Origin of the sequence: Streptomyces sp. NPDC006314 (assembly GCF_040613075.1) — a bacterium.
Classification (GTDB): Bacteria; Actinomycetota; Actinomycetes; order Streptomycetales; family Streptomycetaceae; genus Streptomyces.
This window is the reverse complement of record NZ_JBEXRL010000009.1, coordinates 1-55245: the sequence shown is the minus strand read 5'-3', so window position 1 is coordinate 55245 and position 55245 is coordinate 1. Positions and strand designations below refer to the sequence as shown.

The following is a 55245-nucleotide window of genomic DNA, read 5'->3' as shown; positions in this document are numbered from 1 at the left end:
TGATCCCCGCGATGGTGTTCAACGTCCGCCGTTTCCGAAGGAGTCAGCGATGAACGCGATCAGGCGGGGCCTGGGCAACGGCCTGGTGCAGGCCATCCTGGTGGTGATCGGCCTGGTCTGGCTGACCCCGCTGGCGGGCCTGTTCCTGTCCTCTCTCCGCTCCGCGCAGGACACCGCGAAGGGCGGCTGGTGGACGGCCCTGGCCAGTCCCGGGCAGCTGTCCTTCGACAACTACTCCGCGCTGCTGAAGAACTCGGGCATCACGCAGGCCTTCTGGAACACCGTGCTGATCTCGGTGCCGGCGACCACCCTCGTCGTCGTCATCGCGGCGCTCGCCGGATACGCCTTCGCCTGGCTGGACTTCCCGTTCCGCGAGCCCCTCTTCCTGCTGGTGGTCGCCCTGTTGGTGGTGCCGGTGCAGATCGGCCTGCTGCCGGTGGCCAAACTCTTCGGCCAGCTGGGCCTGTTCGGCACGATCCCCGGGGTCGTCCTCTTCCACGTGGCGTACGGGCTGCCGTTCGCGGTGTTCCTGCTCCGCAACTACTTCGCGGAGATGCCGAAGGAGATGCTGGAAGCGGCGCGGATGGACGGCGGCAGTGAGTGGCGCATCTTCACGAGGCTGGTCCTGCCGGTGGGCCGTCCGGCCATCGCCTCGCTCGCCATCTTCCAGTTCCTGTGGGTCTGGAACGACATGCTGGTCGCCCTGCTCTTCGCCGACAGCTCATCACAGCCGCTGACCGTGCAACTCCAGTCCCAGATCCGCCAGTTCGGCAGCAACATCGACGTCCTGGCGCCGGGCGCCTTCCTGTCCCTGATCGTGCCGGTCGTCGTGTTCTTCGCGTTCCAACGGCACTTCGTCCAGGGCGTGATGGCCGGCTCGGTGAAGTGACCGGCCCCGCCCGCAGCGAGTCGTACGGAGGCGGCCGAGGAGACGGCCGCCTCCGGTCACGCGTACGTCCAGCGCCAGGCGTCGGCGCTGTAGGCGCACTCGATCCGCGCACCGCTCGCGGTGGGGGTCAGCGCCCCGTGGTCGCTGTTCCGGCAGAACTGGCCCGCCTGGCAGCAGTTGCCCGCGCTGGAGAGGCGATGGAGCAGGTACCGCCACCGGTGTCGTCACCGCGCATCGCGCCGGGAGCGGCCTTCGCGACGGTGGCGGTGACGGTCGGTCCGGGCCTTTCGACGGTCCTGCACCCTCCCCGGACGGCGTGGCGTCAGCCGTGGAAGGTGATGTAACCGTTGCCGTCCCCGTCGTCACGGGACTTGGTGTAGGCGTGGGTGTCCGCGTGGGTGCCGGACGGCTTGTACAGGTAGATGGTGTCCTTGTCGTTGTTCCAGATGAAGTTGCAGTTCTGGCGGTAGACGACGTTCTTGGCGTCCGAGTCGGTGCCGTTGCCCCCGCGCAGGCTCACGTGGTCCCCGGGCTGGAGGTAGTGGTTGGCGGTGAAGCTGAACCGGTTGCCGGTGGCGTCCTTGACGACGTAGCCCTTGAGGTTGACGGTGGTGCTGCGCGAGTAGTTCCTGATCGTGAGGTACTCGCTCCCGGTGTTGCCCGTACGGCAGTTGTTGGAGTCCCGCCCCGGTGCGTCGTACTGGACGCCCTTGATCTTCAGGGCGGAGGAGTACTCGGTGGCCTGGGCCGGGCCGGCGATGGCGACGGCGAGTGTTCCGGCCGCGGCGGCGGCAGCCAGCGCGAAGCGTATGCGCATGAGGTCCCCCCTCAATGGTGCGAATGGTGCGCCAGGAGCTTACACAAAAGATGGCCAGTACATGTCTGTTAGGTGCAGAAAATGTGAAGGGCCTGGGTGAGGGGGAGTCAGTGAGGCGACGGGGGCGGCAGGGGAGTCATCCCCTGCCGCCCCCGTTCCTCACGGCGAAGCCGGCGGATACAGCGAGCGTGGCAGCTGCGAGGCCGCTGCCGTGTCCAGCAGCCACAGGGTGCGGGAGCGGCCGCGCGCGCCCGCCGCAGGCGCCTGGATCTCGCCCGCACCCGACAGGGCGATGGCCGCTGCCCGTGCCTTGTCCTCACCGGCCGCGAGGAGCCAGACCTCGCGGGCCGAGCGGATCGCCGGGAGGGTGAGGGAGATCCGGATCGGCGGGGGCTTGGGGGCGCCGTGGACGCCGACCACCGTGCGCTCGGTCTCCCGCACGGCCGGCAACTCCGGGAAGAGCGAGGCCACATGGGTGTCCGGGCCGACACCCAGCATCAGGACGTCGAAGGTCGGCACCGGGCCGTGGTTCTCCGGCCCGGCCGCCTTCGCCAGCTCCGCCGCGTATGCCTCGGCCGCGGCCTCGACATCAGCGCCGTACGGGCCGTCGGAGGCGGGCATGGCGTGCACCCGCTCCGGGTCCAGCGGTACGGAGTCCAGCAGGGCCTCGCGGGCCTGCGTCACATTGCGCTCGGGGTCGCCCTCGGGAAGGTAGCGCTCGTCGCCCCACCACAGGTCGAGGCGGCCCCAGTCGATGGCGTCCCGGGCGGGGGCCGCCGCCAGCGCGGCCAGCAGGCCGTTGCCGTTGCGGCCGCCGGTGAGGACCACGGACGCGGTGCCACGGGAGGCCTGCGCGTCCACGATCTTCGTGATCAGGCGGGCCGCGGCGGCCTGCGCCATCAGGTCCTTGTCACGGTGGACGACCAGCTGCGGAGTGCTCACTTCGCCGCCGCCTTCCTCGACGGTGCCTTCTTGGCGGTCTTGGCCGCGGCCTTCTTCGCGGGTGCCTTCGCGGCCTCCTCGACCGGCTCCGGCTCCGCCACCGGCTCGGCCTCGGCGACCGCGGGCTGCTGCTCGGGAACCGTGTTCAGCCGCTCCACGCCGTAGCGCAGCGCCGACGCGTAGGTGTCGTCCGGGTCGAGCCGGCGCAGCTCCTCCGCGATCAGCTCGGCGGTGTCCCGCCGCTTGAGCGCCACCGCGCGGGCCGGCTGGCCCTCGATCGACAGCGTGGCCAGCGAGCCGTCCGCCCGGTCGAGGGTGATCGGGCCGCAACTGGTGTTCATGCGGACGGCGGTGAGACCCGGGCCGGAGGACAGGGAGCGCTTGACGGGGACGTCCAACCGGTCCGCGAGCCACATCGCCAGCAGCTCGCAGCTCGGGTTGAACTCCTCGCCCTCCACCTCAACGGCCTGCACCTGGCAGGTGACCTGGTCCAGGGCCGCCGCGAGCATCGAGCGCCACGGCGTGATCCGGGTCCAGGACAGGTCGGTGTCGCCGGGCGTGTAGGCCTCGGCACGGGCGGACAGCTCCCGCACCGGCTGCTCGGCGGCATAGCTGTCGGTGACCCGGCGCTGGGCGAGCGCGCCCAGCGGGTCCTTCGCCGGATCCAGCGGGGCGTTCACCGGCCACCACACGACGACCGGCGCGTCCGGCAGCAGCAGCGGCAGAACGACCGAGTCGGCGTGGTCGACGACCTCGCCGTACATCCGCAGCACGACCGTCTCACCGGTGCCCGCGTCCGCGCCCACCCGCACCTCGGCGTCAAGACGCGAGGACGTACGGTCGCGCGGGGTGCGCGAGACCCGCTTGATGACCACCAGCGTGCGCGAGGGGTGCTCGCGCGAGGCGTCGTTGGCGGCCTTCAGGGAGTCGTAGGCGTTCTCCTCGTCGGTGACGATGACGAGGGTCAGGACCATGCCGACGGCGGGGGTGCCGATGGCACGGCGACCCTTGACGAGCGCCTTGTTGATCGCTCCGGCGGTGGTGTCGGTCAGGTCTATCTTCATGGCCGGCGCCAGCTCCGTCCGTCTCGTGCGAGCATCTCGTCCGCCTCGGCCGGTCCCCAGGTGCCCGACGGGTACTGCGCGGGCCTGCCGTGCTTGTCCCAGTACTCCTCGATCGGGTCGAGGATCTCCCAGGACAGCTCGACCTCCTCCGTGCGCGGGAAGAGGTTGGCATCGCCCAGCAGCACGTCCAGGATCAGCCGCTCGTACGCCTCCGGGCTGGACTCGGTGAAGGACTCGCCGTAGGCGAAGTCCATCGAGACGTCCCGGATCTCCATCGAGGTGCCCGGCACCTTCGAGCCGAAGCGGACCGTGATGCCCTCGTCCGGCTGGACGCGGATGACGATCGCGTTCTGGCCCAGCTCCTCCGTCGCCGTGTGGTCGAAGGGGGAGTGCGGGGCCCGCTGGAAGACGACCGCGATCTCCGTCACGCGACGGCCGAGGCGCTTGCCGGTGCGCAGATAGAACGGCACACCCGCCCAGCGGCGGTTGTCGATCTCCAGCTTGACCGCCGCGTAGGTGTCGGTCTTCGACTGCGGGTCGATGCCCTCCTCTTCGAGGTAGCCGATGACCTTCTCGCCGCCCTGCCAGCCGGCCGCGTACTGACCGCGCACGGTGTTGCGGCCCAGGTCCCTCGGCAGCCGGACGGCGCCGAGCACCTTGGTCTTCTCCGCGGCCAGCGCGTCCGCGCCGAAGGAGGCGGGCTCCTCCATCGCGGTCAGCGCGAGCAGCTGGAGGAGATGGTTCTGGATGACGTCACGGGCGGCGCCGATGCCGTCGTAGTAGCCGGCACGGCCGCCGATGCCGATGTCCTCGGCCATGGTGATCTGCACGTGGTCCACGAAGGACCGGTTCCAGATCGGTTCGAACATCGTGTTGGCGAAGCGCAGCGCCAGGATGTTCTGGACGGTCTCCTTGCCGAGGTAGTGGTCGATGCGGAACACCTGGTCCGGCTCGAACACCTCGTGCACGACCTTGTTCAGCTCCTCGGCCGACTTCAGGTCGTGGCCGAAGGGCTTCTCGATGACCGCGCGCCGCCACGAACCGCCCGACTGGTCGGCGAGACCGTGCTTCTTCAGCTGCTGGATGACGACGGGGAAGGAGCGCGGCGGCACCGAGAGGTAGAAGGCGAAGTTGCCGCCCGTGCCCTGGGCCTTGTCCAGCTCCTCGATGGTGGCGCGCAGCCGCTCGAAGGCCTCGTCGTCGTCGAAGGTGCCCTGGACGAAGCGCATCCCCTGGATGAGCTGCTGCCAGACCTCCTCGCGGAACGGCGTGCGCGAGTGCTCCTTGACCGCGTCGTGCACGACCTCGGCGAAGTCCTCGTGCTCCCAGTCGCGGCGGGCGAAGCCCACCAGCGAGAAGCCCGGCGGCAGCAGACCACGGTTGGCGAGGTCGTACACCGCGGGCATCAGCTTCTTGCGTGACAGGTCGCCCGTGACCCCGAAGATGACCAGGCCCGACGGCCCCGCGATACGCGGGAGCCGTCGGTCGGCCGGGTCACGAAGCGGGTTCGCTCCGGAACCGGAAACGGGTGACAACTCAGCCCTCCGAGGGGGCAAGGCGCTCGAGCTCCGCCTGGGTCGACTTCAGCAGGTCGTTCCAGGACGCCTCGAACTTCTCGACGCCCTCTTCCTCCAGCACCTGGACCACGTCGTCGTACGAGATCCCGAGCTTCTCCAGCGCGTCGAGGTCGGCGCGGGCCTGCTCGTAGGTCCCGGTGACGGTGTCACCGGTGATCTCACCGTGGTCCTCGGTGGCCTCCAGGGTGGCCTCCGGCATGGTGTTGACCGTGTTCGGCGCGACCAGCTCGGTGACGTACAGGGTGTCCTGGTACGCCGGGTCCTTCACACCGGTCGACGCCCACAGCGGACGCTGCCTGTTGGCGCCCGCGTTCTCCAGCGCGCTCCAGCGGTCGGAGGAGAAGACCTCCTCGTACGCCTGGTAGGCGAGGCGCGCGTTGGCGACCGCGGCCTTGCCGCGCAGCGCCTTGGCCTCGTCGGTGCCGATCCCGTCCAGGCGCTTGTCGATCTCGGTGTCCACGCGGGACACGAAGAAGGACGCCACCGAGTGGATCTTGGAGAGGTCCAGGCCGCGCTCCTTGGCCTTCTCCAGGCCGGAGAGGTAGGCGTCCATGACCGCCCGGTAGCGCTCGAGCGAGAAGATCAGCGTGACGTTGACGCTGATGCCGAGGCCGATGACCTCGGTGATCGCCGGGACGCCCGCCATCGTGGCCGGGATCTTGATGAGGGTGTTCGGCCGGTCCACCAGCCAGGCCAGCTGCTTGGCCTCGGCGACGGTCGCGTGCTCGTTGTGGGCCAGGCGCGGGTCGACCTCGATGGAGACCCGGCCGTCCTGGCCGTTCGTGGCGTCGAAGACCGGGCGCAGGATGTCGGCGGCGTCGCGGACGTCCGCCGTCGTGATCATGCGGATGGCCTCTTCGACGGTGACCTTGCGGGCGGCCAGGTCCGACAGCTGCTGGTCGTAGCCGTCGCCCTGGGAGATCGCCTTCTGGAAGATCGTCGGGTTGGTGGTGACGCCCACGACGTGCTGCTGGTCGATCAGCTCGGCGAGGTTGCCGGACGTGATCCGCTTGCGCGACAGGTCGTCCAGCCAGATCGCGACGCCTTCTTCGGAGAGGCGCTTGAGTGCGTCTGTCATGGAATTACATCTCCTACGTGTCGTATGTGAGCGTCAGCGCTGGGCGTCGGCGAGGGATTCCCGCGCCTTCGCGGCCACGTTCTCGGCGGTGAAACCGAACTCCCGGAAGAGCACCTTGCCGTCCGCGGAAGCACCGAAGTGCTCCAGCGACACGATGCGGCCGGCGTCCCCCACGTACTTGTGCCAGGTCAGGCCGACGCCCGCCTCCACGGCGACACGGGCCTTGACGGACGGCGGCAGCACGGTCTCCCGGTACCCCTGGTCCTGCTGCTCGAACCACTCCACGCACGGCATCGACACGACGCGGGTGGGCACGCCCTCGGCCTGGAGCCGCTCACGCGCCTCGACGGCCACGTGCACCTCGGAACCGGTGGCGATCAGGACGACCTGCGGCTCTCCGCCCTCGGCCTCGAACAGCACATAGCCGCCGCGGGCCGCCTCCTCGTTGGGCTCGTAGGCCGGCACACCCTGGCGGGTGAGCGCGAGGCCGTGCGGCTGGCCCTTGCCGAACTCCTTGGTCCAGCGCTTGAGGATCTCGCGCCAGGCGATCGCGGTCTCGTTGGCGTCGGCCGGGCGGACGATGTTCAGGCCCGGGATGGCGCGCAGCGAGGCCAGGTGCTCGACCGGCTGGTGGGTCGGGCCGTCCTCGCCGAGGCCGATGGAGTCGTGCGTCCACACGTACGTCACCGGCAGGTGCATCAGGGCCGACAGGCGCACCGCGTTGCGCATGTAGTCGGAGAAGACGAGGAAGGTACCGCCGTACACGCGGGTGTTGCCGTGCAGCGTGATGCCGTTCAGCTCCGCGCCCATGGAGTGCTCGCGGATGCCGAAGTGGATGGTGCGGCCGTACGGGTTGGCCTCGGGCAGCGGGTTGCCCTCGGGGAGGAACGAGCTGTCCTTGTCGATCGTGGTGTTGTTCGACCCGGCGAGGTCGGCGGAGCCGCCCCACAGCTCGGGGATGACCGCACCCAGCGCCTGCAGCACCTTGCCGGAGGCGGCACGCGTGGCGACGGCCTTTCCGGGCTCGAAGACCGGGAGCTTCTCCTCCCAGCCGGTGGGCAGCTCGCCCTTCCTGATGCGGTCGAAGTCGGAGGCACGCTCGGCGTTGTTGTTCCGCCACTCCTGGAAGGACTTCTCCCACTCCGCCTTGAACTGGCGGCCCCGGTCGAGCGCCTGCCGGGTGTGGGCGATGACCTCGTCGGAGACCTCGAAGGTCCGCTCCGGATCGAAGCCGAGGACGCGCTTGGTGGCCGCGACCTCCTCGTCACCCAGCGCGGAGCCGTGCGCGGCCTCGGTGTTCTGCGCGTTCGGGGCGGGCCAGGCGATGATCGAGCGCATCGCGATGAAGGACGGCCGGTCGGTGACCCGCTTGGCCTCCTGGATCGCGGCGAAGATCGCCTCCGGGTCCAGGTCGCCGTTCTCCTTGGCCTCCACGCGCTGGACGTGCCAGCCGTAGGCCTCGTAACGCTTGACGGTGTCCTCGGAGACGGCCGTCTCGGTGTCGCCCTCGATCGAGATGTGGTTGTCGTCCCACAGCAGGACCAGGTTGCCGAGCTTCTGGTGGCCGGCCATCGAGGACGCCTCGGCGGAGATGCCCTCCTGCAGACAGCCGTCACCGGCGATGCAGTAGATGAAGTGGTCGAAGGGGGACTCGCCCTGCGGGGCGTCCGGGTCGAACAGGCCGCGCTCGTAACGGGCGGCCATCGCCATGCCCACCGCGTTGGCCACACCCTGGCCCAGCGGGCCGGTGGTGGTCTCGACGCCCCTGGTGTGCCCGTACTCCGGGTGACCCGGGGTCTTCGAACCCCACGTCCGGAAGGCCTTCAGGTCGTCCAGCTCCAGGCCGAAACCGGCCAGGTAGAGCTGCGTGTAGAGGGTCAGGGAGGAGTGGCCGGCGGACAGCACGAAGCGGTCGCGCCCGGCCCACTCCGGGTCGGCCGGGTCGTGCCTCATCACCTTCTGGAAGAGGGTGTAGGCGGCCGGGGCCAGGCTCATCGCCGTACCGGGATGGCCGTTGCCGACCTTCTGTACGGCGTCGGCGGCCAGGACGCGGGCGGTGTCCACGGCCCGCTGGTCCAGGTCGGTCCACTCAAGGTCTGTGGTGGTCGGCTTGGTGCTCACCCTGGGTCAGGGCTCCTCTCCACATGTCGGTCGCCGGTCTTCGGGGCATGCGCCCACCCGGCCGCCGGCGTGCTTCTGCCCGCCGGCCGCTGTCGAGCCTACCCCCGTAAGGACGTGCGTTTTTTCGAGTGTTTCCAGACTGCCGGGACTCCGTGCGATCCGCCTGCCGACTGGGCCGACAAGGCATTTGGCACATGAATACGGAGGCGCTCATCTGACCGCTCAATCGAGTGCTATGGCACCTCGAATGGGACGTGCGCCAACACGACCCCACCCCCGCGAAGGCCGGGGTATGGGCAGCGTCTAAAGTGGCGTGGTACGCGCGAGCCTTTACCCCGACCTCACACGGGGGGCTTGCTGGGATGTCTCTGTCAGGGGTGTGCGTGACGGCCGTCGAATCCCGTCCTGGGGGCACCTCCCAGGCCCTTAAGGCCCTGGGGGAGGGTGTGCTCGGTGCGAGCCAGGGCCCGGTTCATCGGCCGTTCGGGGCCCGTGTCAAGGCGTTCGTGGCGCTGACCAAGCCCCGGATCATCGAGCTGCTGCTCATCACCACCGTTCCGGTGATGTTCCTGGCACAGCAGGGTGTGCCCGACCTGAAGCTGGTCCTGCTCACCTGCGTCGGCGGCTACCTCTCCGCGGGCGGCGCCAACGCGCTGAACATGTACATCGACCGGGACATCGACGCCCTGATGGACCGCACCTCGCAGCGGCCGCTGGTGACCGGCATGGTCAGCCCGCGCGAGTGCCTGACGTTCGGCATCACCCTGGCGGTCGTCTCGACCCTGCTGTTCGGCTTCACCGTCAACTGGCTGAGCGCCTGGCTGTCACTCGGAGCGCTCCTCTTCTACGTCGTCGTCTACACGATGATCCTCAAGCGGCGTACGTCACAGAACATCGTGTGGGGCGGCATCGCGGGCTGCCTCCCGGTGCTGATCGGCTGGTCCTCCGTCACGAACTCGATGGCATGGGCGCCGATCGTCCTCTTCCTCGTCATGTTCTTCTGGACCCCGCCGCACTACTGGCCGCTGTCCATGAAGGTCAGGGAGGACTACGCGCGCGTGGGCGTGCCGATGCTGCCGGTCATCGCCTCCAACAAGGTGGTCGCCCGGCAGATCGTCATCTACAGCTGGGTGATGGTCGCCGTCTCCCTGCTGCTGACCCCGCTCGGCTACACCGGCTGGTTCTACACGGTGGTCGCGCTCGCGGCCGGCGGCTTCTGGCTCTGGGAGGCGCACGGGCTGCAGAACCGGGCGAAGGCCGAGGTGACCGGGGTCAAGCTGAAGGAGATGCGCCTTTTCCACTGGTCGATCACCTACGTGTCGATCCTCTTCGTCGCCGTCGCGGTGGATCCGTTCCTCCGCTAGCCTCCTCTGTTCTCCGGTACGGGAGGGGTGCGTGGCCAAGGCCACGCACCCCTCCCGTCGCCGTTTGATCTACCCGTCGGTAGCATCCTGGCCATGGCAGACACGCAGCAGGTTGACCCGAAGGCCGGCGCCAGGACCGAGCGCAAGGTGGCGAAGCTCGTCCGGCAGATCAGCGCCTTCTCCAAGGCCCACGGCGGTGCCGAGGGCCAGGTGTCCCACATCGGCGAACGCGGTGCCCGCATCGTGCTCGTCGGCGAGGACGGCGGCTGGGGCGACCTGGTGGCGCCCAGCACGGAGATCGCCGAGCAGGCGGTGGAGAAGTCCGGCATCACCGTCCACGAGTCCTTCGACGGCGAGTTCGCGGCGAAGGTGACGACGGGGCCGTACGAGTGGAAGAGGATGGCCGGCATGCAGATCGGCGGCTGAGCAGTCACCCCCAAGGGGCGCGGGGAACCGCGCGGAGAACCCGACGAACCGGCACCCGCCAGGCCACCCGCAGTCCCGGGCTGAGCCGCGACCTCGAACCCCGTTCACCCGTTAGGACGGGTAAGACCACGTCCTGCGGGGAGCCGGAATGATCGAGACGCCGTCCCTCGTGGACCAGTACTGCCACGGAGTACTGCGCACCGAGCTGGGCCTCGCCACCTTCGAGGCCCAGCTGGCCCGCACCGAGGGACCACCGGCCCCGGGCACCACCCTCTTCGACACCCAGACCGGCTTCGCCGTGCGGCGCTGGTGCCCACCCCTGCTCGGCCTGGAACCGCACTGCCCGCCCGCCCGCTATCTGGCCCGGCGCCGGGAACTGGGCGCCCTGGAAGCGGGCCGCAGGCTGCTCCGGGGCAGCGGGATCACCACCTACCTCGTCGACACGGGCCTGCCCGGCGACCTCACCGGCCCTGCCGAGATGGCCTGTGACGGCGGCGCCGCCGCCCGCGAGATCGTCCGTCTGGAGCTGCTGGCCGAGCAGGTCGCCGACACCTCCGGCACCGTCGGGTCCTTCCTGGCCAACCTCACCGAGTCCGTGCACGGTGCCGCCGCGAACGCGGTCGCCTTCACCTCCGTCGCGGGCCTCAGAAACGGCCTGGCCCTCGCGCCGGAGCAACCGGGACCGGGAGAGGTGCGGGGCGCGGCGGGCCGCTGGCTGGCCGGGCGACGGGTCGGCGGGCCGCTGACCGACCCGGTGCTGCTCCGGCACCTGCTGTGGATCGCGGTCACCTCCGGTCTGCCGCTGCAACTCCACGCCGGACTCGGCGAGCCCGGCTCCCGCATCGACCGCACGGACCCCGTGCTGCTCACCGACTTCGTGCGGGCCACGGCCGGCCTCGGCGTCGACCTGATCCTGCTGCACGGCTACCCGTACCACCGGCACGCCGCGCATCTGGCCGGTGTCTTCCCGCACGTCTACGCCGACTCGGGCGCCGCGCTCGTGCGCACCGGCGCCCGTGCGGCCACGGTCCTCGCGGAGATCCTGGAGCTGGCCCCCTTCGGCAAGATCCTCTTCTCCACCGGCGCCCACGGCCTGCCCGAGCTGCACGTCGTCGGGGCCCGCCTCTTCCGCGAGGCCCTGGACCGCGTCCTGGGCAGCTGGGTCGCCGAGGGCGCGTGGTCGCAGGAGGACGCCCAGCGGGTGGCCCGGCTGATCGCGGCGGACAACGCACGACGGGTGTACGGACTGCACTGAGGATCTGTACGGCGGGATCCCGCCGTACGGACTGAGCGATGCCCACCGACGCGCTCCTCGGCGGCTTCCTGGACGCACTGCCGGAGCCGCGCCCTCTCGCCGTCCGGGTGCACGGCCGCGAAACTCCATCGCAGCCACCTCGCCCCGGGCACCCCGGACGATCCGGAACGGCCGCATCCGACCTGGGCCCGCATCCGACCTTGGCCCACGGACAGGTGATGCGCCGCCCGGTCACTCCCCGTCACCCGGCGCGGACTGCAGGACGGGGCCGGGTGCTGCACGGCGAGCGGCCGGCCGGACTGTTCCCGCCGGAACCCCAGCGGCGGTGTCGGCCGGCGGTCGGCAGGTCCCGGCTGTGGCGGCAGGACGTCCGGGCCGACCTGGGGTTGCCGGCCTCCGCCCGGGCCACCGTGACCCTGTGTGACGGACGGCTGTCCTCCAAGCGGCTGGCCGATCTCCAAGCGGCAGACGCTCGGCGAGCTGCCGGCCCTGGGCGCCCCGCCGGGGCGGCCGCGGGCATCGCGTGACGGCGCTACGCGGACTCCGCTCCGGCCGGCGACGGCCGGCTCGCCCGCCCCGCCGAGCTGACCCGGGGCCGCCCCGGCCCGGCGATCGACGCGCTGGACACCACGTACGGGTGAGTCACGCGCGCGTGCCGACCGTCACCTCGGCCGGGGGACCGGGCAGGTCCAGGGCGGCCTCCGGGCGCTCGCGCAGCGACAGCAGGACGCGCAGCGTGCCGATCCAGATCAGGCACGAGCCGAGCATGTGGAGGGCGACCAGGACCTCGGGCAGGTGCGTGAAGTACTGCACGTAACCGATCGCGCCCTGGGCGAGCAGGACCAGGAACAGCTCCCGCGTCCGCGCCAGTGGCCCCGGGGGCGCGTCCACCGCCTTCAGGACGAACCACAGCGCGAACGTCAGCGTGACCACGATCCAGGCGAGCACCGCGTGCAGCTTGGCCACGCTCTCCCAGTCGATGGGGATCCGGTCGACCTCGCTGGAGTCACCCGCGTGCGGTCCGGCACCGGTCACCACCGTGCCGACCGCGATGAGCAGCACGGACGCGGTCACCAGGAACCACACCAGCTGCTGCACCGCCTTGCCGACCAGCGGACGCGGCGCCCTGTCGCCCTCCCGGGTGCGCTGCCACATCGCCGTCGCGACGGCGATCAGCGCCGTGGAGAGCAGGAAGTGCGCGGCGACCGTGTACGGGTTGAGGCCGACCAGCACCACGATGCCGCCGAGCACCGCGTTGCCCATGACGACCCAGAACTGCGCCCAGCCCAGCCGGGTCAGGCTGCGCCGCCACGGCTTCTGGGAGCGGGCCGCGATGATCGCCCAGCCGACGGCCGCGCACAGCACGTACGTCAGCATGCGGTTGCCGAACTCGATGACCCCGTGGAGGCCCATGGCCCGGGTGGTGGTCAGCGAGTCGTCGGTGCAGGTGGGCCAGGTCGGGCAGCCGAGGCCCGAGCCGGTCAGCCGGACGGCGCCGCCGGTGACGACGATGACCACCGACATGACGAGTGCGGCGAGGGCCGCACGCTGGACGGTCCGGGGACCCGGGGTCCAGCGTCCGGCGATGAAGGCGAGCGGGTTGCGCAGGGCCGCCTGGGCGTCGGCGCGGGTCAGCATGGGCACGCACACCATCGTAGGCCGCCGCTTGTGCACGCGTTCACGAGGGTCGCTCTCCCGGCGGCCACGAGGCTCACTCCCATCGGAAGAGCTTCCCTGCGGCTGCCAGCCCGAGCACCGCCCACACGGCGAGGACCGCCAGGTCGCCCCAGGGCATGCCGGCGCCGTGCTGGAGCACGTCCCGCAGCCCGCCCGACAGCGCCGAGATCGGCAGCAGGCCGAGGACGTGCTGCCCGGCCGGGCCGAACTTCTCCAGCGGCACGATCACCCCGCCGCCGACGAGCAGCAGCAGGAAGACCAGGTTGGCGGCGGCCAGCGTCGCCTCCGCCTTCAGGGTGCCCGCCATCAGCAGGCCGAGCCCGGAGAAGGCCGCCGTACCCAGGACCAGCAGGAGCAGCACGGCGGCGGGGTTGCCGTGCGGGGACCAGCCCAGCGCGAAGGCGATCACCGTCAGCAGGATCACCTGGAGGACCTCGGTGACCAGTACGGACACCGTCTTCGCGGTCATCAGGGCCCATCGCGGCAACGGGGAGGAGGCGAGGCGCTTGAGGACGCCGTAGCGGCGCTCGAAGCCCGTCGCGATGGCCTGCCCGGTGAACGCCGTCGACATCACGGCGAGCGCCAGGATGCCCGGCGTGAGGAAGTCGACGGCCTTGCCCTTGCCGGTGTCGACGATGTCCACGGAGCTGAAGAGCACCAGCAGCAGAGTCGGGATGACGACCGTCAGCAGCAGCTGCTCGCCGTTGCGCAGCAGCATCTTCGTCTCCAGCGCAGCCTGCGCCGCGATCATGCGGGACAGGGGTGCCGCACCCGGCTTCGGGGTGTAGGTGCCCGAGGCGGTGGTCATGAGCGCAGCTCCTTGCCGGTCAGCTCCAGGAAGACGTCTTCCAGGGTGTGCCGCTCCACCGAGATGCGGTCCGGCATCACCCCGTGCTGGGCACACCACGAGGTCACCGTGGCGAGCAGTTGCGGGTCGACCTTGCCGACGACCCGGTAGGCGCCCGGGGTCAGCTCGGCGGCCGTGCAGTCGGCCGGGAGCGCCTTGAGCAGGGAGCCCACGTCGAGGCCGGGGCGGCCGGTGAAGCGGAGGGTGTTCTCGGCGCCGCCCTTGCACAGTGCCTCGGGGGAGCCCTGGGCGATGACCCGCCCGCCGTCGATGATCGCGACGTCGTCGGCGAGCCGCTCGGCCTCTTCCATGTAGTGCGTGGTGAGGATGACCGAGACGCCGTCGGCGCGCAGGTCCCGCACCAGGTCCCAGGTGGCCCGGCGGGCCTGCGGGTCGAGGCCGGCCGTCGGCTCGTCGAGGAACACCAGCTCCGGGCGCCCCACGACGGCCATGGCGAGCGCGAGCCGCTGCTGCTGGCCACCGGACAGCCGCCGGTAGCCGGTCCGGCCGCAGGAGCCGAGCCCGAGGCGCTCGATCAGCGCGTCCACGTCCAGCGGGTGCGCGTGCAGCCTGGCGATATGGCGCAGCATCTCGTCCGCTCTGGCGCCCGAGTACACGCCGCCGGACTGGAGCATGACACCGATCCGGGGCCGCAGCTCGGCGGACCGCCGGACGGGATCGAGGCCGAGGACGCGCACCGTGCCGGAATCCGGCTTCCGGTACCCCTCGCAGGTCTCGACCGTGGTCGTCTTCCCCGCCCCGTTGGGACCGAGGACGGCGGTCACGCCCGGCTGGGCCACCAGGTCGAGGCCGTCCACCGCGGTCTTCGTGCCGTACCGCTTCACCAGGGCCTGGACCTGGACCACGGGCTCACTTCGCATGCTCCAGAGTCTAGGGAGACCGCTTGCCGTTCAGGCGGCCGGGTACGGGAACTCCTCCTCACGGGGGCGGTGCACCGGCAGCCACCGCTCGGCGTAGGCCACCGCGTCCGCCACCGGGAACAGCCGTACGTCCGCCGCGCCCACCTTCCCGCGTACGACGGGCCGGTCCCGTTCGAAGTCGTGGCCCAGTTCGTCGAACCGGTCGGAGTCGATCGAGACCTCGATCACCGTCTCCCAGCCGCCGCCGGGCGCCGGCCGTCCGACCTCGACGCGAGGCGCCGGTATGCGGTACTCGGCCAGGTGGAAGCTGGTGCAGGTGCCGTAGCCCGCGCCGAGCAGGAGCACCCGGGCGCCCAGCTTCTCCAGCCGGGCCAGCGGGCTGCGCTCGCCGAGCCGGCAGTCGGGCGCGTGTCCGCCGGTGATCTCCTTCGCGCGCGGGCCGAGGGCCGCGAAGGAGGTCTGCGGATGCGCGCTGCGCAGGGCGCCGGGCCAGTTCCGCACGGTCTCGGGGACCACCCCGACTCCGCGCGAGGGGGTGATCAGGGGGTCGTACGGGGGCATGGTGGCCCGGATGCGGTCCCACCACTCCTCGGGCACCGGGGGGTTCCCCCACACGGCCGGGTCGGACTGGTCGCCGGTCTGGGTGGGGACCACGAGCGTGCCGGAGGGGCCCAGCGCGTCGAGGAGGCCCTGGACGACGGCGACGGCGCCTCCGTTGACCCAGCCGAGGGAACGGAGGGAGGAATGCACGAGGAGGGTCTCGCCGGTCCCGACACCCAGCAGGCGCACCTGCGAGGCGACGGTGTCCCGAGTGACAAGAGGGCCGGTCGGAGGGGGTGTGGGCATGCTTCGGGAGTCTTCACGAAGGTGCCGTGGAACGCTACCGATTCCGCCTCGCGGGTGTCCGGGAATGATCGATCAAAAGATCGTTTCCGCAGGTCGGATTAGGTATGCCTAAGTGATGCAGGGCACCGCCCGGTGATCCGGACGCCGCTTGTCAGTCTCTGAGGAATTACGCAACAATGGCGTTGTGAAAAACGTCGACGTGGCTCGGGAGACCCCGGTGGGGCCCCCTCAGGAGGAGCTCGCGACCGGAGAGCGCTCGACGCGCAACCGGGTCGCGCGGTCGATCCTGGACCACGGCCCGTCGACCGTCGCCGAACTCGCGGGCCGGCTGGGCCTGACCCAGGCGGCCGTCCGGCGCCACCTGGACGCGCTGGTCGCCGACGACGTCGTGGTGGCCCGCGAGCAGCGGGTGTACGGCACGCGCACGCGTGGCCGTCCCGCGAAGGTCTTCGCGCTCACCGACTGCGGACGGGACGCCTTCGACCAGTCGTACGACAAGCTGGCCGCGGACGCCCTGCGCTGGATCGCCGAGCGCGAGGGCGGGGCGGAGGCGGTCGCCGCCTTCGCCCGCGCCCGGATCGCCGCCCAGGCGGGCGCGTACCGCGAGGCGATCGAGAGCGTGAGCCCCGACAAGCGCGCCGAAGCGCTGGCCAAGGCCCTGAGTGCGGACGGGTACGCTGCTACGGCGCGTAGCGCACCGGTCGGCGAGCAGCTCTGCCAGCACCACTGCCCGGTCGCCCATGTCGCGGAGAAGTTCCCGCAGCTGTGCGAGGCGGAGACGGAGATCTTCGCCGAGCTGCTGGGTACCCACGTCCAGCGACTGGCGACCATCGCGCACGGCGACGGCGTCTGCACGACGTTCATTCCCAAGATTTCCACTGACGCACCTGCAAGCACGGCCGGGAGGAACCCCGCATGACTCTCCCCACGGAGACTGCCCACCCCGAACTCGAGGGCCTGGGCAAGTACGAATACGGCTGGGCCGACTCCGACGTGGCCGGTGCGTCCGCGCGCCGTGGCCTGAACGAGGACGTCGTCCGCGACATCTCGGAGAAGAAGTCCGAGCCGGAGTGGATGACGAAGCTGCGCCTGAAGGGCCTGAAGCTCTTCGAGAAGAAGCCGATGCCGAACTGGGGGTCGGACCTGTCGGGCATCGACTTCGACAACATCAAGTACTTCGTGCGCTCCACGGAGAAGCAGGCGGAGTCCTGGGAGGACCTGCCCGAGGACATCAAGAACACCTACGACAAGCTGGGCATCCCGGAGGCCGAGAAGCAGCGCCTCGTCGCCGGTGTCGCCGCCCAGTACGAGTCGGAGGTCGTCTACCACCAGATCCGCGAGGACCTGGAGGAGCAGGGCGTCATCTTCCTCGACACCGACACCGCCCTGAAGGAGCACCCGGAGCTCTTCAAGGAGTACTTCGGCACGGTCATCCCGGTCGGCGACAACAAGTTCGCGTCGCTGAACACCGCCGTGTGGTCCGGAGGCTCCTTCATCTACGTGCCGAAGGGCGTGCACGTCGAAATCCCGCTCCAGGCCTACTTCCGCATCAACACGGAGAACATGGGCCAGTTCGAGCGGACCCTGATCATCGTCGACGAGGGCGCCTACGTGCACTACGTCGAGGGTTGCACGGCCCCGATCTACAAGTCGGACTCGCTGCACAGCGCCGTGGTCGAGATCATCGTCAAGAAGAACGCCCGCTGCCGTTACACGACCATTCAGAACTGGTCGAACAACGTCTACAACCTGGTCACCAAGCGCGCCGTGGCGTACGAGGGCGCGACCATGGAGTGGATCGACGGCAACATCGGCTCCAAGGTGACGATGAAGTACCCGGCGGTCTACCTGATGGGCGAGCACGCCAAGGGCGAGACCCTGTCCATCGCCTTCGCGGGCGAGGGGCAGCACCAGGACGCCGGCTCCAAGATGGTCCACATGGCGCCGAACACGTCTTCCAACATCGTGTCGAAGTCCGTGGCGCGCGGCGGCGGCCGCACCTCCTACCGCGGTCTCGTCGAGATCGGCGAGGGCGCCGCCGGATCCAAGTCGAACGTGCTGTGCGACGCGCTGCTCGTCGACACGATCTCCCGCTCCGACACGTACCCCTACGTGGACGTTCGCGAGGACGACGTGTCCATGGGCCACGAGGCGACGGTCTCCAAGGTCTCCGAGGACCAGCTCTTCTACCTGATGAGCCGTGGCCTGAGCGAGTTCGAGGCGATGGCGATGATCGTGCGCGGCTTCGTCGAGCCCATCGCCAAGGAGCTGCCCATGGAGTACGCCCTCGAGCTCAACCGGCTGATCGAGCTGCAGATGGAAGGCGCGGTCGGCTAACCCGCCCCGTCGGTCAGCACACGTCTTACTCAGAGAGAGAGCACTACGACAGCCATGGCTGAGGCTCAGAACATCCCGGTGGGCTCCACCACCGCCGGCCAGATCGCGGTGGCCGCCGAGTCGACCGTCGCCACGCGCATGAGCGCGCCCCCGTCCTTCGACGTGGCGGACTTTCCGGTTCCGCACGGCCGCGAGGAGGAGTGGCGCTTCACCCCGCTGGAGCGGCTGCGCGGGCTGCACGACGGCACCGCGGTCGCCACCGGTGACGGCGTGAAGGTGGACGTCCAGGCCCCCGAGGGCGTGATCGTCGAGACCGTGGGCCGCGACGACGCCCGCATCGGCAGGGCCGGCACCCCCGTGGACCGCGTCGCCGCCCAGGCGTACTCGGCGTTCGAGAAGGCCGGCGTGGTCACCGTCCCCAAGGAGACGGTCCTCACCGAGCCGATCCGCATCGCCGTGCACGGCGAGGGCGGGGTCGCCTACGGCCACCAGGTGATCGAGCTGGGAGCCTTCGCCGAGGCCGTCGTCGTCATCGACCACACCGGTGACGCCGTGCTGGCCGCCAACGTCGACTACGTCCTGGGCGACGGCGCCAAGCTGACCGTCGTCTCCGTCCAGGACTGGGACGACAAGGCCGTCCACGTCGGCCAGCACAACGCGCTGATCGGCCGGGACGCCACCTTCAAGTCGTTCGTGGTGACCTTCGGCGGTGACCTCGTGCGTCTGCACCCGCGTGTCTCCTACGCCGGGACCGGCGGCGAGGCCGAGCTGTTCGGCCTGTACTTCACCGACTCCGGCCAGCACCAGGAGCACCGCCTCCTCGTCGACCACAACACCCCGCACTGCAAGTCGAACGTCATGTACAAGGGCGCGCTGCAGGGCGAGAGCGCGCACGCGGTCTGGATCGGCGACGTGCTCATCGAGGCCAAGGCCGAGGGCACGGACACCTATGAGATGAACCGCAACCTGGTCCTCACGGACGGCGCGCGCGTCGACTCGGTGCCGAACCTGGAGATCGAGACCGGCGAGATCGTCGGCGCCGGCCACGCCTCCGCCACCGGCCGCTTCGACGACGAGCAGCTCTTCTACCTGATGGCCCGCGGCATCCCGGAGCACGAGGCCCGCCGCCTGGTGGTCCGCGGCTTCTTCGCCGGGCTGGTCCAGCAGATCGGTGTCGCCGACATCGAGGAGCGCCTGCTCGCCAAGATCGAGGAGGAGCTGGAGGCTTCGGTCGCATGACCTTCGTACGCGCCTGCGGGCTGAGCGAGCTGGAGGAGGACACCCCGAAACGGGTGGAACTCGACGGCACGCCGGTCTCGGTCGTGAAGACCGAGGGGGAAGTGTTCGCCATCCACGACATCTGCTCCCACGCGAACGTCTCGCTCTCCGAGGGCGAGGTCGAGGACTGCCAGATCGAGTGCTGGCTCCACGGTTCCGCCTTCGACCTTCGCACCGGCAAGCCGTCCGGCCTCCCCGCGACGCGCCCCGTCCCCGTATACCCCGTAAAGATCGAAGGGGACGACGTGCTCGTCTCCCTCACCCAGGAGTCCTGAGGCACCCATGGCAACGCTTGAAATCCGAGACCTGCACGTCACCGTCGAGGCCGACAACGCCACGAAGGAGATCCTCAAGGGCGTCGACCTCACCGTGAAGCAGGGCGAGACGCACGCCATCATGGGCCCCAACGGCTCGGGCAAGTCGACCCTCGCCTACTCGCTCGCGGGTCACCCGAAGTACACCATCACCAGCGGCACCGTCACCCTCGACGGCGAGGACGTCCTGGAGATGTCCGTCGACGAGCGTGCCCGCGCGGGCCTGTTCCTGGCGATGCAGTACCCGGTCGAGATCCCCGGCGTCTCGGTCTCCAACTTCCTGCGCACCTCCGCCACCGCGGTCCGCGGCGAGGCCCCGAAGCTGCGTACCTGGGTGAAGGAGGTCAAGGAGACCATGGAGCGCCTCCACATGGACCCGTCCTTCGCCGAGCGCAACGTCAACGAGGGCTTCTCCGGCGGTGAGAAGAAGCGCCACGAGATCCTTCAGCTGGAGCTGCTCAAGCCGAAGGTCGCGATCCTCGACGAGACCGACTCCGGCCTGGACGTCGACGCCCTGCGCATCGTCTCCGAGGGCGTCAACCGCGTCCGCGAGACCGGTGAGGTCGGCACCCTCCTGATCACGCACTACACGCGCATCCTGCGCTACATCAAGCCCGACTACGTCCACGTCTTCTCCGCGGGCCGGATCGTCGAGTCCGGCGGCGCCGAGCTCGCCGACAAGCTGGAGGACGAGGGCTACGAGGCATACACGAAGGGTGGCGCATCCGCGTGACACAGCTGCCGGGCCTCCTCGACACCGAGGCGATCCGCAAGGACTTCCCCGTCCTGGACCGACTGATCCACGACGGCAAGAAGCTCGTGTACCTGGACAACGCCGCGACCTCGCAGAAGCCGCGCCAGGTACTGGACGCCCTGAGCGAGTACTACGAGTGCTACAACGCCAACGTCCACCGCGGTGTGCATGTGCTCGCCGAGGAGGCCACGGCGCTGTACGAGGGCGCGCGCGACAAGGTCGCGGAGTTCATCAACGCGCCGAGCCGCGACGAGGTGATCTTCACCAAGAACGCCTCCGAGTCCCTGAACCTCGTGGCGAACATGCTGGGCTGGGCCGATGAGCCCTACCGGGTGGACCACGAGACCGAGATCGTCATCACGGAGATGGAGCACCACTCCAACATCGTGCCGTGGCAGCTGCTGGCGCAGCGCACGGGAGCGAAGCTGAAGTGGTTCGGCCTGACCGACGACGGCCGGCTGGACCTGTCCAACATCGACGAGGTCATCACGGAGAAGACGAAGATCGTCTCCTTCGTGCTGGTGTCGAACATCCTGGGCACCCTGAACCCGGTCGACGCGATAGTCCGCCGCGCCCAGGAGGTCGGCGCGCTGGTGTGCATCGACGCCTCGCAGGCCGCTCCCCACATGCCGCTGGACGTGCAGGCCCTCCAGGCCGACTTCGTGGCCTTCACCGGCCACAAGATGTGCGGCCCGACCGGCATCGGCGTCCTGTGGGGCCGCCAGGAGCTGCTCGAGGACCTGCCCCCGTTCCTGGGAGGCGGCGAGATGATCGAGACCGTCTCGATGCACTCCTCGACCTACGCCCCGGCGCCGCACAAGTTCGAGGCGGGCACGCCCCCGATCGCCCAGGCGGTCGGTCTCGGCGCAGCCATCGACTACCTCCAGTCGATCGGCATGGACAAGATCCTCGCCCACGAGCACGCGCTCACCGAGTACGCGGTGCAGAAGCTGAGCGAGGTCCCGGACCTGAGGATCATCGGCCCCACCACGGCCGAGGACCGCGGGGCCGCGATCTCCTTCACGCTGGGTGACATCCACCCGCACGACGTGGGCCAGGTCCTCGACGAGCAGGGCATCGCGGTCCGCGTCGGCCACCACTGCGCGCGGCCCGTGTGCCTCCGCTACGGAATTCCTGCGACCACGCGAGCGTCGTTCTATCTGTACTCCACACCCGCCGAGATCGACGCACTGGTCGAGGGGCTGGAGCACGTTCGGAACTTCTTCGGCTGAGAGGCGTGAGCTGAAACCGTGAAGCTGGACTCGATGTACCAGGAAGTCATCCTGGACCACTACAAGCACCCGCACGGACGGGGCTTGCGGGATGGCGACGCCGAGGTGCACCACGTGAACCCGACGTGCGGCGATGAGATCACCCTCCGCGTGAAGTACGACGGCACGAAGATCGCGGATGTCTCGTACGAGGGCCAGGGCTGCTCCATCAGCCAGGCCTCCGCATCCGTGCTGAACGAGCTGCTGGTCGGCAAGGACGTGACCGAGGCGCAGAAGATCCAGGAGACCTTCCTGGAGCTGATGCAGTCCAAGGGGCGGATCGAGCCGGACGACGCGATGGAGGACATCCTGGAGGACGCGGTCGCGTTCGCCGGTGTCTCCAAGTACCCCGCCCGGGTCAAGTGCGCCCTCCTGAGCTGGATGGCGTGGAAAGACGCGACGGCCCAGGCGCTGGGTGGCGCCGCCGCCGAAAGGAAGACCGCATGAGCGACACCGTGGAGATGAAGCCGGCCTCGGAGGAAGAACTCCGCGAGGCCCTGATGGACGTCGTCGACCCCGAGCTGGGCATCGACGTCGTCAACCTCGGCCTGATCTACGGCATCCACGTCGACGAGGCCAACATCGCCACCGTCGACATGACCCTGACGTCGGCGGCCTGCCCGCTGACGGACGTCATCGAGGACCAGGCCAAGTCCGCCACGGACGGCCTCGTCAACGAGCTGCGCATCAACTGGGTCTGGATGCCGCCGTGGGGCCCGGACAAGATCACGGACGACGGCCGCGAGCAGCTCCGGGCGCTCGGGTTCAACGTCTGAGAACACCTCACGTGTGAAGCGGCGGCACCCGCACGGGTACCGCCGCTTTCGCATGCCCAGCCCGGCCCGCCCACCCGATTCGTACGACGAGGAGGACGCGCGGGGGGCGCTGGTTCGGGTGATCCCCTGAACCGGCGCCCGGCACGTGAGACACGGTTCGCTCCCACACCCCGCCTCACGTTAGGTTTTTCCCATGACCGACTCTGCTTCCCGCACCACCGGCGCCGTGGCCGCCGGCCTCGCCACGATCGCCTCCGACGGCACCGTTCTCGACACCTGGTTCCCGGCCCCCGAGCTGGTCGCCGAGCCGGGCCCCGCCGGCACCGAGCGGCTTTCCGCCGAGCAGGCGGCGGAGCTGCTGGGCGGCGGTGCGACCGCGGCGATCGGCCCGGACAACCGCCGAGGTGTCGAGGTGGTCGCGGTCCGCACGGTCATCGCCTCGCTGGACGAGAAGCCCATCGACGCGCACGACGTCTATCTGCGCCTGCACCTGCTCTCGCACCGCCTGGTCAAGCCGCACGGACAGAGCCTGGACGGCATCTTCGGCCACCTCGCCAACGTCGCCTGGACCTCGCTCGGCCCGGTCGCCGTGGACGACATCGAGAAGGTGCGGCTGAACGCCCGCGCCGAAGGCCTGCACCTGCAGGTGACCTCGATCGACAAGTTCCCCCGCATGACGGACTACGTCGCCCCGAAGGGCGTCCGCATCGCCGACGCCGACCGGGTCCGGCTGGGCGCGCACCTCGCCGAGGGCACCACGGTCATGCACGAGGGCTTCGTCAACTTCAACGCCGGCACCCTCGGCACCTCCATGGTCGAGGGCCGGATCTCCGCCGGTGTCGTGGTCGGCGACGGCTCCGACATCGGCGGCGGCGCCTCCACCATGGGCACCCTGTCCGGCGGCGGCAACGTGATCATCTCGATCGGCGAGCGCTGCCTGATCGGCGCCGAGGCGGGCGTCGGTATCGCGCTCGGCGACGAGTGCGTGGTCGAGGCCGGCCTGTACATCACCGCCGGCACCCGGGTCACCATGCCCGACGGCCAGATCGTCAAGGCCCGCGAGCTGAACGGCGCCTCCAACATCCTCTTCCGCCGCAACTCGGTCACCGGCAAGGTCGAGGCCCGCCCGAACAACGCGGTCTGGGGCGGCCTGAACGACATCCTGCACAGCCACAACTGACGCACCCCGCATGGAGCGCCCTTCACCCCGGGTGAGGGGCGCTTCGTCGCCCGTCACGGACACCTACGCGACACACCTGCCCGGTTCACGGCCCACCTGGTCAGTCCGAGCGTCGGTAAATCGGCGTGGGCCGCGATCGCCTCGGTCTTCCGAAGGACCCCGTCCGGACGCTCAATGGTCTTGACCGTGAGACGTTGCCCTCCCGCTCAGCGGCTCGCGGAAGCCGGGCGGCGACCACCACCGGCAGGACCGGCAGCCGGTGTTCGCCGAGAGGTGATCAGACCGCGCCCGGGGTGTCCGCCACGAGCCGTCCGTACAGCGTCAGCAGCCCGTCGGCCGTCTCCCGGCCGGCGGGCAGCAGCGGTGCGCGCACCGGGCCGGCGGGCAGTCCGAGGCGGGCCAGCAGTGCCTTCGTGGTGACCGTGCCCGGCAGGCCCGCACCCATCATCGCCTCGATCAACGGCATAGCCTCCAGCTGGAGTTCCCTCGCCCGGGCCGTGTCGCCCGCGTCGAAGGCGTCCAGGATCGCGGAGACATGGGCCGGTACGGCGTTGCCGACGGTGCTCACGCAGCCCGCCGCGCCGACCGCGTAGAGCGCGAGCACGTGCTCGTCGCAGCCGGCGTAGTACGCCAACTCCGTGCGCGCCAGCACCTTCTGGGTGCCGAGGAAGTCGTAGGAGCAGTCCTTGACGGCTACGATCCGCGGGTGTTCCGCGAGGCGGATCATCGTGTCCGGTTCGATCCGGGTGCCGGTGCGGCCCGGGATGTCGTAGAGCATCACCGGAAGGCCGCTCGCGTCGGCGACCGCCAGGAAGTGGGCGGCCACGGCCTCCTGCGGCGGCCTGCTGTAGTACGGCGTCACCACCAGCACGCCGTCGGCGCCCGCCTGCTCCGCCGCGAGGGCAAGTCCGACCGTGTGCCGGGTGTCGGACGAGCCCACGCCCGCGACCAGCGTCGCCCGGTCGCCGACCGCCTCCCGGACGGCCGCGATCAGCTCCGCCTTCTCCGCGTCCGTGGTGGTGGGCGACTCCCCGGTGGTGCCGTTCAGGACCAGGCCGTCGCAGCCCTCCTCCACCAGCCGCGCGGCCAGGCGCCCGGCTCCCTCCGGATCGAGGGCGCCGCCCTCGGTGAACGGTGTGATCATCGCGCACAGTGTGCGTCCGAAGGGCGGGGCGGGCTTGTGTGTGCTCGTCATGGGAGTAGTCTCGGCGCGGCCCTATGTGAAGCTCTACTTAATTCTTCTGCGCAGTACTGCTAAGCGACTCTAATGTGTCCGGGGTTGGGCCGGAGGTCCTGTGTCCAACTCGGCACTCATGGGTCACTATGGCCGGAGGGTCACCGACGTCAGGTCATGGGAGGCACCATGAAGCTGGGCAAGGCACTGGCCACCGGGGTCGCCGAGGAGCGGCCGCTCGTCCACGAGGACGAAGCACGGCTCCCCGAGGACATCGTCCGCACCGAACCGGCCGAGCCGGCTCGCGAAGAGGCCCCGGCCACCCGATGAGACTGCGGCTCCCGGCCGAACGCCCCACGGAGCCGCCGACCGGATACAAGATCGCACACCCGGTGCTGTCCCAGGACGGCACCCGGGCCGGGTTCACCGGCGTGTCGCTGGGCGGGGCACTGCCGTACGGGGTGCTCGACGACGCCTCCTGCGTCTACGGCCGAAGACACCGCCCACCCGCGCGGCTGTGCGACTGCGGCTTCCACTGCGTCCACGACCGTATGGCCGCCGAGGCCCTGCTGTGCACCGCCGAGCACCGCACGGTGGCCCTGCTCGAGGTCTCCGTGCTCGGCGCCTACATCCGCTTCGAGCGCGGCTTCCGCTACGCCCGGCAGCGGGTGCGTACGGCGACCGTGGGCGCCTGCGGCTGCGGTGCCGGCGCGGTCGGGCTGGCCGACGCCGGCTGGGGCAGACCCGGCTGGCGGGTCCTCGCGCCCGTCTGCGCGGGCTGTGTGCGCGGGCGTACGTCCGTCTCCCTCGCGGGGTTCGCCCGGCTGGCCGGGGAAGGACTGCGGGTGGTCCCGGGAGGCGGCGGTGCAGCGGACCCGTCCGCCGAGTTGATGCCCGACTCCGGGCCGGGCGTGCCCGAACTCGTCGCCGAGGCCGCCCTTTTGCAGGCACGTCTGGACTGGTTCCAGACCCAACTGGCCCGCCTGGGTGAAGGCGGGGGCGGGGGAGCGGAGCAGGGCTAAGGGTCCTCGGGCCGGGTACCCGGATGTTCCGTACAGAGAGGAGGCGGACACCGTGACCGTGACCCCGCACGCACGGCCCGCGGCCGACGGGCACCCCTCCACCGGTGAACTCGTCGGCCGGGCCACCGAACAGTTTTCCCGGCTCCTGCGGCAGGAGGCCGCCCTCGCCAAGGAGGAGCTGACCGAGAAGGGACGTCGCGCCGGACGTGGCGGCGGCCTGCTCGGCGCCGCGGGCGCCGTCGGGTACGTCGGGCTGATCACCCTGGCCGGCGCCGCCACCGCCGCACTCTCCCTGGCGCTGCCCGTGTGGGCGGCGGCACTGATCGTGGCGGCGGTCTTCCTCGCTGTAGCCGGCCTGCTGGCCGCGGCCGGACGCGCCCAGCTGCGCCGTGCCGCCCCGCCCGCACCCGAGGAGACACTCGGCAGCGTCAGGGCGGACGTCGACGCGATCAGGGAAAGGGCACACCGATGAGGCACAGGACTCAGCACGGCTCGGGCGCCAAGGGCCCCGACGAGCTGCGGCAGCAGATCGAACAGACCAGGAACCAGCTCGGCGAGACCGTCGCGCAGCTGGTGGACAGGGCCGATGTGAAGGGCCGGGCCCGCGCCCGGGCCGCCGACCTGAGGGACAAGGCCGGCGCCATGACGGTTCAGCTGCGCGTGAGCGCCGCCCAGGCGGGGCACACCGTGCAGGACCGGGCGGCCAGGACCGGGCACGCGATGCAGGACCGGGCGGCCCACGCCGGACACGCCGTCCAGGACCGGGCCGGCCGTGCCGGTCACGCCGTCCAGCTCAGGGCCGGGCGCGCGGGCCACGCCGTGGAGGGCTCCGTCCCGCAGTCGCTGCGCGGTGCGCTGCCGATCCTGGCCGTGGGTGTGCTGGGCGTGGCCGCCGTGACGGCCGGCATCGCCTGGAGCAGGCGGCGCCACCACTGAGCGCGGGCGCGGAACACAGAGGCTCCATCCCATCCCACCCTCTCACCGGAAACCTCGTCCTCCTGGACAGGGAGTTCTCGGTGGGAGGGTGGACCCGTGCTCGACGTGAACAGGATCGAGGACTCGACGCGGCCGTATCGCTCGACCCGGTACGGGTCCGGCTGCTCGCCCAGTGGGCCGCCGAACCGGCGTCGGCGGCGAACCAAGCCGGCCGGGGAGCGCCGCAAGGGCGGCGTCACCGAGCGGCTGACGCGCGCGACCGCCGCGTCGTACGTCAGCTCGCCGGCCGCCCTCTCCGCCGTACAACCCGACCCTGACCGCTTCCGTGACCAGCTCTCCGCACGCTGGCCCCTCGCGCTCGGCGCCCGCCTCGTGCGGGGCGTCGGCACGCTGATCAACGGCGCCCCGAAGGCCCGCAAGCGCCCGAGGAGGCGTGAGAGGCGGGTCACCACCTGAACCGGCGGCCATCTGTGGCCGATGGATCCGCCCGAGCCGCAGGGGGGCAACATCAGCGTGCACGACTTCGCGCAGGACGCGGACGCCCGGCGAACGAGGCCGGCCGGCAGGACTGGCTGGACGGCGTGTTCAGCCAGTCCTGAGCCCGCCGGGCCGGAACTACGGGCGGAACCGCAGCACCTGCGGGTCGTGGTCGCTGATCTGGTCGTGGAACTCCGAGTTGATGTGCACGCTGTCGTACTCCAGGTCGCAGCCGCGCCGGATCGCCGGGCTGACCAGGATCTGGTCCAGGACCTGCTGGTTGCCCTGGTAGTCGTAGGTGTAACGCTCGCTCCGGGGCAGCGACTTGATCGCCGACCACAGCTCGCCGTCACCCTCGAGGATCTTCGCGGTCCCGGAGAACTCGAAGTCGTTCATGTCGCCGAGCGCGATGACGTCCGCGTTCTTCTGGACGGCCAGGATGTCCTTGACGAACGCGTGCACCGCGGTCGCCTGTGCGTGGCGCTGGATCTCCGAGCTGCGCACCGGCGGCTGGTACTGCGCGGTCAGCCCCTGGTCGCCGCCCTTGGAGTTGAGGTGGTTGGCGATCACGAAGACCGTCTTGCCGCGGAAGGCGAACTCACCGGCCAGCGGCTTGCGGCTGTTGTTCCAGGCCGCGTCGGCCGGGGCGAGCCGGCCCGGGGAGGCCGTCAGCTGGGCCTTGCCGTGCACCTTGGTGACGCCGACGGCGGTGGTGGAGTCGCCGCCCGCGCGGTCCACGAAGGACACCCGCTCCGGGTTGAACAGGAAGACCTGGCGGATGTTGCCGCCCGGCTCGCCGCCGTCCTGGTCGTTGACCGGGTCGATCGAGCGCCAGTCGTACTTCGGGCCGCCCGCCGCGACGATCGCGTCGATCAGCTTGTGGACGGTCTCGCTCGCGTCGACCGTGCCGTCGTCCTTGGCGCCGTTGTTGTCCTGGATCTCCTCCAGGGACACGACGTCCGGCGACTGCAGGTTGTTCACGATCGCGGCCGCGTGCTTGTCGAAGGTCGCGTCCGACGGGTCGAGGTTCTCGACGTTGTAGGTCGCCACCGCCAGCTCGCGACTCGACTGCCTCTGCGTCGTCTCGCGCTCCAGGCCGCCGGTCTTCAACGTGCCGAGCTTGCTCGCGACGAGGGTGTAGCCGCCGAACTGGTTGAAGTCCAGCGGGCCGGCGGTGGGGCCGGCGAGCGTGTCACCGACGTTCGCCTTCGGGAAGTCGGCCGTCGAGCCCAGCGACTGGATCTGCAGCCGGCCGGTGTTCTGGGAGTCGTAGGAGCCGTAGACCGTGCCGCCGCGGCGGCTGCGGTGCTCCCACGGCTTCACCGTGACCCACAGCTCGCTGTGCGGGTCGGTCGCGGTGACCACACGTGCGTCGGTGACCTGGACGTTCATGCCCTCCAGGGACTCGTAGCGGTCCAGGGCGTACGTCGACGGCTCCAGGCTCAGGCCGTTGATCGAGCCGCTCGCGGCCGGGTCGCCGGTGGGGGCGTACTCGTCCGGTACGGAGTCCTCGTCGACGACGACCGGCGCCGGGACCGCGTTGCCGGCGGAGACGGTGGTGATCGCCGGCTTGGTGATCTGTGTCAGCGACTGGTTGCCGGAAGAGGTGCCGCCCGGCACGTACTCGGAGACCGTGCCGGTGACCGTGACCGAGTCACCGACCGCGACCTTCGGCGCGGAGCCGGTGAAGACGAACACGCCCTCACTGGTGGCCGGGTCGTCGTCCGGGGTCGGGTCCTGGACCCAGAAGCCTTTGGAGGAGCCGTAGCCGCGCGTGGCCGTGACGATGCCGGGCACGTCCGTCACCTTCTGGCCGGCGAACGGCGATATGCGGGTGGTGCCCTGGATGTCGTGGATGCGCACCGAGTCGGCGTGCGCGGGGGAGATGAGGACGACGGACGCCGCGCCGCAGGCGGCGGCGACGGTGAGCGCGGCGAGGCGCGCGGAAGACCTGCTCGGCAAGGGTTCCCTCCGGGGACGTGCGTGAGCGCCGGGACGAGGGTGGAACGGAAGCGTGTGGGGCTCGTGGCCCTCTGTGACACGCGTAGAGCCGAGTGAACAGTTGTCCCCCCAACTTCTACGCGCGTCAATCTCCTGCCTGGTACCGGGAGTTGTCAAGGTTTCGGCCATACACGGCGGCTGACGCAGAGATGAACCGGGCGGCATGGGTGGAAATCCGTCTAGGCTGAGCGGCTGAGCCCGTTCACGGTCCGAGGAGAACCAGCCGATGTCAGACAGCTCCCCCCTGCCGCCCGTACGGCTGCACCCCGAAGCGGAGCTGGCGCGTGCCGCGCTGTCCACGCCGTTGCTCTCCCGCGCCGCCCGTCTCGCCCGCTGGGCCGGCCCAGAGACCCGCGTTGACGCCGGAGGCGGGCTCGTCGAGGAACAGCTGCCGGCCGCCGCCGAACTGCTCGGACTGAGCGGTGACGACGCCGCCGCCTACGCCAGCGAGGCCTGGCGGATCGCCGTGGACGCCGGCCTGGTCGAGATCCTGGACGAGGAGACCGGGACCGTGGCGGCCGGCGCGGACCTGGCTCTGCTCACCGGCGGCTCCCCGCAGGACGTGCTCACCGTGTGGCTCGCCGCCCTGGAGACCGTGATCGCGGACGCGGGCGTGCCCGACCTGGACGGACTGGTCGACGCCCTGGACGAGGGCGGCGAGGTCGATTTCTCGTCACTCGACTGGGACCCGGAGGCCGAGGCGGAGTTCCTCCACGGAGTCCTCGGCAATCTCTACCTGCTCACCGTCAGTGAGGACGGATCCGGTGAGGGCCCCGTCCCGCTGCCCGCCCTCGCCGCGTCGATGATCCTGCCCGACGACATGGGCGAGCCCACCAACGACGTCCTGGAGCAGGTCTCCGACGCCATGATGCGGCTCGACGACCAGTTCCGGATGCTGGAGCCCATCGGCTTGGTGGAGTACCAGCCGGTGGACGAGGCGCTCATGGCAGACGCCGAAGAGGAGCCCGCCGCACCGGTCGACGACACCGACGTCTCCCGCTACGGCATGGTCCGGCTCACCCCGCTCGGCGCCTACGGGCTGCGGACGCGACTGCTGGAGGCCGGCTTCGAGGCACCCGCCGTCGGCGAACTCGTCGACAAGGGCGCGGACGCGCTGCTCGACGGCACGGGGGGATTCGGGCAGTCCGCCGCGCGCGCCGAGACCGAGCAGTGGCTCGCCCGTCGCGAACCCCTCGCCGCCGCACGGGAGTTGCTCACGGCTGCACGGGGCGCGGATGCCGGGGCGCCGCTGCGCAGGCTGCGCTGCCAGCAGGCGCTGTCGCTGGTGGGCGCGGAGGCCGAGCCCGCGCTGCGGGAAGTCCTCGACGACCCCGAGCTGGGCGGGCTCGCCCGGGTGTGGCTGAGCGAGCGGGGAGCCGCCGGCGTGCCGGCGCCCTCGCAGGAGCTGGTGTTCTGGCTGACCATCGACACGGTTGCCGCGCAGCTGGCCGCCGAGGGCAACTCCGAGGAGCTGCAGGCGCTGGTGGAGGGGCTGGCCGAGCAGCACAGCGGGTTCTTCGCGGCCGCTTGGCGGGTGGAGCATCCCGCGACGGCCGACGTGCTGGAGGCGATGGGGCGGCTGCATCCGGACAAGAAGGTGGCGAAGGAGGCCCGGAAGGCCGCGTTCAAGGCGCGGTCCCAGCAAGGGGCGTGAGGGCCGCCCGGCATGGGGCGTGAGGGCCGTCAGGGTCGCGCTCGGTCGGCACCGGCGGGCTGCGCCCTGCGGGCAGAGCGCCGTTGCGGCGGGAACGAGTGCTGGGCTGCTCGGTGTGATGGTGGGGGACCCGCGGCCGGTCCCGGTGCTGCTCTTGCCGGCCATGGGGCAGTGCCCACGGATTCATGGAACAGGAGCCTCCGAAGCAGCCCGGCGTTCAACTCCTGTTCAGAAGCGGGCGGGAGCGTGTGCGCCGAACCGAGGCCCGCCACCCTCCACGGCACGCCCACCGTCACAGGAGACACCATGTCGCTCACCCGCAGGGACTTCGCCAGAACATCCGCGATCACCGGTGCCGGGGTCGCACTGGCGGGCAGCGTCGGCGCGCTCGCCACCGCGCCGAACGCCCTCGCGTCCACGGAGACCGACACCGAGAACGCGGACGGCGCGTCGGCGCACGGCCACCACGGCGTCGGCTACGGCCCACTGCTCCCCGACCCGGACGGCATCCTCGCCCTGCCCGCGGGCTTCGAGTACCGGATCATCACCTACAGCGGCAGGACCAGGCTGGAGTCCGGCCAGTTCACGCCGTCCAACCACGACGGCACCGCCACCTTCGACGGCCCGCGCGGCACCACCCTCCTCGTCAACAACCACGAGCTGGCCGGCGCCCGCGCCCAGTGGCCGCACCCGGTGCCGCTCACCGAGGGCCTCGTCTACGACCCGGCGGCGGCCGGCGGCTGCACCGTCGTCGAGGTCCGCCGGAGCGGCGAGGTCGCCGAGTGGGTGGGCATCGCGGGTACCGCCACCAACTGCGCGGGTGGCCGCACCCCGTGGGGCACCTGGCTGACCTGCGAGGAGACCGAGGACAAGGCCGGCAAGAACGGGTTCACCAAGGACCATGGCTACGTCTTCGAGGTGGACCCGGAGGACCGCCGGGCCAACCGCGACCCCAAGCCCATCAAGGCGCTGGGCCGCTACGCCCACGAGGCCGTCGTCGTCGACCCCAGGCGCGGCCACCTCTACCTGACCGAGGACGCCTCCGGCCCCAACGGCCTGCTCTACCGCTGGACCCCGCCCGAGGGCTTCCGCCACGGCCGCGGCAGGCTCCGCACCCTCGCCGACGACGCGGGCGTTCTCCAGGCCTTCATGTGCTTCGACGCCGGCGGCGAGTTCGTCGACGACCTCTCCCGCGCCACGAGGACCGGCACCGTCTACGGCGTCGACTGGGTGGACGTCCCGGACCGCGATGCGAGGACGGTCTCGACCCGCAAGCAGTTCGCCGGCGGCCAGATCACCCGGGCCCGCAAGCTGGAAGGCATGTGGTGGGCCGACGGCGGCGCCTACATCGTCTCCTCCTTCGCCCGGGAGGAGAGCCCCGTCCAGCACGACGGCCAGGTCTGGTTCTACGACCCCAAGCGCCGCACGCTGACCCTCAAGGTGCTGCTCGGCGTGAACCCCGCCCCGGCCAAGGACGGCACCTTCGACGGCCCGGACAACATCACCGTCTCCCCATACGGCGGCCTCGTCATCGCCGAGGACGGCGAGGGCGTCCAGCACCTGTTCGGCGCCACCGACAGCGGCCGCACCTACCCGATCGCCCGCAACGAGCTGAACATCGGCACCGAAGAGGAGCCCGAGTACAGCGAATTCACCGGCGTCACCTTTTCGCCCGACGGCCGCACCCTGTTCGCCAACATTCAGGACCCCGGCATCATGCTGGCCATCACCGGGCCCTGGAAGCGGCAGAAGCGCGGCTGAACCCCACGCTTCGGCGACCTGGGCGGCACCGGCACCACCGCGGCGGTGCGCCGGCACTAAGAGCACGACCGGGTGCTGATCCGTCACCTACGAGCAGTACGCGCCCCACCGGCACGGCGACCCGACCTCCCAGATCCCGGACCGGATCCCGGTGCTCGATAAAATGCGGGGACAGCCACCGCCCGCGAGGAGTTCCCGGATGACGCAGGTCAGGCCCATGCGCGCGGATGCCCGGCGTAACCACGAGCGGTTGCTGACGGTGGCGGCGGAGGCCTTCGCCGAGCATGGGGAGAACGCCTCGCTCGACCAGATCGCCAAGCGGGCGGGCGTCGGATCGGGCACGCTCTACCGGCACTTCCCTACGCGGCATGCGCTGCTGGAGGCCGCGTACGTGGACCGGATCGAGGCGCTGGGGAGGCGGGCCGCCGAACTGGCCGGGGAGTTGCCGCCGGGTGAGGCGCTCATGGAGTGGCTGAACGAGCTGTGCGTCACCACGATCCAGCTGCGGGGCATGAAGGCCCTCCTGGGGGCGGCGGTCACGGACCACGGCTCGGCGCCGCCGACGGCGTGCGGTACGGCGTGCGGTACGGCTGTGAAGGGTGCGGCGAGCAGACTGGTGGGGGCGGCGCAGGCGGAGGGGGTCCTGCGGGCGGACCTGGAGCCGGTCGAGGTGCTGCGGCTGGCGCACGGGGTGGCCACGGCGGCGGAGCTGGGAGGCGGGCAGGGCGAGGAGATCCGCCGTTATCTGACGTTGCTGACGGAGGGACTGCGGCCGTAGCTCGGCGCGGTTCGTCCGGCACCCGGAATGGGCGCCGCTGGGGTGCGGCGTGCCCGATGGGGCGCGGGGTAACCGCGCGATCAGCCCCACGGTGCCGCGGCCGGGGTGCGCGCCGCAGTTCGACGGCGGAGGCCCCCCGGCACCGCGACGTGCCGCAGCTGCCGCCCTACAGGGCCCTCGCCCCCGGATCCACCATGTTCCGGACCGTGCGGGCCTTGACGAAGTCGCCGATGGCCGTCATGTCCCACTCACCGGAGAACTGGCGGATCAGCTTGGCCATCATCACCCCGGTCTGCGGCTCGGCGCCGGTGAGGTCGAAGCGGACGAGTTCCTCGCCGGTCGCCGGGTCGACGAGGCGGCAGTACGCCTTGGCTACCTCCGTGAACTTCTGGCCCGAGAAGGAGTTCACCGTGAAGACCAGGCCGGTGACCTCCTGCGGCAGCCGGCCGAGGTCGACCACGATCATCTCGTCGTCGCCCCCGCCCTCGCCGGTCAGATTGTCCCCGGAGTGCTTGATCGCGCCCTTCAGGATCGTCAGCTTGCCGAAGTAGCAGCTGTCGATGTGGTTGCGCTGCGGGCCGTAGGCGATGACCGAGGCGTCCAGGTCGATGTCCTTGCCGCGGAAGGCGGGCTCCCAGCCGAGGCCCATCTGCACCCGGGAGAGCAGCGGGCGGCCGCCCTTGACCAGGGACACGGTCTGGTTCTTCTGCAGGCTGACCCGGCCCTTGTCCAAGTTGATCTTCCCGGCGCCCGGTACGGGAGGAGCGGGCGGCGCCGGGGGCACCGGGGGAGCCGACAGGGTGGTCACCGGCGGGGCCGGCGGGGCGGCCGGCTGTTGCGGGGCCGCGGGCGCGGCGGCCGGCTCCTCCACCGTCACGCCGAAGTCCGTCGCGATACCGGCCAGCCCGTCGGCGTACCCCTGGCCGACGGCGCGGGCCTTCCACTGGCCGCCCCGGCGGTAGATCTCCACGACGACCAGCGCGGTCTCGGTGCCGAGCTGCGGCGGTGTGAACGTGGCCAGCGCCGCTCCGCCGTCCGCGTCGCGGATCGTGGCCGTCGGCTCGATGCCCTGGAAGGTCTGGCCGGCCGCGTCCGGGCTGGCCGTGACCACGATCTTGTCGATGTCCGGCGGCACGGCGGCGGTGTCCACCGTGATCGCGTCGGGCGCGGCACCGCCGCCGGACCGGTAGGTCACCCCCGGCCCGGCCGGCTGGTTGTAGAAGATGAAGTCGTCGTCGGAACGCACCTTGCCGTCGCCCGTGAGCAGCAGGCCCGACACGTCGAGCCGCACCGGAGCGGCGACGTCCACCGTCACGCGCACGGCCGAGAGAGGGATGTTCGAGCCAGGGGTCATAGCTGTCATGCCGGGTGAACGAACGACACCGCTTTACTGTTCCCTTACCTGCCGAACGGGTTACGGCACCACGACGATCTCGCGCCCCACGCCCTGCGCGAACTGCTCCAGCGCCTGCGGGTACCGCTCCAGCGGGATCCGGTCGCTGATGAACACCTCCGTAGCCGCGCACCGCGCAGGACAGCGGTTCCACCAGGGCCGCGTCCTCGGTGCGCATGTGTTCGGGCGGCTTCACGCAGTTGGCGACCGGGGCGAGCGCGTACCGTGCCGCGCCTCCTGCCGCCGTCACGCCGATCGCGGCCCACCCGTGAGCGATCGTTTTCCGCCGTTGCCGAGGGGCCGGCGAGATTCAGTAGGGCCAGATCGGCGGGTCGCTGACGAAGTGACCGCCCAGGTGGCGGTGGGCCGGGTTCTCCGGGTCCAGTTCGCCCTGTTCGGCGATGAGCTTCTCCGCGTACGGCTCGGAGTCGTCCTGCGGCTCGTAGCCGAGCCCCCGTGCGGTGGTCAGATCCCACCACAGGCGGGTGTTGGCGGAGGATCCGTAGACGACCGTGTGGCCGACGCTCCCGGCGGTCAGGGCCGCGTGGAAGAGCCGGGCGCCGTCGCCCGGGCTCATCCACACCGAGAGCATGCGCACGCTGGTCGGCTCCGGGAAGCAGGAGCCGATGCGCACCGAGACCGTCTCCAGGCCGTGCTTGTCCCAGTAGAACTGCGCCAGGTCCTCGCCGAACGACTTCGACAGGCCGTAGAAGGTGTCCGGGCGGCGCGGAGCGTCGATCGGAATCAGGGGGTCGCCCGCGCGCGGGGCCGGGGTGAAGCCGACGGCATGGTTGGAGGAGGCGAAGACGATGCGCGGCACGCCTTCGAGACGGGCGGCCTCGTAGAGGTTGTAGGTGCCCTCGATGTTCGACCTCAGGATCTTCTCGAACGGCGCTTCCAGGGAGATGCCCGCGAGATGGAGGATCGCGTCCACGCCCCGCACCGCCTCGCGCAGCGCCTCCTTGTCGGTGAGGTCCCCGATGATCGCGTCCGGCTCGTCCTCGAGGGGGCGCACGTCGAAGAGGCGCAGCGTGTAGCCGTACTCCGGCAGCAGGGACCGCATCAGGGTGCCGAGCCCGCCGGCGGCGCCGGTGAGCAGAACGGTGCGGGGAGCGGGCATCCTCGGTCTCCTAGATGTGAGGGGCCGTATGCGTGGACGACATTCACATGGGTGGACACGCTAGGGAGGTGTACATGCCTCGTCAAGAGTGCCGGGGCGCGGGTGTATTCGCTGCTGTTCGCCAGTTCGTGTGCTTGACCCGCTCTCCTGCGGACACGTAGCTTGAGATCGTTCAGAAATATAGACGACGATCAGAAACATGCACCGATAGGGAGCGCCCGTGCCGCCTGCCCCTCTCGCCGCCCGGCTCCGCGATCCGAGCGGGCCGCTCTTCTTCCCCGTCACGGCCTACGGCCCCGACGGCTCACTCGACCTGGACGTCTTCGGAACCCACGTGCGCCGGGGCGTCGCGGCCGGTGCCGCCGCCGTGTTCGCCTGCTGCGGCACCGGCGAGTTCCACGCGTTGCTGCCGGAGGAGTTCGAGGCCTGCGTCCGGGTCGCCGTGGAGGCGGCCGAGGGGCGGGTCCCGGTCGTCGCGGGCACCGGCTACGGTACCGCGCTCGCCGCCCGCTACGCGCGTCTCGCCGAGCGCGCGGGCGCCGACGGCCTCCTCGCCATGCCGCCGTACCTCGTGCTCGCCGGCCAGGAGGGACTGCTGCGGCACTACCGCGAGGTCGCCGCGGCCACCGCCCTGCCGGTCATCGTCTACCAGCGCGACAACGCGGTCTTCACCCCGCGGACCGCGGCCGAACTCGCCCGTACCGACGGCGTCATCGGCCTCAAGGACGGCGTCGGGGACCTCGATCTCATGCAGCGGATCGTCAGCACCGTCCGCACCGAGGTCCCCGGCGACTTCCTGTACTTCAACGGCCTGCCCACCGCCGAGCAGACCCAGCCCGCCTACCGCGCCCTCGGCATCACCCTGTACTCCTCGGCCGTGTTCTGCTTCGCCCCGGAGATCGCCCTCGCATTCCACCGCGCCCTGGAGACGGACGACCCGGCCACCGCTCAGCGCCTCCTGGACGGCTTCTACCGCCCGTTCGCCGAACTGCGCGCCCAGGGCCGGGGATACGCCGTCTCCCTCGTCAAGGCCGGTGTACGGCTGCGCGGCCTGGACGTCGGCGAGGTCCGGCCCCCGCTGCACGAGCCGGGCGACGATCATGTCAAACAGCTCGCTCAGCTGATCGAGCGTGGGTACGCGCTGCTCGAGGAGGACGCGTGAAGGCGTCGGCGTTCGTCTACCCCTGGGACGTCAACGGCGACCCCGAGGCCCCCGCGCGCATCGCCGGGCTCGGCGTCGAGCAGGTGACCCTCGCCGCCGCCTACCACTCCACCCGGGCCCTGACCCCCCGGCACCCCCGCCACCGCATCGTCACCGCCGCGTACGCGGCCCTTCTCTATCCGCCGGGCGACCGCTGGGCGGGCCGCGGCCTGCGTCCGTACCCCGCCGGCCGCTGGGCCCCCGGCAACGCCTACGGCGAGGCCGCCAAGGCCCTCGCCGGGGCCGGTCTGGAGGTGCACACCTGGGTCGTCCTCGCCCACAACTCCCGCCTCGGCGCCGAGCATCCGGACACCTCGGTCGTCAACGCCTACGGCGACCGCTACCCGTGGGCGCCGTGCATCGCCCAGCCCGCCACGCGCGCGTATCTGGTCGACCTGGCCGCCGAGGCCGCCGTACGTCCTGGTGCGCACGGCACCGAGCTGGAGTCCCTCGGCTGGTACGGGCTCCAGCACCTGCACGCCCACGACAAGATCTCCGGCGTGGGCCTCGGGGACGCCGGGCAGTACCTGATGTCCCTGTGTTTCTGCCCCTCCTGCCGCACGGGCTACGGCGGACAGGGCCTCGACGCCGACGAACTGGCCGCGGCCGTGCGGACCGCGCTGGAGCCGCTGTGGCGGGGCGCGGCGGACGACGAGGGCTGGCCCACGGCCGAGAAGCTGCTCGGCGAGGACACGGCGGCCGCCACGCGCGCGTGGCGTGAGAAAACCGCCCGCGCCCTCCAGGAGGAGGCCGTCACCGCCGTCCGCGCCGCCGCGCCCGACGGTTTCCAGGTCCTGCTGCACGCCGACCCGGTCTCCTACCACTGCGGCGCCAACGTGGGCGTCGACCCCACCCACATCCTGTCCGTGGCCGACGGCGTGGTGGTGCCCTGCACGGGCGGTACGGCCCTGCTGGCGCCCTTCGCCGAACAGGCGCGGAAGCGGACGGTGCTGGCCGCCAACCTCACCGTCGTCAGCGGGATGGGCGGCAGTCCCGGCACGCTCGCGGCGGACGCGGCACGCGCGCGTACGGAAGGCGCGACGGAACTGCGGCTGTATCACGCCGGGTTGGCGTCGGACGGTGACCTGGCGGCGGTGCGGGAGGCACTGTCCGCACACTGAACCAGCGGAAGGGCCGTCAGGAGCAGCGCGAGGCCGTACAGCGGCAACAACAGCGCCGGTCCCGCCAGTTCGACCAGGCCGGCCCCGAGGGTGAGTCCCAGCACGGTCGGGGTGAAGACCAGCGTGCCGGCCGTGGCCGTCGCGCGGCCGAGTAGCGGGCCGGGGGTCTCGCGCTGGACGGCGGTGAACGCGGCGATCAGCACGCAGGGCAGACCCAGACCGCTCGCCGCGCCGGACACCAGGGCCACCGGGTCCGACGGCACGGCGCGCGCGGCCATCGCGGCCCCCGTCAGCGCGATGCCCGCCGCCGCGAACCGGCGCCCGCCGAACCGGCGCAGCGCGGGTCCCGAGACGAGCCCGACCGTCACCGAACCGGCGCCCTGGACGGCGTACAGCACGCCCGTGTAGGCGGGGGAGTGGCCGAGGCGGTCGACGACGGCGTACACCGTGGGGCTGCCGAGCGCGGTCAGCAGCATGGTCGTACCGCCCGCCCGGACCAGCGGGCGCAGCACGGGGTGACCCCACAGGTGCCGGACACCCTCCGCGGTCTGTCGCCGCCAGCCGTCTCCGGACCGGGCAGGCCGCTCCTCGCGCATCCGCAGCAGGGCGTACAGTCCGGCGGCGAGGACGAAGGTGACGGCGTCCAGGCAGGCCACGGCCGGACCGCCGTAGACCGCGTAGAGGCCCGCCCCGGTCAAAGGAGCGACGAGTTTCATGCCCTCCGTGACGGTCATCCGCAGCCCGTTGAAGCCGCCGAGGAGGTCCGGGGCGACGGCGGCGGCGAGCAGGGCCGACTCGGCGGCGTCGTGGACGACACCGGCGGTGCCGTACAGGAACAGGACGGTGAACAGCAGCCAGAGGCGGCCGGGGGAGTCGACGGCGAAGAGCGTGGGGAGCAGGGCCGCCAGGCCCAGGTTCAGGGTGATGAGCAGGGGCCGCCGCCGGAGGCGGTCGGCGAGTGTGCCCAGCGCCGGGCCCGCCAGGGTGGGCGCCCACATGGCGAGCATGCACAGGGCGGCCAGGCCGTCGGAACCCGTGAGGTCCTTGACCCACACACCCGACGCCAGCCACAGCGAGGAGGTGCCGAAGGCGGACACCACCAGGCCGATGAGGTACAGCCCCGCATTGCGGTCCCGCAGGACCCGGATCACCGTCCAGGAAGTCGTCATACCCCGTCATCGTGGGCGTAAGGAGGGGGCCTCGGGATCGGTAAGGTGCCCTGATCCCGGGGGCGGCGCGGCGGCGGCAAGCCGTCGGTACCTGGCACGATGCCCCTGGGGCCCCGCGGACGGCCGCCGCCGGGGCGCCGCCGCGATCACCGGGTCGCACAGCGCGCAGCCGAACGCGAGGAGTCGTGGGCGAACGGGACGATCGGGTGGCCGTGACGTGGTGCACGACGTCCCACGCGGTGTGCGGCAGCCGGCCGATGCCGACGCACGTCCAGGACTCCAGGTGGGCGACGCAGGCGGCCACCGCGGTGAACGCGGACTCCCAGCCGCCGGGGCCGCCGCTGGGGGAGGCGGCGCCCTCGCCGGCCACCATGACCACCGATGAGTTCCGGGGACCCGGCCGGTCAGCCCTTCGTACGGGCAGCGCGACCCTGAAGGAGCACGACATGACCATGGTGGACCTCGGCCCGCAGACCCGGATCGTGGCGCGGCTCGCCGAGTCCGTGACCGACGAGCGGCTGACGGCCGTCACGCCGTGCCCGGACTGCGCGGTGCGGAACCTGCTGGGCCACATCCTGATGCTCTCCGTAGCCTTCCGTGACGCGGCCCGCAAGGACCTCGGCACCACGACCGACACCAGCCCGACCGCCACCGTCCCGGACCTCGGTCCCGGCTGGCGCGAAGAGCTGCCCGAGGTGCTGGACGAGCTGGCCGACGCCTGGCGCGACCCGGCCGCCTGGACCGGTGACACGCGGGCCGGCGGGGTGGACCTGCCGGGCGCGGTCGCGGGCGCCGTGGTAGCCGACGAACTGGTGATCCACGGCTGGGACCTGGCCCGCGCCACCGGCCAGGACTACGCCCCCGACCCGGCCGCCCTCGAATCGGCCTTCGGCTTCCTCCTCGCCGCCGCCGACGACCCCGACCGCGGCAACGGCCTGTTCGGCCCGGTCGTCCCGGTCCCGGAGGGCGCGCCGCTGCTGGACCGGGCGGTGGGTCTCAGTGGGCGGGACCCGGGGTGGCGGCCGCAGGAGACTGAGTAGGCGGACAGGTACGGCATGAGTACCTCGGCCGGTGTGCCGGGCACGGCGGCACCGGTTCGATGGCCATATGACGACACAGCACATCGCGGCGGTTCCGGGCCCGGCCGGCGCGGAGCAGCCGGACCCCCGGGGCTGGGTGGCCCCTGCGGTCGCGACGGCCCTGATGGTCCCGCTCGGCCCGCTCGCCCTCCTCTTCGGAGGTCTGTCCGCCATGGCCACGGACAGCTGCGGCCCCGACGACTGCTCGGCCGCCCTGGAGACGGCGCTGGCCTGGATCTACGGCATGCTCACTTTCGGTGGCGCGCTGTCGTGCGCGGCCCTGCTGACCGCGTGGCTGCTGCCCTGGAAGCGCCGCTGGTCGGCGGCGCGCGTCTGGGCGGCCCTCGTCGCGCTGACGCCGCCGCTGTCCGTCCTGTACCTGGTGTTCACACTCCCCGCGCCCTGACACGGGCGCTCCCCGACGTACCCTCCCTCTCATGCCGCTCACCCTCACCGTCCTCGGCACCTCCTCGCCCCACCCGGCCCCCGGCCGGCCCTGCTCCGGGTACCTGCTGTCCGGCGGGGGCGCCGAGGTGTGGGTGGACGCGGGACCCGGGACGTTCGCCGCGTTGCAGCGGCACACGGACCCCGCTCGGCTCACCGCGATCTGGATCTCGCATCTGCACGCCGACCACAGCGCCGACCTGCTGTCCGCCGCCTACGCCTTCGCCTTCGGCGGGATGCCCCCGCCCGCGCCGATCCCGGTGTACGCCCCACAGGACTGCGCCCGGCGGCTGGCCGGCTTCTTCGGGCGAGCGGACGTCGAGTTCCTCGAGGGCGTCTTCGACTTCCGCGACCTGTACGACGGCCACGACGTCCGGCACTGGAACCTGCGCCTCACCGCCCGCGCCGTCGCCCACGGCACGGAGGCGTACGGGCTGCGCGCCGAGTGCCAGGGCAGCGTGCTGGCGTACTCCGGGGACAGCGGACCCTGCCCCGCCCTCACCGCACTCGCCTCCCGCGCCGACCTGTTCCTGTGTGAGGCGGACATCGACGCGCATCACGGAGGCGAACCGTCGCAGCAGGTGCATCTGACGCCGGAGGACGCCGGCCGCATCGCCCGCGACGCCCGCGTGCGCGAGCTGCTCGTCACCCATGTCGGGCCCACGCTGACCCGCGAGGCGGCCACCGCGCGCGCCGCCGCCGTCTCCGGCCGGCCCACGTACATGGCTGCCGAGGGCGGCACCGTCACCATCTGATGCACCCCGGTCCAGGCGACCTGCTCCGCGCTGACCCGCGCCGACGGCGCCACCGGCACCGCCGAACGGTCCATCGCGAACCGGGAGTTCCACCGCGCCCTCTACCTGCCCTGCGGCAACCCGCTGCTCGGCCGGATGCTGGACGAGGTCCGCGACCAGGCCGCCCTGGTCTCCGCCGTCGCCTGGGCGGCCGACCCGTCCCTGCAGGAGGCCGGTGGGGCCCGCCCGTTCGGGTGAACTCCCCCACCGGTCCTCGCGGTTCCCCTCCCGGGGCGACCTGGTCGAAAGAACGCGATGTCCGGACCACGTTCGGGTCATGCCGGGACCAGGACATCCATATCGATCGGATAACAGGCCTCGCAGTGCCGGGCGTGATGCGCGTAGACAGTCCCTGACCTGGTACATCACTCTCATCCACCAGATCCGGAGATTTCATGCGGAAGTCCCTCAGAGCGGCCGCCGTCGGCGCCGCCTTCGCCCTCGCCGGTGCCGCGCTGTACGGCGCGGGCGCGGCCACCGCCGGCCAGTCCACGGCGAACTCCACCCACGAGCCCTACAACATCGGGCTCCTGGTGAAGGACATCGACACCTATTACGGCACCACCGCCGACAGCAACGGCGTCTACCAGGCGTCCCCGGACAGCCCGTACGCCAAGGACCTGGCGCGCATCGACGCCGACGCCAAGCGGTACATCGACAAGGCGGCCCGCAAGGCGCAGCGGCACGGTGAGAAGCCGGCCGTCGTCTTCGACATCGACGACACGCTGCTGCTCAGCCTCGACTACGAGAAGCGCTACAACTACACGTACAACGGCACCACATGGGCCGACTACGTGAACCGCGCCGACCGTCCCGCCGTCTTCGGCAGCCCCGAGCTGGTCCGGTACGCCGAGTCCAAGGGCGTCGAGGTCTTCTACAACTCCGGTCTCGGCGAGGCGCAGCGCGCCGCCGCCGTGGAGAACCTGAAGAAGGTCGGCGCCGATGTGAACCTCGACGCCGGCCACATGTTCCTCAAGGACAAGGCCAACCCGCCGGCCTACCTCGGTGACTGTGCCACCCCGGGCACCTGGAACTGCACGACCGTGCAGTACAAGTCCGGCACCCGCGAGCACATCGAGGACGACCTCGGGTACGAGATCATCGCCAACTTCGGCGACCAGTACTCGGACCTGGACGGCGGCTACGCCGACCGTACCTACAAGCTGCCGAACCCGACGTACTTCGTCAGCTGAGCCCTTCCGGGCAGGCGGTGAGCAGCCGCTCGTACCCGGCCCCCGTCACCGGCAGCACCGTGCCGTGGCGGGGGCTGGCCGGCAGCTCGTGGTCCGGGGACCGGGTTGTCCCGCTCGTGCCTTACTCGCGCTGGCTTCCGCCGCCTGTTACGGTCTCGTCGACCTCTCCGGCGGGCTGCTGTCCCGTCGGCTGCACTTCGCCGTGGTCACCTTTCTCGGACAGGTGGGCGGCCTGCTCTCCGCCGTCACGGCCGCCCTGCTGGCGTCCGCGGAGCCGGTGCGGCCCGTGGACGCGCCGTAACGGGCGCTGTCCGGCGCCGGCAGTGCCGCGGCCATGCACCTCCTCGACCGCGGCCTGAGCCGGGGGCGATGAGCGTGGTCGTACCGGTGAGCGCCGTCACCGGCGTGGCGCTGTCCGTCGTGTGCGGTGTGCTCTTCCCGCACGACCGGCCGACTCCCCTGGCCTGGCCGGGCATCCGCGTCACCGTGCCCGCCCTGTGGCTGGTGTCGGGCGGCGGCACCGGACGCGAAAGCCCGACGGCGTCCTCTACCTCTGGTCGACCCGGCGGCAGGTCCTTGCCGTGGCGGTCGACCTGGCCTCCCTGTACCCGGCCGTGCCGACGATCCCCGGGCTCGCGGTCCTGCACGAGAAGGTGACCCGGACGCAGGGGGCCGGCCTGGCGGGGGCGGCGGCCGCCGTCGTCCTGCTCAGCCTCGCCTGAGGCCGTGTCTCACGAGTCGCCGTCACCGTGCGCGGCGAAGCCGCCCCTCACCGCGTACTCATGACCGTCGGCCGTGCCCGTGATGGTGTAGCTGTCGTCCTTGGCGTCCCGGCCGCCGCGCTCGTGGTCGTACTGCCCGGCGAAGACCCACTGGCCCGCCGGGACAGTACGGCCGTCCTTGAGTGTCCAGGTGTAGAGGAGGAAGCCGTCGCGCTCCGCGACGGTCTGCGTGAAGTCCGTCTCGGGCAGCGAGCGCCAGGCGCCCGCCGAGGACGCACCGCCGGTCTGCGCCACCTTCAACCGGACGGTGAGAGCGGTCAGTTGCTTCGACGTCTTGAGGGTCAGGTTGCTCTGCGCCCAGAAGTCGTTGCTGTGCGGGTCCACCGAACCGTCCGACCACAGCGGCCCGTCCTGCTCGGCACGCGCCACGGGCGGCTGGGCGGAGGCGGTGGCCTTCGGGCCGGAGGAAGCCGCGGAACTCGGGGTACGGGACGGGTGGGTGGCGCCCGTGCTGGGGGCCGGGCCGGCCGTGTGGGCCGGCGGCCGCGTGGTCGCGTCGGACGGGGGACCGGGCGTCGGCGAGACGGCGACCGTCCGCTCCCGCGCCGGAGGTGTCTCCTTCACCGCGGACGCCACCGCGTACCCGCCGACGGCGAGCACCCCGGCCACCGCCGCGGTGGCACCGGCCACCCGCACCCAGCCGAGCACCGGCGGACGCGTCGCCCGGTGATCGGGGCGGGACCGGGTGGCCATGCCGCGTTCCATCCGGGCCAGGATGCGCGCGCGGTCGGGTTCATGGGCGTCGGCCGCCACGTGCAGCCGGGCGCGCAGCTCGTCGTGCACGTCCTGCTGCGTCATCGGTTCCTTCCTCCGCTCTCGCCGCGCGCCATCGCCGCACGCACCTTCTGCGGAACGCCCTGGAGGCCGAGCAACCGCTGCAACTCGGCCATGCCCTTGGACGTCTGGCTCTTCACCGTACCCACCGAGACTCCCAGGGTCAGCGCGGTGTCCTTCTCCGACAGGTCGAACGCGTGCCGGAGCACCACACACGCCCGTTTGCGGAACGGCAGCCTGCGCAGCGCCTCCTGCACGTCGACCACGCCCGCGACATCCGGGTTCTCGGTCCGCTCCTCGCGGTGCGACCAGAACAGGGCGATCCGGCGGCGCTCGCGCACCGCGCTGCGGATGCGGGTACGGGCCAGGTTGGCGACCACGCCCCGCGCGTACGCCACCGGGTGGTCGGCCGCGCGCACCCGGTCCCAGCGGTGCCACAGTGCCAGCAGCGCGTCCGCGGCCAGATCGTCGGCGGCATCCGCCTCGCCGGTCAGCAGATGGGCGAGACGGGAGAGTTCGGCGTAGTGCCGTTCGAAGAAGGCATGGAACTCCACGGAGGCGGCGTCGTCGACGACTGTGCCCACGGGTCTCTCCTCGTAGCGATTCCCCGACGTCGAACAACCGTGCGCCAGGACGAGATCCGGAACTGTATCAGCGATCCGTGCGGTGGCTCGAACAGTGTACGGATGGTCGAACCCGATTCCGTAACGCGGAGAAAACCTGAAACCGGTTCAACGAGGGAACAATCCAGCCAGCATCCGCGCACCGATCACTCAGGCAACGAGGAGCACAGCCATGTCCGAGAGACAGCAGGGGGCCGGCCGGCCAAGTGCCGCACCCGCGGCGGCGAACGGCGTCGACCGGTACTTCCAGATCTCCGAGCGGGGATCCACGTTCGGCCGGGAGATACGCGGCGGCCTCGCCACGTTCTTCACCATGGCCTACATCCTTGTCCTGAATCCGATCATCCTGGGTAGCGCCAAGGACAAGTTCGGCCACTCCCTCGACACCGGCCAACTCGTCACCGCCACCGCGCTGGTGGCCTGCGTGATGACGATCGTCATGGGCGTCGGCGGCAACCTCCCGCTCGCGATCGCCGCCGGCCTCGGCCTCAACGCCGTCGTCGCCTTCCAACTCGCCCCACTGATGAGCTGGTCCGACGCGATGGGCCTGGTCGTCCTCGAGGGCCTGGTCATCTGCCTCCTGGTCCTCACCGGGCTCCGGAAAGCGATCATGAACGCGATCCCGCAGCAGCTGAAGCAGGCGATCGGCGTCGGCATCGGCCTGTTCATCGCCTTCATCGGCTTCGTCGACGCCGGGTTCGTCAGCCGCATCCCGGACGCCGCGAACACCACCGTGCCCGTGCAGCTCGGTGCCGTCGGGCGCCTCACCGGCTGGCCCGTCCTCGTCTTCTGTCTCGGCGTGCTGCTCACCATCGCGCTGCTCGCCCGCAAGGTGAAGGGCGCGATCCTCATCAGCATCGTGACGATGACCGTCGTCGCGATCGCCATCGACGCCGTCGCCGACATCAAGAGCTGGGGTCTGACCACCCCCAAGGTCCCCGACGAGATCGTCGCCACCCCGGACTTCGGACTGGTCGGTGACTTCAGTCTGTTCGGTGGCTTCGCCGAGGCCGGCGTGCTCACCGCCGTCCTGCTGGTCTTCACCCTCGTCCTGTCGGACTTCTTCGACGCCATGGGCACCATCGTCGGCATCAGCGCCGAGGCCGGGCTGCTGGACGAGAAGGGGCAGGTCCCGGGCATCGGCCGTGTCCTGTTCATCGACGGTGCCGCCGCCGTCGCCGGCGGTCTCGGCTCCGCCTCCTCCAGCACCGCCTACATCGAGTCCGCGGCCGGCGTCGGCGAGGGCGCCCGCACCGGCTTCGCCAACCTCGTCACCGGCGGCCTCTTCGGCCTCGCCCTCTTCCTCACCCCGCTGCTCACCATCGTTCCGCTGCAGGCGGCGGCGCCGGCGCTGATCGCCGTGGGCTTCCTGATGATGACCCACGTCAAGTACATCGACTGGGACAGGTACGAGATCGCCATCCCGGCGTTCCTCACCATCGCCGCGATGCCGTTCACGTACTCCATCACCGACGGCATCGGCGCCGGCTTCCTGTCCTACGTCGTCATCAAGACGGTCCTGGGCAAGGCGAAGGAGGTCAACTGGCTGCTGTGGGGGGTGTCGGCACTGTTCCTGGTGTACTTCGCGATCGATCCGGTGGAGCAGGTTCTGGGCGTCAGGTAGGCACCGGGAAGGGCAGCGCGCCCCGACTGCGCGACCGGCCCCCACTCGCCGGCACCCGGCCGGCGACCGGAAACCGGCCGCGCAGCCACCTCAGCCCTTCAACGCCGCCTGCATCATCGCCTTCGCGACCGGCGCCGCAAGCCCGTTACCGCTGACCTCCGAACGCTCCGCGTCCGACTGCTCCACCATCACCGCGACGGCGACCTCCTTGCCGCTGCCGCCGGACTTGCCGTACGAGGTGAACCAGGCGTACGGCGTCTTGCTGTTGTTCTCACCGTGCTGGGCGGTACCGGTCTTGCCGCCCACGGTCACCCCGTCGATCAGCGCGTTCGTGCCCGTACCGTCCTTGACCACCGTCTCCATGGCCGACTGCAACTGCTCGGCGGTCGAGGAGCTGACGATCTCCTGGGTGTCCGCGCTGTCGTCAAAGTCCTTCAGCACATCACCGCCACTGTCGGTGATCCGAGACACCATGTGCGGTGAGACCAGCTTGCCGCCGTTGGCTATGGCCGCGGACACCATGGCCATCTGGAGCGGGGTCGCGGTGACGTCGAACTGGCCGATGCCGGACAGCGCGGTCTGCGCCTCGTCCATGTCCGAGGGGTACACGCTCGGGTAGGCCCGCACCGGCACGTCCTGCTCCTGGTCGTTGAAGCCGAACTTCTCGGCCATGGCCCTCACCTTGTCCTGCCCGAGCTGGACTGCCATATGACCGAAGACGTTGTTGCAGGAGTACCGCAGGGCGACCCGGAGTGAGGCGTTCTCGCACGGCGCCGACCTGTTCTCGTTCTCCAGCACGCGCACCGTGCCCGGAAGGGTGTAGGGGTCGGGACTGTCGGTGGGCTCGTCCACGTTCTCGTACAGCCCGTCCTCCAGCGCGGCCGCCGCCACGACCAGCTTGAACGTCGAGCCCGGCGGCAGCGGCTGACGCAGCGCCCGGTTGGTGAGCGGCTTGTCCTTGTCCGCGTTGAGCGTCTTCCAGGCCGTCCCGGCCGTGTTCGCGTCGGTCAGCGACGAGGGATCGTACGACGGCGTCGACACCGCCGCCAGGATCCTGCCGGTCTCCGGGTCGATCGCGACGGCCCCGCCCTTCTTGTCGCCCAGCGCGCCGTACGCCGCCTTCTGCACGGCCGGGTCGATCGTCGTGAGCACGTTGCCCGGGTCGGCACGCCGGCCCGTGACGGTGTCCATCACGGTCTTCAGCCGGGTGTCCGTGCCGTTGAGCAGGTCCGTGTAGATGCCCTCCAACTGGGTGGGGGCGTAGGCCTGGGAGGCGTAACCGGTCACCGCCGCGTACAGCTTGCCGTCCTTGTACGTCCGCTTGTACGCGAGGTCACCGCCCTTCGTCCGGGCCGAGCCGGTGATCGGGCTCCCGCCCACGATGATGTTCCCGAGCGGCAGCGAGTACGTCTCGATCGCGTTCCGCCGGTTCTTGTTGTCGTCCGCCAGGGCCTTGCCGTCGTAGAACTGCACCCACGTCGCCCTGACCAGCAGAGCGAGCACGAGCAGCAGCGCGAAGACGGACGCCCGCCTGATCGTCTTGTTCATCCCGCTCGGAAGACGATCGAGAGGGGGGTGATCGTTCCCCTACGCCCCGCTTTCTCATCGAGCACTCAGGAAACCGGCCTCGTACGCGGCGATCACCGCCTGGGTGCGGTCCCGGGTACCGGTCTTCGCCAGAACGGCCGCCACATGCGACTTCACGGTGGCGGGGCCCACGTCCAGGCACCGGGCGATCTCCGCGTTGGTCAGCCCGGCGGCCATGTGCCGCAGGACGTCCCGCTCGCGGCCGGTGAGCCTGCTCACCCAGGGCGCGGACGGGGCCGCCCGGCGGACGTGCCGGGCGGCCAGATCCCGTACGGCCGACGGGAACAACAGGCTGTCGGTGCGCGCGACCAGCCGTACCGCCTGCACCAGGGCGTCGGCGTCGGACCGCTTGAGCAGGAAGCCGGCGGCTCCGGCGCGCAGGGCGTCGTACACGTAGGAGTCGTTCTCGAAGGTGGTCACGACGACGATCCGCGGCGGCTCCTCCAGAGTGCCGACGATCTGCTCGGTGGCCCGGATGCCGTCGATTTCCGGCATGCGGACGTCCATGAGGACGATGTCGGGCCGCAGCTCCCGCACCACCGACACCGCCTCGGCGCCGGTCGCCGCCTCACCGACCACCTCCAGACCGGGCTCGGCGGAGAGGATGGCGCGCAGCGCGGTGCGGACCATGCGCTCGTCGTCGGCGAGAACGATCCGGATGGCGGGCCGGGTCATCGGGGTCCCTTCGGTCGGGCGGGCGCCGGGGGCGTCGGTCCCCTGATCGTCGAGGTGATCGGTCACAGGACCCTGGGTGCCTTCGGGCGCGGGAGCGTCGAGGTGATCGGTCACGCGCCCCTCGGCATCATCGGTCACGGGCCGTCAACGGCAGCTGCACGTGCAGCCGCCAGGTCCCGTCGGTGGCCCCCGCCTGTGCGGTGCCGCCCAGCAGCCGGACCCGGTCGGCGATGCCGCGCAGGCCGTGGCCGCCGCCGGGGCGGCAGGCGGGGGCGGCGCCGAGGCGGTTCTCGACGGTGATCTCCAGGCGGTCGCCGGCGGTGGTGATGCGGACGGTGACGGGTTCGCCGGCGTGCTTGAGGGCGTTGCTCAGCCCCTCCTGCACGATCCGGTACGCCTCCCGGGAGACCAGCGGCGGCAGAGCGGCGGGGTCGGTGCCGACGGTGGCCGTCACGGGCTGCCCGGCGGCCCGGGTCCGGCGCAGCAGACCATCGAGGTCGGCCGCGAGGGTGGGCGCGGGCGCGGTGCCGGGCGCGTCGCCGTCCCGCAACACACCCAGGACGGCGTCGAGTTCACCGACCGTGCGCCGGGTGGTGTCCTCGATGGCGGCGAGCGCCTCGCGGACGAACTCCGGGTCGGTGCCGAGCAGGCGGCGGGCCGCGCTCGCCTGGAGGGTGACCGCGCTCAGGGCGTGGCCGACGGAGTCGTGCAGTTCGCGGGCGAGCCGGTTGCGTACGGCGAGGTCGGCGGCGCGGGCCTCCGCCGCCGCGAGCCGGTCCTCCGGGGTGGGCCCGAGCAGAGCGGGCGCCCAGCGGGCGAGCAGCGCCCCGCAGCCGGCGGCACAGGCGGCCAGGGCCAGCAGCATGGCGAGTCCCGCGACCGGGGACAGCGCCAGCGCCCAGGTGTGATCGAGCCCTTCGGGCAGCTCGAGCGGAGAGCGGCGCAGCCCGGCGAACAGCGGCAGCGCGATCAGCACCACCGCGAACGGCGGTACGGCCAATGACATCCCGGAGATGATCCCGCCGAGGCCCAGATGCAGCGTGAACCAGGCGGCCGTGCGCCCGCGCGCGGCCCGCGTGCGGGCCGGACCGTGGGCGAGGGCGTCCCCGTCGATGCCGCACAGGGCGCGGGCGGCGCCGGACTCCAGCGGCCGGGTCAGCGGAAACAGCGCGGTGACGGCGGCGATCGGCAAGCCGACGGCGAACGAGCCCAGTTGCAGGGGGAGAGACCCGAAGACGTCGTCCACACCGACGACGGGCCCCACGATCACCGAGCCGACGAGGACGTACGGCATGGCGAGCGCCCCGCCCAGGATCAGGTGGATCCAGCGGCGCCGCGCCCGCCCGCCGTACAGGAGCGCCAGCGCCTCGGTCACCGAGGGGTCCTGGCGGACCGGTCCGCGAAGTGGTGGGTGGCGACGGATGCCACGAGCAGGCCGACGATCATCTGGACAGCGTAGGTGAGGTGCATCGCCGGTGTCGGCATGCCCGCGGGGTCGTCGGACATGACGAGCGTGCTCAGGGACATCCAGCCGCCCCAGCAGGCCACGGCACCCGAGCCGACCCAGGCCAGGGCGAGCGGCACGGTGACGGGCAGCGGGCGGCCTCGGTGGAAGGCCAGTTGCCAGGCACCGGTGACGGCGGCGCCCAGGAAGAGGACGTAGACCGCCTCCATGAGCCGGCCGCCGCCGGTGTTCCGCCCGGCCGTGACTCCGCAGGCCCACAGCAGCCGCGACGTGGCGGGCACCAGCGCGAGTACCAGCGCCGTCACGGCCGTCAGCCGCTGTGCGGCCGCCGCCGTGTCCTGCGCGGGCAGGTCCCCCACCCGCCCCCGCCACAGACGCCCCCACCGGTCGCGTGCGTACCCGACGAACAGTGTCCCGAGCGCGAGCCCCTGCACGATGAACCCGCCGTACACCACCCCGAAGACCCACCCGTCGAGGAACGGCCGGTCAGCGTCGCCGCCCGGGTCACCGCCGTGGACGATCATCTGCAGCGGGAATCCCACCATGATCGGCGCGAGCAGTCCGGTGGCGAGCCACATCGGCACCGCGAGCAGCCAGGCGGGCACCCGCCGTCCCCACGGGCGGGTCAGCAGCAGCGCCAGCACGACCACGGACGCGTCCATCAACACGGTCAGGCCGTTGGCGAGCGCCATGGTCAGCCGGTGCTCCAGCAGCGCACTGCCGTCCGGGATACCGACGTGACTCCCGGCGATCCAGGCGACCTTGAGGGACAGATACGGCAGGCAGGCACCCACGGCGATGTGGCGCGACAGCCGGCGGAAGGCGTCGGTGCCGTGCGGTGCCGAGGCGGTCGCGGAGGACGACACGGCAGGGGCGTTCGAGGAGGTCATGCCTCAACGGTCCCGTGCGCCCAGGGGGTCAGGCCTCCTCCGGCACGAGGATCCGGCCCCGCCGTGTGGGGGAGACGGAGCGGGACTCAGTCCTCCAGGATCAGGACGATCTCCTCGATCTCCCGGCCCCGCCCGTTCGCGTAGCCGCGAGCCCGCGCCCTTTCGCGGAACCCGCACTTGGCCAGCACGCGCAGCGAGGCGGCGTTGTCGGCCGCCGCCCGCGCGTACAGGGGCCGCTCGGGCACCTCCGCGAGCAGAGCCCGCAAGGCCGCGGTGGCCACGCCCCGGCCCCAGTACGCGCGGTCGATCCAGTACGTCACCTCGCGCTCCCCGGTCACGCCGTAGACCGCCGCGTTACCGGCCACGTCGCCGTCGGCCAGCACCGTGCGCAGCACGTCGGAGGAGTTGCGCAGGCGCTGCCAGTGGGCCGCGAAGGCCTCCCGGTCGTCCGGGTCCTCGGGGCCGAACGCGGCCATCCGGACGGCCTCCGGATCCGTCATCTGCCGGAAGAACACCGGCAGGTCACCGTCCTGCACGGCCCGCAGCGTGATCTCCATGGACCCGAGCCTATGCCCCCGCCCTCAGAGCCTCCGCGTCGCCAGCGTCAGCCGGTCCCGTGCGTCGAACAGCGCGTCCTTGATCAACTGCTCGTGGGCGGGGGTCAGCCGGGCCACCGGGACCGAGCAGCTGACGGCGTCCCGTGCGGGCGTGCGGTACGGGATCGCCACGCCGAAGCAGCGCAGGCCCAGCGTGTTCTCCTCGCGGTCGACCGCGAAGCCCTGCTCCCGGATCTGGTGCAGCTCCTCGATGAGCTGCTCGCGGTCGGTGAGGGTGTGCTCGGTGAGTGCCGGCAGCGTCTCCGGCAGCAGCTTGCGCACCTGCTCGTCGGTGTACGTGGCGAGGATCGCCTTGCCGAGCGAGGTGGAGTGGGCCGGGAGCCGGCGCCCGACGCGGGTGAAGGGGCGCAGGTAGTGCTGGGACTGGCGGGTGGCCAGGTAGACGACGTTGGTGCCGTCGAGACGGGCCAGGTGGATGGTCTCCGTGGTGTCGTCGGAGAGCCGATCCAGGGTCGGGCGCGCGGCGGCCACCACCTCGTCGCCGTCGATGTACGACGTGCCCACGAGCAGCGCCCGCACCCCGATGCCGTACCGGGTGCCCGTCGCGTCCGTCTCCACCCAGCCCAGCTCCACGAGCGTGCGCAGCAGCATGTAGAGGCTGGACTTGGGGTACCCCACGGCCTCCTGGACGGCCGCGAGCGAGTGCATACCGGGCCGGCCGGCGAAGTACTCCAGCAGTTCGACGGTCCGTACCGCCGACTTGACCTGCGCCCCGCCGCCTGTGTCGCCTGCCGTCATCGCCCGTGACCCCTTCGTTCGCCGAGGACCTGGATATCGAGCACCCAGATATATAGTCTCCGAGCAGCGTATTCATCATCAGAGACAGTGTTCAGTATATCGAACGCGACTGATGGGGTGACCGAGAGATTGCGGCCTTACTGGGAGGGACCCGCGGTGGCAGCAGCACCAGTCTGGAGTGTCGACCCGCGCACCGGGAAGCAGCGTGAACAGGTTGCGGTGGAGGCCACAGCCCAGGAGGTGGACGCGGCGGTCAGGGCGGCCCATGCCGCCCGCGGCGCCCTCGCGGACCGCGCGGTCCGCTCCGCGTTCCTGCGCTCGGCCGCCGCGGGCCTGGAGGCGGCCAAGGACGGCCTGGTCGAGACCGCCGACGCCGAGACCGCGCTCGGTCCGGTCCGGCTGACCGGCGAACTCGCCCGCACCTGCTACCAGTTGCGGGCCTTCGCCGACATCGTCGACGAGGGCGCCTTCCTCGACGTCATCATCAACCACCCCGACGACACCGCGACCCCGCCCGTCCCGGACCTGCGCCGTTACAAGGTCCCGCTCGGCGTCGTCGCCGTCTACTCCGCCTCCAACTTCCCCTTCGCCTTCTCCGTCGCCGGCGGCGACACCGCGAGCGCGCTGGCCGCGGGCTGCCCGGTCGTCGTCAAGTCCCACCCCGACCACCCGGCGCTGTCCGAGCTGGTCGCCAAGGCGCTGCGCCGGGCCGCCGCCGAGCACGGCATCCCCGAGGGTGCCGTCGGGCTCGTGCACGGCTTCGAGGCGGGCGTCGAGCTGATCAGGCACCCGCTGGTCACCGCCGCCGGTTTCACCGGGTCCGTCCGCGGCGGGCGGGCTCTCTTCGACGCGGCCGCCGCACGTCCGGTGCCGATCCCGTTCCACGGCGAGCTGGGCTCGCTGAACCCGGTGCTGGTCACCGAGGCGGCCGCGGCCGAGCGGCCGGAGGAGATCGGCAGCGGGCTCGCCGGGTCGATGACCCTCGGCGTCGGCCAGTTCTGCGTCAAGCCGGGACTGGTGCTGGTGCCGTCCGGCCCCGGCGGCGACCGGCTGGTGAAGTCCCTGACCGACGCGGTCGGCGACAGCGACGCCGGGGTGCTGCTCGACCACCGTATGCGGGACGACTTCATCGCCGGGGTGCGGGAGCGAGCCGGCCTGGAGGGGGTGGAGGCCCCGGTGACGCCGGGCGCGGGCGACGAGCACACGGTCAGCGCCGGGTTCCTCACGGTGCCGGCGAGCCGGCTGGCCGAGGAGGGGGCGTACGACCTGCTGCTGGAGGAGTGCTTCGGGCCGGTCACCGTGGTGGTCCGCTACGAGGACGAGGGCGAGGCGGCGGCGGTGCTGTCGCGGCTGCCGGGCAACCTGACGGCGACGGTTCAGCTGTCCTCGCAGGAGGCGGCCGGTGGGGGCCGGGGCGCGGAGATCCTCGCCGAGCTGACTCCGCTGGCCGGGCGCGTGCTGGTGAACGGGTGGCCGACGGGCGTGGCCGTGGCGCCGGCCCAGCATCATGGCGGGCCGTACCCCGCGACGACCTCTACGTCCACTTCCGTGGGCGGGACGGCTGTCGAGCGGTGGTTGCGGCCCGTGGTCTACCAGAACGCTCCCGAGGCACTGCTGCCGACCGAGCTGAGGGACGACAACCCCCTGGGGCTCCCCCGGCGGTTCAACGGCGTCCTGGAGCGCTAGCTGTGGCCTACAGCGAAATCCTCACCGACGAGAAGAAGGAAACCGCCACCGCCTTCTGAACCCGTGCCCACGCGTTCTTCGTTCAGGCCGGTGATCACCGTCGAGCGGGTCCTGACCGAGAACGGCTCCTGCTACCGCTCCCGCGACTGGCGCGATGTCCTGGCGGCGGCCGGGATCACCCACAAACGAACCCGGCCCTACCGGCCCCAGACCAACGGCAAGGTCGAACGCCTCAACCGCACCCTGCTGGACGAGTGGGCCTACGCCCGCCCCTACCGCTCAGAAGCCGAACGACGCGACGCCTTCCCGCAGTGGCTGCACACCTGCAATCACCACCGCGGACACACCGCGCTCGCAGGCAAACCACCCCCCGCCAGCCGCGTCCCCCACCTAATCCGGTAGTAGCAGCGCTCGGTGGCCGGGCAGCGTCGAGTGAAGACACCTATCCCCAACACGGTCCTACAGACCTTCTGTGAGAGCGGTGCTTCTCGGCACATCCTGGTCACCGCAGTGCCGCCGAGGGTTGGCGGTCACGTGGGCGCCGGACGGATGCCTTCGCCTGACCGGGCCTTGACGCCTCGAAGCAGATCGGTGGCGTTTTGCGTCCTCGTGACCGTCAACACTGTCGCCTTGATCACTCGTTGGTGTTGGTGGCGCGAGCCCACCGCATGGTGACCTCTCGATACGCCTGAGCTGTCTGTCTGAGCTCCCGCATAGACCGAGGCCCGTGGGGTGAGCTGGTGCCACGAACGGCTACTGAGGTGGCGGACCGG

54 protein-coding genes and 6 pseudogenes (1 of these 60 only partly in view) are annotated in these 55245 nt (G+C 71.3%); 34 read left to right on the top strand and 26 right to left on the bottom strand.

Features of this window, described 5'->3' with window-relative positions:
* Both ABZ079_RS18245 and ABZ079_RS18240 read left to right on the top strand, forming a co-directional pair.
* Positions 1 to 53: the 3' end of an ABC transporter permease subunit gene (locus ABZ079_RS18245; protein ID WP_356940444.1), read on the top strand. The gene continues 1300 nt to the left of window position 1, outside the view; 53 of the gene's 1353 nt are visible here — the last part of the coding sequence; its start codon lies off the left edge, out of view; its stop codon occupies positions 51 to 53.
* Positions 50 to 889, top strand: coding sequence for a carbohydrate ABC transporter permease (locus tag ABZ079_RS18240; RefSeq protein WP_356940443.1), 840 nt, complete (start codon positions 50 to 52; stop codon positions 887 to 889). Before ABZ079_RS18245 ends, ABZ079_RS18240 begins: the two co-directional genes overlap by 4 nt.
* A gap of 56 nt (positions 890 to 945) precedes the next feature.
* On the opposite strand, the pseudogene ABZ079_RS18235 reads toward ABZ079_RS18240, so the two are convergent.
* From ABZ079_RS18235 to tkt, 7 genes and pseudogenes are all read right to left on the bottom strand, one after another.
* A pseudogene (locus ABZ079_RS18235) lies at positions 946 to 1178 on the bottom strand (hypothetical protein); the annotation flags it as partial.
* A gap of 33 nt (positions 1179 to 1211) precedes the next feature.
* Complete coding sequence (locus ABZ079_RS18230) at positions 1212 to 1706, bottom strand: lamin tail domain-containing protein (RefSeq protein ID WP_356940442.1); 495 nt, start codon at positions 1704 to 1706, stop codon at positions 1212 to 1214.
* Between the two features lie 159 nt (positions 1707 to 1865).
* A complete protein-coding gene (gene pgl / locus ABZ079_RS18225; RefSeq protein WP_356940441.1) occupies positions 1866 to 2648 on the bottom strand; it encodes a 6-phosphogluconolactonase in 783 nt (260 codons plus the stop codon).
* Positions 2645 to 3712 carry a glucose-6-phosphate dehydrogenase assembly protein OpcA gene (opcA, locus tag ABZ079_RS18220; protein ID WP_356940440.1) on the bottom strand — a complete coding sequence of 356 codons (1068 nt, stop codon included), beginning with the start codon at positions 3710 to 3712 and terminating at the stop codon, positions 2645 to 2647. The genes pgl and opcA overlap by 4 nt, the downstream gene beginning before the upstream one ends.
* On the bottom strand, positions 3709 to 5247 hold the full coding sequence (gene zwf, locus ABZ079_RS18215; RefSeq protein ID WP_356940439.1) for a glucose-6-phosphate dehydrogenase: 1539 nt from the start codon (positions 5245 to 5247) through the stop codon (positions 3709 to 3711). The genes opcA and zwf overlap by 4 nt, the downstream gene beginning before the upstream one ends.
* 1 nt (position 5248) lies before the next feature.
* Positions 5249 to 6367: a transaldolase gene (gene tal / locus ABZ079_RS18210; protein WP_356940438.1), complete on the bottom strand. Its 1119-nt coding sequence runs from the start codon at positions 6365 to 6367 to the stop codon at positions 5249 to 5251.
* Between the two features lie 33 nt (positions 6368 to 6400).
* Entirely contained in the window at positions 6401 to 8488 is a 2088-nt protein-coding gene (gene tkt / locus ABZ079_RS18205; RefSeq protein WP_356940437.1) for a transketolase, read from the bottom strand.
* A gap of 446 nt (positions 8489 to 8934) precedes the next feature.
* Here tkt and ABZ079_RS18200 point away from each other — a divergent pair, with 446 nt between their 5' ends.
* The 3 genes from ABZ079_RS18200 to ABZ079_RS18190 all read left to right on the top strand — a co-directional run bounded on the left by ABZ079_RS18200 (position 8935) and on the right by ABZ079_RS18190 (position 11533).
* Positions 8935 to 9852 carry a heme o synthase gene (locus tag ABZ079_RS18200; protein ID WP_356940666.1) on the top strand — a complete coding sequence of 306 codons (918 nt, stop codon included), beginning with the start codon at positions 8935 to 8937 and terminating at the stop codon, positions 9850 to 9852.
* Between the two features lie 93 nt (positions 9853 to 9945).
* Positions 9946 to 10278, top strand: a complete 333-nt coding sequence (locus ABZ079_RS18195) for a hypothetical protein (protein ID WP_356940436.1) — start codon at positions 9946 to 9948, stop codon at positions 10276 to 10278.
* 148 nt (positions 10279 to 10426) lie between these two features.
* The gene (locus tag ABZ079_RS18190) at positions 10427 to 11533 is read left to right on the top strand and encodes an amidohydrolase family protein (RefSeq protein ID WP_356940435.1); all 1107 of its coding nucleotides are present in this window, start codon (positions 10427 to 10429) and stop codon (positions 11531 to 11533) included.
* 642 nt (positions 11534 to 12175) lie between these two features.
* Here ABZ079_RS18190 and ABZ079_RS18185 read toward each other — a convergent pair.
* From ABZ079_RS18185 to ABZ079_RS18170, 4 genes are read right to left on the bottom strand one after another with little or no spacing between them, the layout of a single operon-like run.
* Complete coding sequence (locus ABZ079_RS18185; protein ID WP_356940665.1) at positions 12176 to 13186, bottom strand: COX15/CtaA family protein; 1011 nt, start codon at positions 13184 to 13186, stop codon at positions 12176 to 12178.
* Positions 13187 to 13244: 58 nt separating this feature from the next.
* Positions 13245 to 14018, bottom strand: coding sequence for an ABC transporter permease (locus ABZ079_RS18180; protein WP_356940434.1), 774 nt, complete (start codon positions 14016 to 14018; stop codon positions 13245 to 13247).
* Positions 14015 to 14938, bottom strand: a complete 924-nt coding sequence (locus ABZ079_RS18175; RefSeq protein ID WP_356940433.1) for an ABC transporter ATP-binding protein — start codon at positions 14936 to 14938, stop codon at positions 14015 to 14017. Before ABZ079_RS18175 ends, ABZ079_RS18180 begins: the two co-directional genes overlap by 4 nt.
* 30 nt (positions 14939 to 14968) lie before the next feature.
* Positions 14969 to 15784: an AAC(3) family N-acetyltransferase gene (locus ABZ079_RS18170; protein ID WP_356940432.1), complete on the bottom strand. Its 816-nt coding sequence runs from the start codon at positions 15782 to 15784 to the stop codon at positions 14969 to 14971.
* Between the two features lie 184 nt (positions 15785 to 15968).
* Between ABZ079_RS18170 and ABZ079_RS18165 the strand changes: the two genes are divergently transcribed.
* The 9 genes from ABZ079_RS18165 to dapD all read left to right on the top strand — a co-directional run bounded on the left by ABZ079_RS18165 (position 15969) and on the right by dapD (position 23694).
* Entirely contained in the window at positions 15969 to 16703 is a 735-nt protein-coding gene (locus ABZ079_RS18165) for an ArsR family transcriptional regulator (RefSeq protein ID WP_356940431.1), read from the top strand.
* Positions 16700 to 18121, top strand: a complete 1422-nt coding sequence (gene sufB / locus ABZ079_RS18160) for a Fe-S cluster assembly protein SufB (RefSeq protein ID WP_356940430.1) — start codon at positions 16700 to 16702, stop codon at positions 18119 to 18121. The genes ABZ079_RS18165 and sufB overlap by 4 nt, the downstream gene beginning before the upstream one ends.
* Positions 18122 to 18175: 54 nt before the next feature.
* Positions 18176 to 19360: a Fe-S cluster assembly protein SufD gene (gene sufD, locus ABZ079_RS18155; protein WP_356940429.1), complete on the top strand. Its 1185-nt coding sequence runs from the start codon at positions 18176 to 18178 to the stop codon at positions 19358 to 19360.
* Positions 19357 to 19674 (top strand): non-heme iron oxygenase ferredoxin subunit, encoded by a 318-nt coding sequence (locus tag ABZ079_RS18150; protein WP_356940428.1) that lies wholly within the window; start codon positions 19357 to 19359, stop codon positions 19672 to 19674. Before sufD ends, ABZ079_RS18150 begins: the two co-directional genes overlap by 4 nt.
* A gap of 7 nt (positions 19675 to 19681) precedes the next feature.
* Positions 19682 to 20446, top strand: coding sequence for a Fe-S cluster assembly ATPase SufC (gene sufC, locus ABZ079_RS18145; RefSeq protein WP_356940427.1), 765 nt, complete (start codon positions 19682 to 19684; stop codon positions 20444 to 20446).
* A complete protein-coding gene (locus ABZ079_RS18140) occupies positions 20443 to 21699 on the top strand; it encodes a cysteine desulfurase (RefSeq protein ID WP_356940426.1) in 1257 nt (418 codons plus the stop codon). The genes sufC and ABZ079_RS18140 overlap by 4 nt, the downstream gene beginning before the upstream one ends.
* Positions 21700 to 21717: 18 nt before the next feature.
* A complete protein-coding gene (sufU, locus tag ABZ079_RS18135; RefSeq protein WP_356940425.1) occupies positions 21718 to 22185 on the top strand; it encodes a Fe-S cluster assembly sulfur transfer protein SufU in 468 nt (155 codons plus the stop codon).
* Positions 22182 to 22514: a metal-sulfur cluster assembly factor gene (locus tag ABZ079_RS18130; RefSeq protein ID WP_350957500.1), complete on the top strand. Its 333-nt coding sequence runs from the start codon at positions 22182 to 22184 to the stop codon at positions 22512 to 22514. The genes sufU and ABZ079_RS18130 overlap by 4 nt, the downstream gene beginning before the upstream one ends.
* A gap of 193 nt (positions 22515 to 22707) precedes the next feature.
* Positions 22708 to 23694 carry a 2,3,4,5-tetrahydropyridine-2,6-dicarboxylate N-succinyltransferase gene (gene dapD, locus ABZ079_RS18125; protein WP_356940424.1) on the top strand — a complete coding sequence of 329 codons (987 nt, stop codon included), beginning with the start codon at positions 22708 to 22710 and terminating at the stop codon, positions 23692 to 23694.
* A 277-nt stretch (positions 23695 to 23971) separates the two neighbouring features.
* Here dapD and dapA read toward each other — a convergent pair whose 3' ends face one another.
* A complete protein-coding gene (gene dapA, locus ABZ079_RS18120; protein ID WP_356940423.1) occupies positions 23972 to 24889 on the bottom strand; it encodes a 4-hydroxy-tetrahydrodipicolinate synthase in 918 nt (305 codons plus the stop codon).
* Between the two features lie 168 nt (positions 24890 to 25057).
* On the opposite strand from dapA, the gene ABZ079_RS18115 reads away from it, so the two are divergent.
* The 5 genes and pseudogenes from ABZ079_RS18115 to ABZ079_RS18095 all read left to right on the top strand — a co-directional run.
* The gene (locus tag ABZ079_RS18115; RefSeq protein ID WP_356940422.1) at positions 25058 to 25198 is read left to right on the top strand and encodes a hypothetical protein; all 141 of its coding nucleotides are present in this window, start codon (positions 25058 to 25060) and stop codon (positions 25196 to 25198) included.
* A complete protein-coding gene (locus tag ABZ079_RS18110) occupies positions 25195 to 25890 on the top strand; it encodes a hypothetical protein (RefSeq protein WP_356940421.1) in 696 nt (231 codons plus the stop codon). The genes ABZ079_RS18115 and ABZ079_RS18110 overlap by 4 nt, the downstream gene beginning before the upstream one ends.
* Positions 25891 to 25942: 52 nt before the next feature.
* Positions 25943 to 26362, top strand: coding sequence for a phage holin family protein (locus tag ABZ079_RS18105; RefSeq protein WP_356940420.1), 420 nt, complete (start codon positions 25943 to 25945; stop codon positions 26360 to 26362).
* Complete coding sequence (locus tag ABZ079_RS18100) at positions 26359 to 26826, top strand: DUF3618 domain-containing protein (RefSeq protein WP_356940419.1); 468 nt, start codon at positions 26359 to 26361, stop codon at positions 26824 to 26826. The genes ABZ079_RS18105 and ABZ079_RS18100 overlap by 4 nt, the downstream gene beginning before the upstream one ends.
* Before the next feature lie 96 nt (positions 26827 to 26922).
* Positions 26923 to 27249 (top strand): annotated as a pseudogene (locus tag ABZ079_RS18095) (ArsR family transcriptional regulator); the annotation flags it as partial.
* A 192-nt stretch (positions 27250 to 27441) separates the two neighbouring features.
* Here ABZ079_RS18095 and ABZ079_RS18090 read toward each other — a convergent pair.
* Positions 27442 to 29265 (bottom strand): endonuclease/exonuclease/phosphatase family protein, encoded by a 1824-nt coding sequence (locus tag ABZ079_RS18090; protein ID WP_356940418.1) that lies wholly within the window; start codon positions 29263 to 29265, stop codon positions 27442 to 27444.
* Between the two features lie 265 nt (positions 29266 to 29530).
* Here ABZ079_RS18090 and ABZ079_RS18085 point away from each other — a divergent pair, with 265 nt between their 5' ends.
* The 3 genes from ABZ079_RS18085 to ABZ079_RS18075 all read left to right on the top strand — a co-directional run bounded on the left by ABZ079_RS18085 (position 29531) and on the right by ABZ079_RS18075 (position 33497).
* Positions 29531 to 30958: a hypothetical protein gene (locus tag ABZ079_RS18085; RefSeq protein WP_356940417.1), complete on the top strand. Its 1428-nt coding sequence runs from the start codon at positions 29531 to 29533 to the stop codon at positions 30956 to 30958.
* A gap of 306 nt (positions 30959 to 31264) precedes the next feature.
* A complete protein-coding gene (locus ABZ079_RS18080) occupies positions 31265 to 32719 on the top strand; it encodes an alkaline phosphatase PhoX (protein WP_356940416.1) in 1455 nt (484 codons plus the stop codon).
* A 199-nt stretch (positions 32720 to 32918) separates the two neighbouring features.
* Complete coding sequence (locus tag ABZ079_RS18075; protein ID WP_356940664.1) at positions 32919 to 33497, top strand: helix-turn-helix domain-containing protein; 579 nt, start codon at positions 32919 to 32921, stop codon at positions 33495 to 33497.
* A 166-nt stretch (positions 33498 to 33663) separates the two neighbouring features.
* Here the strand turns inward: ABZ079_RS18075 and ABZ079_RS18070 are convergent, their stop codons facing one another.
* The 3 genes and pseudogenes from ABZ079_RS18070 to ABZ079_RS18060 form a co-directional block, all read right to left on the bottom strand.
* On the bottom strand, positions 33664 to 34851 hold the full coding sequence (locus ABZ079_RS18070; RefSeq protein ID WP_356940415.1) for a TerD family protein: 1188 nt from the start codon (positions 34849 to 34851) through the stop codon (positions 33664 to 33666).
* Between the two features lie 160 nt (positions 34852 to 35011).
* Positions 35012 to 35155 (bottom strand): annotated as a pseudogene (locus ABZ079_RS18065) (alcohol dehydrogenase); the annotation flags it as partial.
* Between the two features lie 45 nt (positions 35156 to 35200).
* Positions 35201 to 36010, bottom strand: a complete 810-nt coding sequence (locus tag ABZ079_RS18060; protein ID WP_356940414.1) for an NAD(P)-dependent oxidoreductase — start codon at positions 36008 to 36010, stop codon at positions 35201 to 35203.
* Positions 36011 to 36230: 220 nt separating this feature from the next.
* Between ABZ079_RS18060 and ABZ079_RS18055 the strand changes: the two genes are divergently transcribed.
* Both ABZ079_RS18055 and ABZ079_RS18050 read left to right on the top strand, forming a co-directional pair.
* Complete coding sequence (locus ABZ079_RS18055; RefSeq protein WP_356940413.1) at positions 36231 to 37172, top strand: 5-dehydro-4-deoxyglucarate dehydratase; 942 nt, start codon at positions 36231 to 36233, stop codon at positions 37170 to 37172.
* The gene (locus ABZ079_RS18050; protein WP_356940412.1) at positions 37169 to 38332 is read left to right on the top strand and encodes a hypothetical protein; all 1164 of its coding nucleotides are present in this window, start codon (positions 37169 to 37171) and stop codon (positions 38330 to 38332) included. The genes ABZ079_RS18055 and ABZ079_RS18050 overlap by 4 nt, the downstream gene beginning before the upstream one ends.
* Here the strand turns inward: ABZ079_RS18050 and ABZ079_RS18045 are convergent.
* Together ABZ079_RS18045 and ABZ079_RS18040 are read right to left on the bottom strand one after the other, a co-directional pair.
* Entirely contained in the window at positions 38269 to 39501 is a 1233-nt protein-coding gene (locus ABZ079_RS18045; RefSeq protein ID WP_356940411.1) for an MFS transporter, read from the bottom strand. The genes ABZ079_RS18050 and ABZ079_RS18045 overlap by 64 nt on opposite strands.
* 268 nt (positions 39502 to 39769) lie before the next feature.
* Positions 39770 to 39874 (bottom strand): annotated as a pseudogene (locus ABZ079_RS18040) (hypothetical protein); the annotation flags it as partial.
* 73 nt (positions 39875 to 39947) lie between these two features.
* On the opposite strand from ABZ079_RS18040, the gene ABZ079_RS18035 reads away from it, so the two are divergent.
* The 7 genes and pseudogenes from ABZ079_RS18035 to ABZ079_RS18005 all read left to right on the top strand — a co-directional run bounded on the left by ABZ079_RS18035 (position 39948) and on the right by ABZ079_RS18005 (position 43733).
* Positions 39948 to 40541 carry a TIGR03086 family metal-binding protein gene (locus tag ABZ079_RS18035; protein WP_356940663.1) on the top strand — a complete coding sequence of 198 codons (594 nt, stop codon included), beginning with the start codon at positions 39948 to 39950 and terminating at the stop codon, positions 40539 to 40541.
* A gap of 67 nt (positions 40542 to 40608) precedes the next feature.
* Entirely contained in the window at positions 40609 to 40986 is a 378-nt protein-coding gene (locus tag ABZ079_RS18030; protein ID WP_356940410.1) for a hypothetical protein, read from the top strand.
* A 31-nt stretch (positions 40987 to 41017) separates the two neighbouring features.
* Positions 41018 to 41779, top strand: coding sequence for an MBL fold metallo-hydrolase (locus tag ABZ079_RS18025; RefSeq protein WP_356940409.1), 762 nt, complete (start codon positions 41018 to 41020; stop codon positions 41777 to 41779).
* Between the two features lie 24 nt (positions 41780 to 41803).
* Positions 41804 to 41986, top strand: a pseudogene (locus ABZ079_RS18020) (FCD domain-containing protein); the annotation flags it as partial.
* A gap of 227 nt (positions 41987 to 42213) precedes the next feature.
* Positions 42214 to 43011 (top strand): HAD family acid phosphatase, encoded by a 798-nt coding sequence (locus ABZ079_RS18015; RefSeq protein WP_356940408.1) that lies wholly within the window; start codon positions 42214 to 42216, stop codon positions 43009 to 43011.
* A gap of 64 nt (positions 43012 to 43075) precedes the next feature.
* Complete coding sequence (locus tag ABZ079_RS18010) at positions 43076 to 43312, top strand: hypothetical protein (protein WP_356940407.1); 237 nt, start codon at positions 43076 to 43078, stop codon at positions 43310 to 43312.
* A 280-nt stretch (positions 43313 to 43592) separates the two neighbouring features.
* Complete coding sequence (locus ABZ079_RS18005) at positions 43593 to 43733, top strand: hypothetical protein (RefSeq protein ID WP_356940406.1); 141 nt, start codon at positions 43593 to 43595, stop codon at positions 43731 to 43733.
* A 9-nt stretch (positions 43734 to 43742) separates the two neighbouring features.
* On the opposite strand, the gene ABZ079_RS18000 is transcribed toward ABZ079_RS18005, so the two are convergent.
* Both ABZ079_RS18000 and ABZ079_RS17995 read right to left on the bottom strand, forming a co-directional pair.
* Positions 43743 to 44591, bottom strand: a complete 849-nt coding sequence (locus ABZ079_RS18000; protein WP_356940405.1) for a hypothetical protein — start codon at positions 44589 to 44591, stop codon at positions 43743 to 43745.
* On the bottom strand, positions 44588 to 45151 hold the full coding sequence (locus ABZ079_RS17995) for a SigE family RNA polymerase sigma factor (protein ID WP_356940404.1): 564 nt from the start codon (positions 45149 to 45151) through the stop codon (positions 44588 to 44590). The genes ABZ079_RS18000 and ABZ079_RS17995 overlap by 4 nt, the downstream gene beginning before the upstream one ends.
* A gap of 211 nt (positions 45152 to 45362) precedes the next feature.
* Between ABZ079_RS17995 and ABZ079_RS17990 the strand changes: the two genes are divergently transcribed.
* The gene (locus tag ABZ079_RS17990) at positions 45363 to 46814 is read left to right on the top strand and encodes an NCS2 family permease (protein WP_356940403.1); all 1452 of its coding nucleotides are present in this window, start codon (positions 45363 to 45365) and stop codon (positions 46812 to 46814) included.
* A 90-nt stretch (positions 46815 to 46904) separates the two neighbouring features.
* On the opposite strand, the gene ABZ079_RS17985 is transcribed toward ABZ079_RS17990, so the two are convergent.
* From ABZ079_RS17985 to ABZ079_RS17960, 6 genes are all read right to left on the bottom strand, one after another.
* Complete coding sequence (locus ABZ079_RS17985; RefSeq protein WP_356940402.1) at positions 46905 to 48362, bottom strand: penicillin-binding transpeptidase domain-containing protein; 1458 nt, start codon at positions 48360 to 48362, stop codon at positions 46905 to 46907.
* 54 nt (positions 48363 to 48416) lie between these two features.
* Positions 48417 to 49076: a response regulator transcription factor gene (locus ABZ079_RS17980; RefSeq protein ID WP_356940662.1), complete on the bottom strand. Its 660-nt coding sequence runs from the start codon at positions 49074 to 49076 to the stop codon at positions 48417 to 48419.
* A gap of 127 nt (positions 49077 to 49203) precedes the next feature.
* A complete protein-coding gene (locus ABZ079_RS17975; RefSeq protein ID WP_356940401.1) occupies positions 49204 to 50451 on the bottom strand; it encodes a histidine kinase in 1248 nt (415 codons plus the stop codon).
* Positions 50448 to 51431 (bottom strand): hypothetical protein, encoded by a 984-nt coding sequence (locus tag ABZ079_RS17970; RefSeq protein WP_356940400.1) that lies wholly within the window; start codon positions 51429 to 51431, stop codon positions 50448 to 50450. The genes ABZ079_RS17975 and ABZ079_RS17970 overlap by 4 nt, the downstream gene beginning before the upstream one ends.
* Positions 51432 to 51517: 86 nt before the next feature.
* On the bottom strand, positions 51518 to 51988 hold the full coding sequence (locus tag ABZ079_RS17965) for a GNAT family N-acetyltransferase (protein WP_356940399.1): 471 nt from the start codon (positions 51986 to 51988) through the stop codon (positions 51518 to 51520).
* Positions 51989 to 52012: 24 nt separating this feature from the next.
* Complete coding sequence (locus ABZ079_RS17960) at positions 52013 to 52786, bottom strand: IclR family transcriptional regulator (RefSeq protein ID WP_356940398.1); 774 nt, start codon at positions 52784 to 52786, stop codon at positions 52013 to 52015.
* A gap of 156 nt (positions 52787 to 52942) precedes the next feature.
* On the opposite strand from ABZ079_RS17960, the gene ABZ079_RS17955 reads away from it, so the two are divergent.
* Both ABZ079_RS17955 and ABZ079_RS17950 read left to right on the top strand, forming a co-directional pair.
* Positions 52943 to 54472 carry an aldehyde dehydrogenase (NADP(+)) gene (locus tag ABZ079_RS17955; protein WP_356940397.1) on the top strand — a complete coding sequence of 510 codons (1530 nt, stop codon included), beginning with the start codon at positions 52943 to 52945 and terminating at the stop codon, positions 54470 to 54472.
* A gap of 2 nt (positions 54473 to 54474) precedes the next feature.
* Positions 54475 to 54874, top strand: a pseudogene (locus tag ABZ079_RS17950) (integrase core domain-containing protein); the annotation flags it as partial.
* Positions 54875 to 55245 lie beyond the last annotated feature (371 nt).

Bases quoted from the DNA above. Each gene is read 5' to 3' on its own strand.
- ABZ079_RS18240 (WP_356940443.1), top strand. From the start codon at position 50: ATGAACGCGATCAGGCGGGGCCTGGGCAACGGCCTGGTGCAGGCCATC.
- ABZ079_RS18230 (WP_356940442.1), bottom strand. From the start codon at position 1,706: ATGCGCATACGCTTCGCGCTGGCTGCCGCCGCCGCGGCCGGAACACTC.
- opcA (WP_356940440.1), bottom strand. From the start codon at position 3,712: ATGAAGATAGACCTGACCGACACCACCGCCGGAGCGATCAACAAGGCG.
- tal (WP_356940438.1), bottom strand. From the start codon at position 6,367: ATGACAGACGCACTCAAGCGCCTCTCCGAAGAAGGCGTCGCGATCTGG.
- ABZ079_RS18195 (WP_356940436.1), top strand. From the start codon at position 9,946: ATGGCAGACACGCAGCAGGTTGACCCGAAGGCCGGCGCCAGGACCGAG.
- ABZ079_RS18190 (WP_356940435.1), top strand. From the start codon at position 10,427: ATGATCGAGACGCCGTCCCTCGTGGACCAGTACTGCCACGGAGTACTG.
- ABZ079_RS18185 (WP_356940665.1), bottom strand. From the start codon at position 13,186: ATGGTGTGCGTGCCCATGCTGACCCGCGCCGACGCCCAGGCGGCCCTG.
- ABZ079_RS18180 (WP_356940434.1), bottom strand. From the start codon at position 14,018: ATGACCACCGCCTCGGGCACCTACACCCCGAAGCCGGGTGCGGCACCC.
- ABZ079_RS18175 (WP_356940433.1), bottom strand. From the start codon at position 14,938: ATGCGAAGTGAGCCCGTGGTCCAGGTCCAGGCCCTGGTGAAGCGGTAC.
- ABZ079_RS18170 (WP_356940432.1), bottom strand. From the start codon at position 15,784: ATGCCCACACCCCCTCCGACCGGCCCTCTTGTCACTCGGGACACCGTC.
- sufB (WP_356940430.1), top strand. From the start codon at position 16,700: ATGACTCTCCCCACGGAGACTGCCCACCCCGAACTCGAGGGCCTGGGC.
- sufD (WP_356940429.1), top strand. From the start codon at position 18,176: ATGGCTGAGGCTCAGAACATCCCGGTGGGCTCCACCACCGCCGGCCAG.
- ABZ079_RS18150 (WP_356940428.1), top strand. From the start codon at position 19,357: ATGACCTTCGTACGCGCCTGCGGGCTGAGCGAGCTGGAGGAGGACACC.
- sufC (WP_356940427.1), top strand. From the start codon at position 19,682: ATGGCAACGCTTGAAATCCGAGACCTGCACGTCACCGTCGAGGCCGAC.
- ABZ079_RS18130 (WP_350957500.1), top strand. From the start codon at position 22,182: ATGAGCGACACCGTGGAGATGAAGCCGGCCTCGGAGGAAGAACTCCGC.
- dapD (WP_356940424.1), top strand. From the start codon at position 22,708: ATGACCGACTCTGCTTCCCGCACCACCGGCGCCGTGGCCGCCGGCCTC.
- dapA (WP_356940423.1), bottom strand. From the start codon at position 24,889: ATGACGAGCACACACAAGCCCGCCCCGCCCTTCGGACGCACACTGTGC.
- ABZ079_RS18115 (WP_356940422.1), top strand. From the start codon at position 25,058: ATGAAGCTGGGCAAGGCACTGGCCACCGGGGTCGCCGAGGAGCGGCCG.
- ABZ079_RS18110 (WP_356940421.1), top strand. From the start codon at position 25,195: ATGAGACTGCGGCTCCCGGCCGAACGCCCCACGGAGCCGCCGACCGGA.
- ABZ079_RS18100 (WP_356940419.1), top strand. From the start codon at position 26,359: ATGAGGCACAGGACTCAGCACGGCTCGGGCGCCAAGGGCCCCGACGAG.
- ABZ079_RS18085 (WP_356940417.1), top strand. From the start codon at position 29,531: ATGTCAGACAGCTCCCCCCTGCCGCCCGTACGGCTGCACCCCGAAGCG.
- ABZ079_RS18080 (WP_356940416.1), top strand. From the start codon at position 31,265: ATGTCGCTCACCCGCAGGGACTTCGCCAGAACATCCGCGATCACCGGT.
- ABZ079_RS18075 (WP_356940664.1), top strand. From the start codon at position 32,919: ATGACGCAGGTCAGGCCCATGCGCGCGGATGCCCGGCGTAACCACGAG.
- ABZ079_RS18070 (WP_356940415.1), bottom strand. From the start codon at position 34,851: ATGACCCCTGGCTCGAACATCCCTCTCTCGGCCGTGCGCGTGACGGTG.
- ABZ079_RS18060 (WP_356940414.1), bottom strand. From the start codon at position 36,010: ATGCCCGCTCCCCGCACCGTTCTGCTCACCGGCGCCGCCGGCGGGCTC.
- ABZ079_RS18045 (WP_356940411.1), bottom strand. From the start codon at position 39,501: ATGACGACTTCCTGGACGGTGATCCGGGTCCTGCGGGACCGCAATGCG.
- ABZ079_RS18035 (WP_356940663.1), top strand. From the start codon at position 39,948: ATGACCATGGTGGACCTCGGCCCGCAGACCCGGATCGTGGCGCGGCTC.
- ABZ079_RS18030 (WP_356940410.1), top strand. From the start codon at position 40,609: ATGACGACACAGCACATCGCGGCGGTTCCGGGCCCGGCCGGCGCGGAG.
- ABZ079_RS18025 (WP_356940409.1), top strand. From the start codon at position 41,018: ATGCCGCTCACCCTCACCGTCCTCGGCACCTCCTCGCCCCACCCGGCC.
- ABZ079_RS18015 (WP_356940408.1), top strand. From the start codon at position 42,214: ATGCGGAAGTCCCTCAGAGCGGCCGCCGTCGGCGCCGCCTTCGCCCTC.
- ABZ079_RS18000 (WP_356940405.1), bottom strand. From the start codon at position 44,591: ATGACGCAGCAGGACGTGCACGACGAGCTGCGCGCCCGGCTGCACGTG.
- ABZ079_RS17990 (WP_356940403.1), top strand. From the start codon at position 45,363: ATGTCCGAGAGACAGCAGGGGGCCGGCCGGCCAAGTGCCGCACCCGCG.
- ABZ079_RS17985 (WP_356940402.1), bottom strand. From the start codon at position 48,362: ATGAACAAGACGATCAGGCGGGCGTCCGTCTTCGCGCTGCTGCTCGTG.
- ABZ079_RS17980 (WP_356940662.1), bottom strand. From the start codon at position 49,076: ATGACCCGGCCCGCCATCCGGATCGTTCTCGCCGACGACGAGCGCATG.
- ABZ079_RS17970 (WP_356940400.1), bottom strand. From the start codon at position 51,431: ATGACCTCCTCGAACGCCCCTGCCGTGTCGTCCTCCGCGACCGCCTCG.
- ABZ079_RS17965 (WP_356940399.1), bottom strand. From the start codon at position 51,988: ATGGAGATCACGCTGCGGGCCGTGCAGGACGGTGACCTGCCGGTGTTC.
- ABZ079_RS17960 (WP_356940398.1), bottom strand. From the start codon at position 52,786: ATGACGGCAGGCGACACAGGCGGCGGGGCGCAGGTCAAGTCGGCGGTA.